The following is a 52,621-nucleotide window of genomic DNA, read 5'->3' on the forward strand; positions in this document are numbered from 1 at the left end:
CGGCGGGGTCGTCCCAGAGGCGGGCGCAGGCGAGCAGCGCGGCGGCGGCGTCGGCGCTGCCGCCCGCCATCCCGCCCGCGACGGGGATCGCCTTGCGGATGCGCAGCGCGACGGCGGGCGCGGTGCCGAGGCGTTCGGCGACGAGCCGGGCCGCGCGGGCCGCGAGGTTGCCGTCGCCGGTGGGGACGCCGCCGATGGCGACGCGGGAGCCGGGCGCGGCCTCGACGGTGATCCGCAGCCCGTCCGCGGGTTCGGCGGTGACCTCGTCGAACAGCGACACGGCGTGGAAGACGTTGACGAGGTCGTGGTACCCGTCGTCGCGCAGCGGCCCGACGCCGAGCTGCAGGTTGACCTTGGCGGGGACGCGCACGCTCACCGGTTTCACGTCACCGAACCCTATTGGACGCGCGGGGCGGCCGCGCACTCCCCCGGGCGGGTCAGCCGCCGCTGGTGACGGGGAGGTCGCGGGGGTTGAAGTAGGGGGCGGTGGCGAGTTCGCGGAGCGCCGACACCGCGTGCTCGTCGCCCGTCACCGCGTACCGGTTGCGCTCGTCGCGGGGGCCGTCGGCGCGTTCGTCGGAGTTGAAGTAGACGACGGCCTTGACCTGCGGGTCCTGGAGGGTCTCGGCGGCGGCGCGGAGCCATTCGGCGCGGCGCTCGCCGTAGGAGCGCGGCACCCCGAACTCGGCGATCATGATGGGCTTGGAGCGGTCGCGGGCCCACTCCAGGAACGGCTTGAGGGATTCCGACAGGGCCTGGAAGTCGAAGTCGCCGCTGGGCCGGACGTCGGCGCAGATCCAGTCGACGTGCGCGTCGCCGGGGTAGTAGGCGCCGGCGTCGCGCGTCCCGAAGCCGCGGGCGGTGGGGCACCAGACCCAGGCGACGTTCTGCACCTTCTCCTCGGCGAACACCTTCCGCATGTGCTTCCAGGCGGCGATGAAGTCGGCCGGGGAGTGGACGCGCTCCTCCTCGGCGAGCTCGTCCATGTCGCGGGACCAGCGCAGGAAGACGGGCTTGCCGAGCTTCTTGATCGCGCGGGCCCGCTCGCGGACCATGTCGTCGAAGCGGCCCTGGACGATCTCGCGGGTGTCGCCGCCGTTCCAGGTCAGCAGCAGGCTGCGGTCGGACCGGGTGACCTCGGCGGCGAGGTCGCCGGGGAAGTCGGCCTTCCAGCCGTGGTAGGTCTGCACGATGTCGAGCCGGCGGCCGAGGTCGCCCTCGAACGCGGTGACGTCCGCGAGGTCCGGCCCGTCGGGGCCGTCCGTGCCGCTCCCGGTGCCGGACGGCCGCGCGCTCGGGCCGTCGTCCGCGCCGCCGTCGCCCTCGCCGCCGGTGGCGGCGGCGCCGGGCAGCCAGGCGCCGAAGTAGGCGCCCTCGTCCGGGGGGACGGGGGCGACGCCGGCCTGCGCCGTCGTCGTGATGTCGGGGGCCGCGCCCGCGCCGTCAGAGCATCCCGCGGCGACCGTCCCGGCGAGTCCCGCCACCGCGATCAGGGCCGTCGCCACGACCGGGATTCTCGCTCGCGCCGTCCGCGAACGCGCGTTCACCATCGTCCTCCGACTCATCCGGGGTTGCGTCCCCGGGGGCCGCCGCCGGGGGATCATGGGGGGCTCCGCCCCGCCCTGAAGGACCATACTCGGCAATCCGGGCGAAGGAGGCCACGTCGAGGGCTTCGCCCCGGGCCCGCGGGTCGACGCCCGCCGCCCGCAGCGCCTCCTCGGCCGCCGCGGCGGACCCCGCCCAGCCCGCGAGCGCCGCGCGCAGCGTCTTGCGCCGCTGCGCGAACGCGGCGTCCACCACGGCGAACACCTCGTCGCGGGACGCGGTGGTCGGCGGCGGCTCCCGCCGGGTGAACGCGACCAGGCCGGAATCGACGTTCGGGACGGGCCAGAACACCGCGCGCCCGACGGGCCCGGCCCGGCGGGCGCTCCCGTACCAGGCGAGCTTCACCGACGGCACCCCGTAGATCTTGCTCCCGGGCGCCGCGACCATCCGGTCGGCGACCTCGGCCTGCACCATGACCAGGGCCTTCTCCAGGGACGGCAGGACGGCCAGCAGGTGCAGCACGACCGGGACCGCCACGTTGTACGGAAGGTTCGCGACCAGCGCGGTGGGGGCCGGCCCGGGCACGTGTGTGATCTTCATCGCGTCGGCCCGCACGACCTCCAGCCGGCCGGCCAGGCCGGGCTCGCGCGCCGCCGCCGTCGCGGGCAGCTCGCCCGCGAGCACGGGGTCGATCTCCACCGCGACGACCCGCCGGGCCTCCGGCAGCAGCGCCAGCGTCAACGATCCGAGACCGGGCCCGACCTCGATCACGACGTCGTCCGGGCCGAGGTCGGCGGCGCGCACGATGCGCCGCACGGTGTTGGCGTCGATCACGAAGTTCTGGCCGAGCGTCTTCGTCGGCCGCACGCCGAGCCGTCCCGCCAGCTCCCGGACGTCCGCCGGCCCGAGCAGTCCCCGCGTCTCCCCCATCCGTCGATTGTCTCAGCAGCCGCACCCTCCCCCGGCCGCCTGCGGCCGCGCCCCGTGGGAACGCTCCCGACCCGCCACCCGTCGAACGATCATGCGCTTCCCCTCCTCCGCCGCCTTCGTCGTCGCCGCCTTCTGCGCATGGGCCTTCTATCCCGCGGTTCTCGCGTACACGTTCGCCGCCGGGGAGAACGCGACCGCGACCGTCGTCCGGTGCGACCTGAACAACAGGGCGCCGGACGAATGCCACGGCACCTGGCGCACCGAAGACGGGGAGACCGGCCGGGGCGAGATCTACAACCTCGACGCGGACACGGCGGAAGGCAGAACCTTCCCGGTGCGGATCGGCCCTCTGGGGCCCTACGCGAACGGGTGGGGCCGCACCTGGTGGCTTCCGGTCTTCTGGGGCGCGGCCTTGCTGGTGATGCTGGGCGTGCCCGCGCGCGTCGTCCGGCGCCGGACCTTCCGTACCGGCCGGCGAACCGCCGCCGGCCTGCCCGCCGACCCCGGGGCGCTCGTCGTCTCCGAAGGCGGGACGCGTCATCCCGACGGCTCGACGCACACGGTCGTCCGGAACCTGCGGAAGGCCCCGCCCGGCCACCGGCGCCTCGATCTCCCCGGCCGGACGCCCCGGCACGGCGAATGGGCGGGCGGGATGAAGAGCCGCTTCACCTTCTTCGAGACGCTGCTGGGCGCCGACCAGCAGCCGCTCATGCAGCTGGAACACCGCTCGGAGATGAGTTTCGAGCCCGAGACCGTGCTCCTCGACACGTCCGGGATCCCGCGGCTGCTGATCCGCCGGGAGGCCGGATCCCTGTTCTGGGTGCTCGCCCCGGACGGCAGGACGCTCGGTTCCGCCCGTCCCGAGGCGCCCGCGACGGATCTGGCGGTCAGGGACGCCGAGGGGAGGATGGTGGCGCGCTGCGCCGAGCGCGGTCCCGGCGAGTGCGTGCTGCGGATCGAGCAGGACGCGCCCATGGAGCTCCGCAACGCCGCGCTCGTCCTCGCCCTCGTCCGGACCCGGCGCCGCTACTAGCGCGCCCCGGGCTCGTCGTCCGGCCGCACCCGGCCACGTTCGGTGGGAACGCTCCCCCGACGGGGCGCGTCGGATGACCATGCGCCGCCTCCGCCTCGTGCTCGTCGCCGTCCCCGTCGTGGCCGTCGCTCTGTGGGCCGCCCACACCGCCGTCCTCGCCTACACGTTCGCCGCCGGAACGAAGGCGACCGCGACCGTGGAGTCGTGCGACGGGGGCACGACGGTCGGCGGCAGGCAGGGGTTCCGGAGCTGCCGCGGCACCTGGCGCACCGAGGGCGGCGAGACCGGCGAGGGCGGGATCTACAACCTCGGCGCCCGCGAAGGGTCCGGCGCGACCGTCCCGGTCCGGATCGGACCGCTGGGCCCCTACGCGAACGGGTGGGAGCGGACGTGGATCGGGTCGGCCGTCTCGCTGGGCTACATCCTGGTCGCCCTGATCGCCTACATCGCGGTGCTCCGCTGGCGGAAGGTGTTCCACCGCGAGAAGCTCGCCGAGTCGATCGGCGGCGACGCCACCGCGCTGATCGTCGCCGAGAGCGAGGTGCGCCGCTCCGACGGCTCCCCGCACGTCCTCGTCCGGCGCCTGGACGGCCCGCCCGCCGGGTACCGGCGGCTCGACCTGCCGGGGCGGACCGAGCGCCGCGACGAACTCGCCGGGCCCGGACGCACCGTCTTCCAGTCCGTGCTCGGCGCGGACGAGCGGCCGCTGCTGTTCCTGGAGCACCGCTCGGACCGGAAGCTGAACCCCGAGACCGTCCTGCTCGACCCGTCGGGCGCCCCCACGGTGCTCGTCCGCCGGGTCGGCGACCGGGAGTTCCGGCTGCTGGACCCCGCCGGCGCCGAACTCGGGTCCGCCCGGCCGCCCGGCCGCGCCCGCGTCCTCGCGCTGGAGGTGCGGGACGCCGGCGGAAAGCGGGTCGCGGCGGCCGTCGGGCGGCGCGGCACCTGGCTCCTACGGACCGAGGCGGACGCGCCCGAGCCGCTGCGCGACGCCGCGCTCGTCCTCGCGCTCGTCCAGCACCGCGCCGCCTACTGAGAGGAACCCCCCGATGCCTTCCTCGCCCGCTCCCGCCGGACCGTCCGCGCCCGCACCGCGGCGGACGTCGCGGGGCCGCCCCGTCCTCGCCGGGATCGCCGTGGCCGCGTTCTGCGCCTGGGCGGTCTATCCGGCGATCCTCGCGTACACGTTCGCCGCCGGCGAGAAGGGGACCGCGACCGTCGCCGAGTGCGAGGCCGTGCGGCGCGGCCCGGACGTGTGCCGCGGCACCTGGCGCACCGGCGGGGGGCGGACCGGCGAGGGAGAGATCTACAACCTCGACGCCCGCGCGGAAGGCGGCCGGACCCTCCCGGTGCGGATCGGCCCCCTCGGCCCCTACGCGCACGGCTGGGACCGGGCCTGGACGACGCCCGTCCTGTCCGGGATGCCGCTCGTGGTCCTCGGCTCCCTCTTCGCCCTGATCTACCGGGGCGCCTTCCGCCCCGCCCGCAGGCTCGCCGACGAACTGCTCGCCGCGCCCGGCGCGCTCGTCGTCTCCGACGGCGGGACGCGCCGCGCCGACGGCTCGCCGCACACGTTCGTCCGGTCCCTGCCGGAGGCGCCGCCCGGCCACCGGCGCCTCGACCTGCCCGGCCGGGCCGCCCGGCACGGCGACCTCGACCTGCCGAAGGACGGCCGCACCTTCTTCGTCTCCCTGGTGGACGCCGACGAGCGGCCCCTCATGGTCCTGGAGCACCGCTCGGAGAAGCGGTTCGAGCCCGAGACCGTGGTGCTCGACCCGTCCGGCGCGCCGCGGCTGCTCGTCCGCCGCACGGACGGCGTCCGGTTCCGGATCCTCGACCCCGCCGGCACCGAGCTCGGCACCGCCCGGCCCGCCGAGGAGGCCCGCGTCAACAGCCTGGAGGTCCGCGACGCCGACGGGCGGACGGTCGCCGAGGCCGCCGGGCGCGGGCTCATGAGGTGGGTGGTGCGGATCGAGGACGACGCGCCCGAGCCGCTGCGCGACGCCGCGCTCGTCCTCGCCCACATCCGGCTCCGCGCCGCCTACTGAGATGGACCGCGCACGCCGCGTCCGGCTCACCGCGACCGCCGTGCTCGCCGCGCTCGTGGTCGTCCCGCTGATCTGGCCCGCCGTCCTGGCGTACACGCTGCACTTCGGCGAGCGGGGCACCGCGACCGTCGCGGAGTGCACGAGCTTCAAGGGGCGCAACTCGGCCACGACGTGCCGCGGCACCTGGCGCACCGAGGGCGGGCGGACCGGCCGGGGCGAGATCTACGGGCTCGGCCCCCGCACCCCGGCCGGGCGGACGGTCCCGGTGCGGATCGGCCCCGCCGGCCCCTACGCGAACGGCTGGTCGTCGCGGACGCTGCCGACCGCCCTGGCGCCGATCGCGTTCGTCACCGCGCCGGCCGTCCTCGCCGTGCCGCTGATCGTGCGGATGCGGCGGGCCGTCCACCGCCGGGGCCGGCGGCTCGCCGCCGAACTGCTCGCCGGGCCCGGCGCCCTCGTCGTCTCCCGCGACGCGGTCCGCCGCCCCGACGGGTCCCCGTACGCGACCCTGCGGCCCGTGCCCGCGCCCGTCCCCGGCCACCGCCGCCTCGACCTGCCCGGACGGCCCCGGCGCCCGCACCCGCCGGCGCCGGGGACCGCGCCGGGCCGCCCCGCCGCCGAGTTCGCGTCCCTCGACGACCCCGCCGGACGGACGCTCCTGTACTGCGAGCACCGCACCGACACCGAGTTCGAGCCCGAGATCGTCCTGCTCGACCCGTCGGGCGCGCCGCGGCTGCTCGTCCGCCGCGAGTCCCCGCACCCGCTCGCCTACCGGCTGCTGGACCCGTCCGGCGCCGACCTCGGCTCCGCCCGGACGGCCACCGGCATCGGCACGCTCGCCGTCCGCGACGCCGCCGGGACCCGCGTCGCCGCCGCGGGCCTCCGCGGCCGCGACTGGGTCCTGCGGGCCGACGCCACGGCGCCCGAGGCGCTGCGCGACGCCGCGCTCGTCCTCGTCCTCGCCCAGTTCCGCACCCACGACTTCACCTGACCGGAACCGGTCCCGCCCGCGCCCGTCGCCGCCCCTACGATTCCTGATCATGCTGTGGCGGCGGATCGTGATCTCGGTGGTGCTGGCGGCGGCGGTCGCTCTCGCGGTCTTCTGGCCGTCGGTGATGGTGTGGACGTACACCGCCGGGGAGAGGGCGGAAGGGACCGTCACGGTGTGCGACACCTACGCCACCGGTTCGAAGGGGGAGGGCCGGGAGGAGCGCTGCGAGGCCGCGTGGACGACCGAGAGCGGCGAGCCGGGCGAGGGCCACATCTACGGGCTCGACGTCGACACGCCCGACGGCACCCGCGTCGACCTGCGCATCGGCCCGATGGGGCCCTACGCGGGGCCCGTCACCGACCAGTACGCGTACTTCGGCCACGCCGTGATCCTGCTCGTGCTGGGCGGGCTGTGGTCGGCGCGGAGCGTGCGGCGGGTCGCGTCCGGCCGCGCCGCCGCCCGCGCGCTGCTGGACGCGCCGGACGGGACGAAGCTCGTCGTCACCCGCCGCAGGGCGACGGTCCCGGGCGGCGGCGCGCACGCGTCCCTGCACCGGGCCGAGGCCCCGGCCGGGTACGCCCATCCCCGGCCGCACCAGACCGAGATGGCGGAGATGAGGCTTTTCGTCGACGCCGCGTGGGTTCTCGGGAAGGTGTACGACCGGAAGGGATTCGCGGCCCTGCACGACGCCTCCGGACGGCCGCACCTGCTCGTCGCGCTCCCCGCCCCCCCCTGCTCAAGCCCGAGTACGTGCTGCTCGACACGTCCGGGAAGGCCCGCCTGATCATCGCGCGGACCGCCTGGAGCCCGCGCGCCTACACGCTGACCGGCCCGGACGGCGTGCGGCTCGGCGCGGCCGGGGTCCCGGCGGGGCGCGGGCCCGGCGTGCTGGAGGTCACCGGCGCCGACGGCGCCCGCGCGGCGACGGCGGCGTGCCGCGGACGGTCGTGGGTGCTGCACACGGAGCCGTCCGCGGCGCCGCTCCTGCGGGACGCGGCCCTCGTGATCGCCTTCCTCCAGCACCGCCTCGGCGACTGACGCGGGTCACCAGGGGCCGAAGGCGCGCTCCCCGTTCGCGGCGATGGCCGCGCACAGCTCGTCCACCTCGACGCCCTTGACCTCGGCCATCGCGCGGACGGTGTGCGGGATCAGGTACGACGCGTTCGGCTTGCCCCGGTGCGGGATCGGGGTGAGGAACGGCGCGTCGGTCTCGACGAGGAGCAGGTCGAGGGGCGCGACGCGCAGCGCCTCGCGGAGCGGCTCGGCGTTCTTGAACGTGACGTTCCCGGCGAAGCTCATCAGGTAGCCGCGCTCCGCGCAGACCTCCGCCATCGCGGCGTCACCGGAGAAGCAGTGGAAGACGACCGTGCCGGGCGCCCCCTCCTCCCGCAGGATCGCCAGGACGTCGTCGTGGGCCTCGCGGTCGTGGATCACGAGGGCCTTGCCGGTGCGCTTGGCGATGTCGATGTGCGCGCGGAACGAGCGGTGCTGGTCGGCCTTGGGCGCCCAGTCCCGGTAGTAGTCGAGGCCGGTCTCGCCGATGGCCCGCACCTTCGGGTGCGCGGCCATCGCCTCGATGTCGGCCAGGACGGCGCCGGAGATCCCCGTCGTCTCGTTCGGGTGGATCGCGACGCCCGCGTACACGTCGTCGAACTCGCCCGCGGCGTCCACCGCGAACCGGGACGACGGCAGGTCGCAGCCGATCGTGACGATGCGGGCGATGCCCGCCGCCTTCGCGGCGGCGAGCTGCTCGTCCACCGGCGTCTCGACGATGTCGAGATGGCAGTGGCTGTCGAAGACGTCCACGGGGAGGCGGTCGGGCAGCGGCGGGTACGACCGCGCCGCGTGCCCGCCCGTGCTCACGCGCCCTCCAGCCGGGCGAGCTCCTCGTCCACGATCGACTCGTCCAGCTTCTTGAACAGCGGCGCCGGCTTCGCCAGCGGGACGCCCGGCCGGATCGGCCGCGACTCCCAGCGGGCCTCGACGTCGTAGTCGCCCGTCAGGACGCGGTAGTCGGGGCCGCCGTCCTCCGAGACGTCGCGCAGCTCCGGCATGCCGCTCCACACGCCCTCGCCGCCGAGCATCTCGTACACCTTCTGCGACGAGTTCGGCAGGAACGGCGTGAGCAGCGTCTTCGCGTCGTCCACGACCTGGAGCGCGGTGTGCAGGATCGACTGGACGCGCGCCGGGTCGTCCTTCAGCTTCCACGGGGCCTGGTCCGACAGGTACTTGTTCGCGTCGCGGACGACGTCGAGCGCCTCGGTGATCGCGTTCTTGAACCGGGACCGCCCGAGCTCGGCGCCGACGGCGGCGAACGCGTTCCGGCTGCGCTCCATCAGCGCCCGGTCGGCGTCGTTCAGGTCGCCCGGCTCGGGGACCGCGCCGTAGTTCTTCGCGGCCATGTTCACCGAGCGGTTGACCAGGTTGCCCCAGGCCGCGACGAGCTCGTCGTTGTTGCGGCGGCGGAACTCCGACCAGGTGAAGTCGGTGTCCTGGTTCTCGGGCCCCGCGACCGCGACGTAGTAGCGCAGGGCGTCCACGTCGTAGCGGTCGAGGAAGTCCCTCACGTAGATGACGACCTGGCGGGACGAGGAGAACTTCCTGCCCTCCATCGTCAGGTACTCGGACGACACCACCTCGGTCGGGACGTTGAGCGCGCCCAGCGACCCCGGCGTCCCGTTCCTGCCGCCCTGCCCGCTGTAGCCGAACAGCATCGCGGGCCAGATCTCGGAGTGGAAGACGATGTTGTCCTTGCCCATGAAGTAGTACGACAGGGCGTCCGGGTCCTGCCACCAGCCGCGCCACAGCTCCGGGTCGCCCTGCCGCCGCGCCCACTCCACCGACGCGGAGAAGTAGCCGACGACCGCGTCGAACCACACGTACAGCTTCTTGTTCGGGTTGTCGCGCCAGCCGTCCAGCGGGATCGGGACGCCCCAGTCGAGGTCGCGGCTGATCGCGCGCGGCTGCAGGTCGTCCAGGAGGTTGAGCGAGAACTTCAGCACGTTCGGCCGCCACTGCCCCTGCTTGCCGCGCAGATAGTCGCCGAGGACGTCGGTGAACGCGGGCAGGTCGAGCATGAAGTGCTCGGTCTCGACGAACTCGGGCTTCTCGCCGTTGATCCGGCTCACCGGGTTGACCAGGTCGATCGGGTCGAGCTGGTTGCCGCAGTTGTCGCACTGGTCGCCGCGCGCGCCGTCGTACCCGCAGATCGGGCAGGTGCCCTCGATGTAGCGGTCGGGCAGGGTGCGCCCGGTCGACGGGGAGATCGCGCCCATCGTCTTCTTCGGGAAGATGTACCCGTTGTCGTACAGGCCCTTGAAGATCTCCTGGACGACCGCGTAGTGGTTCGCGGTCGAGGTCCGGGTGAACAGGTCGTACGACATGCCGATGCCGTGCAGGTCCTCCGCGATCACCGTGCTGTACCGGTCGGCGATCTCGCGGGGGGACACGCCCTCCTTGTCGGCCTGCACCTGGATCGGGGTGCCGTGCTCGTCGGTGCCGCTCACCATCAGGACCTTGTTGCCCGCCATCCGCTGGTAGCGGCTGAACATGTCGGCGGGCAGCGCGAAACCGGAGACGTGCCCGATGTGACGGGGCCCGTTGGCGTACGGCCAGGCGGGCGCGGTCAGGATGTGTCGGCTTGACGAGGACATGGAATCAAGGGTAGTCGCCGCGCGCCCTCGGAATCGCACGGTTATCCCCGGCGGCCCGCGGCAGTAGCCTGGTTCGGCGTTCCCGCCGCACGAACCGAACGACCCGAAGGCTGACAGCGACATGCCCCAGACGACGACAGGCGAGGCCGACCACCGGACCGCGGGCGACGCCGGGCCGTCCCGCCGTCCCGGCGCCCGGCTCGTCGCGCGCGTCCGCCGCACCCGGCGCGTCGTCTGGCTCGCCCTGCTCGTCTCCGCGGCCGCCGTCGGCGTCCAGTACGTCCTGATGACGCCGCCGCTGTACTTCGACCCGCACTACGTGTGGCTCGCGGCCCGCTCGTGGCCCGACATCCCGCTGACGCAGTGGCCGTTCGACGAGGTCCCGCACCAGGTCACCCGGATCGGCCTCGTGCTGCCCGCGCGGCTGGTCATGGTGCTCCTCGGGGACGGCCAGGCGGCGTACTTCGCCGTCGCGGCCCTGGGCGGCGCCGCGTTCTTCACCGGCACCTACCTGGTCGTCCGCGCCCTGTTCGGGGACGTCGCGGGCCTCGCGTCCGCCGCGGTCCTGCTGGTGCACCCGTTCTTCACGCTGACGAACCCGTACGGGCAGGAGATCACCTGGTCGACGGGCGTGGTGCTGCCCGACATGCCGGGCGCCGGGCTGTTCGCGCTGGGGATGGCGGCGCTGGTCGTCGCGAGCCGGCGGGCCGGGCGCGTCCAGACCCGGTGGCTGGTCGCGGCGGGGCTGCTCATGGCGTCGGCGTTCCTCGTCCGCGAGTTCCTGGCGTTCCTGTTCCTCGCGATCCCGGCCTACCTGGCGCTGCTGCGGATCCCGTGGCGGCGCAACATCACGGTCGGGCTCCCCATGCTGGGCGTGCTGGTGTTCAACCTCGTGCACAACCAGATCGTGTGGGGTTCGCCGCTCGCCGGGCTGACGTCGGCCGCGACGCACGGCGGCAAGTCCCGCGACTACGTGACGCGCGAGCTGGCGGCCCGCTCGTTCCTGCGCGCCATGCACGACTGGCACCCGCTCGGGACGGTGTTCGTCGCGGCGCTCGCGCTGACGATCGTCGGCTGGGCCGTCACCCGCGACCGGCGCCTCGCGCTCGTCCTCGTCTGGTTCGGCGTCCTCGCCGTCCCGCTCACGGTGTGCGCGGGCGTCCTGGACCCGAACGACATCAAGCTCCGCGCGTGGCTCGTCCGGTACTGGTTCGCCGTCATGCCGGCGCTGCTGGCGGGCGGGTTCGGCTCCCTCATCCTGCTGTACCGGACGGTCCCGCGGGCGTGGACCGCGCGGCTGCGGCTCCGGGCCGCGGCGGCCGTCGCCGCGGCCGGGCTCGGCGCCGCGTACGCGGTCGCGGCGGTCCAGGCCGTCCCGAGCCTGCCCCGCGACAAGGCGTGGAGCGAGCTGCGCGGCCACCTCGCCGCCCACGACGCCGACATCGACCTGATCGTCACCGACCGGCGGCTCGCGCAGACCCTCGTCTTCTACACGAAGGACGTGTGGGGCGGCCGCACCTGGCACGGCGAGATCCGCGACTGGCCGCACTACTCGCCGCAGGTGCCGCGCACCGCCTACGAGGGCCCCCTGCTGTACACCCGGTGGCGCGGCATGGAGTCGCAGATCGGCTACGGCTGGGCGCCGTCCCCCGCCGAGGGCTGGACCCCGATGTGGAAGTCGTCGGACGGCGTCCTGGAGCTCTGGAACCCGCCCGCCGGGTAGCACCGCCGCTCGCGGGCGGGCCGCCCGCCCGGCGCGTCAGCCGCGCGCCCAGGCGACCCAGTTGCCCCGGGGGGTGCGCCGGCTGTCGACGATCTCCCAGCCGGACGGGGCGCCGCCGGGCCAGGAGTCGGCGGCGGGGACGCCGCCGGGCCAGTTGAGGACGATCATGTCGGCGTCCTGCGGCGGCGGCGTCCAGCGGGAGTCGAAGAGGGTGCCGTCGCTCCACCAGGCCCAGTAGTACTGCGAGAGCCGCGTCGTCCAGGGGACGTTCCAGTCGACGGCGATCGTGCCCCGGCCGCGCAGGTCGACGCTGCCGCGCAGGTCGGTCTCGGCGGTCTGCTCCGCGACGAGCGGGCGGGCGATGCGGTCGACGGCCGTGACCGTCGTCGCGAGCGCGACGGCGGCGAGCAGCGCGGCGAGGACGGGCGGGCCGTGCCGGGGCAGCAGGACGGCGGCGGTCCCGGCGGCCAGGATCCCGAGGCCCGCGAGGGTGGCGCGCCAGAGGTGGAAGGAGTCCCAGTCCCAGGTGAGGAACGACGTCTCCGGGAAGTCGTAGATCGTGAACGTGTAGTCGCTGAGCAGGTCGCCCGCGTACCACTGGACGACGCCCGCGGCGGCGACCGCCGTCACCGCGGCCGCCGCCGCCGCGGCCGCCAGGGTCCGGCGGGGGACGCGCAGCAGGACGGCGACGCCCGCCATGAACAGCACCGGCGTCACGCACGCCAGGTAGCGCCCGTACACGTAGTTGCCGACGCGGTACTCGACGGGCAGCGCGGCGGACGTCGCGAGCGCGATGCCCGCGACGGTCGCGAGGACGGCCAGGGCGAGCACCCGCACCGGCACCGCGACGTCCCGGCGCACGACCGCGTACGCGGCGGCGGCGAGGCCGACCGCGGCGACACCGCCGGTCGCGACGGCCTGGTACCAGACCTGCCCGGTCGCGAGCGACGCCGTCCAGCCCCAGCCGTCCGCGGTGGTGAGCCGCTCGACGAGGTTGCCGCCCAGGTCGTTGTCGCCCGCCGGGTACAGGTGCGGGAGGACGACGAGGCGGTTCAGCAGCGCCCCGGCGAGGACCGCGGCGGCCGCGGCGGCCCCGGCGAGGATCGTCGCGCGCCACGAGCGGCGGCGCAGCAGCGCCCCCGCCAGCAGGACGACCCCGTGGACGACGAGCAGGACCGCGCCCCGGCTGTGCGAGGCGTACGCGAACCCGACGAGCAGCGACGCGCCCGTCCCGCACAGGGCGAGCCGGACGGCGGGGCCGCGGCCGCCGCCGTCCCGCGCCGGGTCCCGCGGGGCCGCGAGCCACGCGTGCGCGAGCAGCAGCCAGCCGACGACGACCACCGGCAGGATCGCGTCGGTGAGGACGAACAGCGAGTAGAACAGCACGCCCGGCAGCAGCGCGGCGGCGTGCGCGAACAGGTAGGCGGGCCGCGCGGCGACCGACAGCCGGCGCAGCAGCAGGAACGCCAGCGGCAGCATCGCGGCGCTGATCAGGGCGTTGATGACGAGCGCGCCCCGGTACACGGTGACCGGGTCGTCCGCCCAGAACGCCGGGAGCAGCAGCAGCGGGTACCCGGCGCGGTAGACGGTCCCGTACGACATGTCCGCGTCGGGGCCGCCGGTGAGGACGCGCGCGGCGAACAGGTACCCGGACTCGTCGGGCGTCGCGACCGGGATCGTCTGCCCGGACGCCAGCCACACCCGCAGCCCGACCTGCGCGAGCCACCCGAGGACGAACGCGAGGGCCCAGCGGCGCCGCGCGCGGCGCGCCCCCTCGGCGTCCGGCGGGGCGGCCGCGCCGGACGAGCGGCGCGTGACGGTCAGCGCGCCCTCCGGCTTCATGGACGTCCCGCCTCCCGGCCGGTGCCGGGCGGGGGCGCTTCGGCCGGAGAACGGTTGCTCGGGTGAGGAAGGTCCATGGCCGTCCCAGCCTGTCACAGTACGGGCGGGGGCACGGCCCCGGTCCGGAAAACGCTCAGCCGGTTCACCGGGCGCGTTGAGCGGACGTTCAGGTTCCGCGGTCCGGCCGGGGCGGGGCCGGGGTCAGCCGGACGTCTCGGCGTCCGCGTCCTCGGCGCCGTCCTTCGCGGCGGCGGCGCCGGTCGCGGCGGGCTCGGGCTCGGCGGCGCGCTCGGCCTCCCGGCGGCGCTCCTCCTCGACCCGGTGCGCGGCGGCGTCGACGACGCCCGCGGCCTCCGCGGCGGCGTCCGTCATCGGCGGGTGCTGGCGGCGGCGGATGCCGAGGATGCTGATGAACGCGGTCCCGAACAGCGCCTGGAGGCTCATGACCAGCGCGGTCGCGGCGGGGACGACGATGCGCAGCGACTCGCGCGGGTCCAGCTCGCCGAAGTCGTTGACGCGCCAGTGCAGCAGGGACGCGACGAGGCCGGCGAGGCCGGCGACGGCGAGCAGCCCGGCGACCAGCAGGCCCCGTTCGAGGCTCCACCAGTTGATGAGGCGCTTCACCCGCCGGTCGTCCGGCAGGAAGCCCTCCTGCATCGCGTAGACCTTCGTGAGCACCGCGAACACCACGGCCTGGAAGCCGATCACCATGGCGGCGCCCGCGCCGACGAGGGTGTCGACGTCGAACGCGACCTCCCCGACGGTCACCGGACCGGTGGAGAGCGCGATCCCGGCGATCAGTCCGAGCGTCATAAAGACGAGACCGGGGATGAGGAAGAGCCAGCGGGGGCTGTAGAGCATGAGGAAGCGCAGATGACGCCAACCGTCGCGCCAGGTGTTGAGATGCGGGGCGCGGGTCCGCCCGTCCGGCGACAGGGTCGTCGGGACCTCGCGGATGTCGTAGCCCTGCAGGGTCGCCTTGACGACCATCTCGCTGGCGAACTCCATGCCGCCGGTCTGCAGGCCGAGCCGCATGATCGACTCCTTGTTGAAGGCGCGCAGCCCGCAGTGGAAGTCGCCGATCTTGGCGCGGAAGAACAGCCGCCCGATGAAGCTCAGCACCGGGTTGCCGAGGTAGCGGTGCAGCGGCGGCATGGCGCCGGGGGCGATGCCGCCCTTGAACCGGTTGCCCATGACGAGGTCGGCGCCGTCGCGCAGCTCGTCCAGGAACGGGCCGAGGGTGGTGAAGTCGTAGGAGTCGTCGGCGTCGCCCATCGCGACGTACCGGCCGCGCGCCGCGGCGATCCCGCCCATGAGCGCGTTGCCGTACCCCTTGTCGGCGACGGGGACGACGCGCGCCCCCGCGTCCCGGGCGAGCTGCTGGCTGCCGTCGGTGCTGCCGTTGTCGGCGATGACGACCTCGCCGTCGATGCCGTTCTCCTCGAGGAAGCCGACCGTCTTGCGGACGCAGGTCTCGATGGTCTCGGCTTCGTTCAGGCACGGCATCACTACGGAGAGTTCCACGTGATCTCCTTCGTTACCCCAGTGACCGTCTGCGGTGCGTTCGACTACCCTCTTGATTTCCCGCGCTCGGCCTTTTCGTTCCTGCATGATGCCTGCCGAGGGCGGGTCATGATGGCGGGTCTCAGGAAGACCACCCGTATCGTGTTGCGCGTTCGCAACCGAACAACCCCCTCCGCCACGGTCGTGGGCGGCAGGCTAGGTCGTCAAGCATACGGGCACGGCGGCAGGGAAAGGGTGTGTCGGCTGTGACGCGCACCGGAGACGGCCGTACGACCGGACCGGGTGCCCGACGGCTAAGGGGAGGTACGCCAGTGGCGGGTCGAGCGCCGCGCGACACCGGACGGGACGAGTCCGTCCGGGGCGACGAGCACGGCCTCGGAGCGGGCGCGGGCGAGTCCGTGACCGGCGGAAACGGCGCCGGACGGACGAGCGGGCGGCGCGCCGCGCGCGGCGCCGCGGGGGCCGGCTCGGGCGGCGACACGCCGACGGGCGCGACGTCCGCCCCGGCTCCGGACGGAACGCGCGGCGGCGCGCCGGAGGCGGCGGCGGATCCGCCGGACAGCGGCGCCGACACGCCGGACGACGGCGATTCGGCCCGTCCGAAAACCGGTTTCGGGCTGTGGCCGCTGATCCGCAGGCACCCGACGTTCAGTGTGATCATTGTCATGGGGGCGCTGCTCCGGCTGACGGCGATGGCCGGCTTCCGCCCGGTCATGTTCTTCAACGACAGCTTCGACTACCTGCACGTCGCGATGGAGCCGTACCCGCACCCGCTGCGGCCCGACGGCTACGGGTTCCTGCTGATCCTGCTGAAGCCGTTCCACAGCTTCGCGCTGGTGGCGGGCGTCCAGCACCTGATGGGCCTGGCGATGGGCGTGATGATCTACGCCCTGCTGCACCGCCGGTTCCGGCTGCCCGGCTGGGGCGCGGCGCTCGCGGCGGCGCCCGTCCTGCTCGACGCGTACCAGATCCAGCTCGAGCACCTCCTGCTGTCCGACACGCTGTTCGCGTTCCTGGTGATGTCGGCGGTGACCCTGCTGCTGTGGCGGGACCGCCCGAGCTGGAAGATCGCGGCGGCGGTCGGACTGATCGTCGGGTTCTCGTGGCTGACCCGGACGGTCGGCATGCCGGTCCTCATCGGCGTGCTGACGTACATGCTGATCCGGCGGAGCGGCTGGAAGATCATGGCGGTCACCGCGGTCGCCTGCATGCTGCCCGTCCTGTCGTACATGAGCTGGTACAAGGCCGAGACCGGCAAGTTCGCGATGACCGAGAGCACCGGGATCTTCCTGTACGCCCGGGTCTACAAGTTCGCCGACTGCCACGAGATCCCGGACCTGCCCGTCCGCCAGTACCCGCTGTGCACCGAGCCGGAGAACCGGCTGCCGAAGTCGCAGGACGGCATCTGGAACAGCGCGTCGCCGCTGAACCGCTACCCCGGCCAGCGGTTCAGCCCCGAGAACAACGAGCTGGCGAACGACTACGCGAAGCGGGCCATCACCAACCAGCCGGTCGACTACGCGAAGGTCGTCCTCGGCGACTTCTTCCGCGTGTTCCAGTGGGAGCGCACCGTCTTCCCCGACCCCGCGACCTACGGGCAGTACGAGTTCTGGTCCGACCGCGACGGCAACCCCCGCCCGCTGCCGAACTGGCGGATGGACGGCGACTCGGTCGCCGCCGCCGAGGCCAACGAGTACGAGGACGGCAACGCCGAGACCCGCACCGTGGAGCCGTTCGCCGGGGTGATCCGCGGCTACCAGGACGTCTTCTACCTGCGCGGCACGATGGTCGGCGGCATCCTGCTGATCGGCCTCGCCGGGCTGGTGCCGCTGTGGCGGCGCCTCGGCGGCCGCGCGTTCCTGCCGTGGACGCTCGCGACGGGCCTGCTGCTCGCCCCCGCCGCGACCGCCGAGTTCGACTACCGGTACGTCCTGCCCGCCGTGCCGCTCGCCGCGCTCGCCGCCGGGATGGCGTTCACCCCGGAGGTGCGCCAGGCCGTCCGCGGCGGCGGCCGCCGGCTGCGCCGCCTCGGCCCCGGCGGCACCGCCGCGCCCGTCCCGGCGCCCGGCGAGCGCGTCGAGGAGAAGGTCCCGGAGGTCGCCGCCCGCTGACGCCGGCTACCAGGCGTGGATGCGGCGCAGGTGGTAGACGAGCGCCACGTCCGGGTTGGCGCGGGCCTTCGGGATCTCGGCCACCCGGGGGCGGGGCGCGGAGAGCGCCTTGACGTTCTGGCTCTGGCACCCGGGGCAGGCCCGGTCGACGGCCCACGGTGTCGTGCACGGCTGCCCGTCGCGCTCGTAGATCACGAACTCGATGCCGTGCCCGTCGCCGAAGTGGCGGATGTCGATCTGCTCGTCCCAGGTCGCCGAGCAGCACAGGCACTCGAACGTCCACACCTCACGGCTGGACCATGCGTCTCGCACGACCTTCACCCCCTCCGAGCGGCGCCGGTTCACCCTTTCCATGGTGACTCCCGCCCGACGCCCAACACAGGGTCTCGTGCCCGGAAAATCCGTTTATGGACCGTTCCCGTGGGTGATGATTACCTGTCACCCGCGGCACGGGCGCGCACGACCGCGTCGTAGACGACGGCGCGCGGGACGCCGTTCTCCTTCGCGATCTCCGCGACGGCCCGGTTCCGGCGCGTCCCGGCGGCCTCGCGGGCGGCGACGGCGGCGGCCAGGTCGTCCGGGTCGGTGAGCCCGGCGGGCTCGGGGGCGCCCCCGACGACGACGGTGATCTCGCCGCGCACGCCGTCCCGCGCCCAGGCGGCGAGGTCGCCGAGGGGGCCGCGGCGAACCTCCTCGTAGGTCTTGGTCAGCTCGCGGCACACGGCGGCCGGACGGTCCGCGCCGAAGGCGGCGGCCATCGCGTCGAGAGCCGCCGCGATCCGGTGCGTGGACTCGAAGAACACCATCGTGCGCGGCTCGTCGGCGAGCGCGGCGAACCGGCGGGCCCGCTCGCCGTCCTTGCGCGGCGGGAAGCCCTCGAAGCAGAACCGGTCGGTGGGCAGGCCGGACAGGACGAGCGCGGTGGTGACGGCGGACGGGCCGGGCAGCACGGTGAGCGGGACGTCCGCGGCGACGGCCGCGCGGACCAGCCGGTAGCCCGGGTCGGACACCCCGGGCATCCCCGCGTCGGTGATGACCAGGACGTCCCGTCCGGCGAGGAGGTCGGCGAGCAGTTCGTCCGCGCGGGCCTTCTCGTTCTGGTCGAAGTACGACACGACGCGCCCGCCCACCTCGACGCCGAGGTCGCTCGCGAGGCGGCGCAGCCGCCGGGTGTCCTCGGCCGCGATCACGGGCGTGCCGGCGAGCGCCGCACGGAGCCGGGACGAGGCGTCCTCGGGCCGTCCGATCGGCGCGGCGGCGAGCAGCAGGGTTCCCGTCACGCGCCCATTGTCCCACCGGCCCCGGCCCGTCCGGGTCGGCCGAGCCGATCACGACCGCCCGTACGATGGTCGCCATGGCGACGACGGAACTGCCGCCCGCCCCGGCCCGCGCGGTCCGGCGGCGGCCGCTCTCCCTGCGGGAGTGGCTCGCCCCGGGGATCCCGGGCAGCGCGCCGCTGAGCTGGGTCGGCCCGCTGCTGATCACCGCGTTCGCCGGGATCCTGCGCTTCTACCGGCTGGGCCAGCCCGACGCGATCGTCTTCGACGAGACGTACTACGCCAAGGACGCGCTCGCCCTGCTGGAGTTCGGCTGGGAGCACAACACCGTCGAGAACGCCGACAAGCTGCTCATCGCCGATCCGAACGCCGACATCTGGGCGAACGGCCCCGCGTTCGTCGCGCACCCGCCGTTCGGCAAGTGGATGATCGCGGTCGGCGAGTGGATGTTCGGCGCGACGCCGGTCGGCTGGCGGTTCATGCCCGCGCTGCTCGGCACGCTGTCGGTGCTGATCCTGTGCCGGGTGGCGCGCCGGATGACCGGGTCGACGCTGCTGGGCTGCGCGGCCGGGCTGCTGCTGGCGGTGGACGGCCTGCACTTCGTCACGAGCCGCGCCGCGCTGCTGGACGTCTTCGTGATGTTCTGGATCCTCGCCGGGTTCGCGTGCCTGGTGAACGACCGCGACCGGTCGCGGCGCCTGCTCGCCGAGAAGATGGAGCAGAGGTACACGTCTCCGTACGGCCCGTTCCTGCTGCACGGGTGGCGGTTCGGCGCGGGGATCTGCCTCGGCCTGGCGGTCGCGGTGAAGTGGACGGGCCTGTTCTACATCGCCGTGTTCGGGATCATGGTCGTGCTGTGGGACTACGGCGCCCGCCGCAAGGCCGGGGTCCGGCGGCCGATGGCGGGGGCGCTGCTGCTGGAGTCGGCGCCGGCGTTCGCGCAGCTCGTCCTGGTCGGGCTCGTCACCTACCTGGCGACGTGGTGGGGGTGGATCTTCCGTCCGGGCGGCTGGGGGCGCGGCGAGGTCGCGTCGATCGCGCCGCTGCGCCCCTTCGAGGCCCTGCCGGACCTGTGGCACTACCACTCGGAGATCTTCAAGTTCCACACCGGGCTGGACGCCGAGCACCCCTACCAGTCGTGGCCGTGGGGCTGGCCGATCCTGAAGCGCCCGGTGGCGTTCTTCTACACCGAGCCGGAGAACGCGTGCGGGGCGGGCGAGCGCTGCTCCCGCGAGATCCTCGGGATCGGGACGCCCGCGCTGTGGTGGGGCGCGCTGGCCGCGCTGGCGGCGCTGGTGTTCGTGTGGCTCATCCTGCGCGACTGGCGGGCCGGGGCGATCATCGCCGGGTTCCTCGCCGGGTGGGTCTCGTGGTTCCCGTCGGCGTTCTCCGACCGGACGATGTTCCTGTTCTACGCGACGCCGCTGGTCCCGTTCATGGTGCTGGCGATCGTCCTGGTCCTGGGCTACCTGATCGGCCCCGCGAGACCCCCGGGCGTCCCCGCGGCGCCGCGCCCCGACGCCGTCCGCGACGCCGAGACCTATCCCGACCACGCGTACGCGGCCGAGGGGCAGGGGGTCGACCTGCGCAAGGGCGGCGCGCACGTGCCCGCCCCGGAGGGGCGCGTCCCGGTGGCGGGGGCGCGGCGGCTGGTCGGGGCGGCGGCCGCGGGCGCGTTCGTCCTCGTGGTGCTGGCGAACTTCGCGTACTTCTATCCGATCCTGTCCGCCGAGACCCTCCCGTACGACGACTGGCACGCCCGCATCTGGTTCGGCAGCTGGGTCTAGCCCGCGACGGGCTCCGGGACGGCGGGCGCCTTCGCGGGGCGCAGCGCCCTGGCGCCCAGCAGGCAGATCGCGAGGGCGAGCACGCCGCCGATCCCGGCCCCGGCGAACGCGCCGGGGACGCCGGCGAGGTCCTGCCCGAAGCCGGACACCGCCGAGCCGAGCGCGCCGCCCGCGCCGACGGCGGCGACGACCCACGCGAACGCCTCGGTGACGGTGCCGGCCGGCGCGAGCCGGTCGACGAGCGAGAAGCTGCAGGCCAGCACGGGGGCGAGGAAGACGCCGCTGAGGAACGCGAGCACCGACATGGCGGCCGTCCCGGGCGCGAGGACGAGCGGCGCGTACCCGAGCGCGAGCGCGGCGAGCAGCCACGGCAGCCTGCGGTGCGGCTCGCCCGCCCAGTGCCGCGCGCCGTAGACGAGCCCGCCGAGCAGGGCGCCGCCCGCCATGCAGGCGAGCAGGATCCCGGACGCGGCGTCGCTGCCGTGCCGCTCGGCGTACGCGACGACGGCGACCGCGTAGACGCCCAGCGCGATCCCGGCGCAGGCGAGCGAGACGAGCAGGACGCGGAGGCCGGGCGAGCGCAGCGGGCCCGCCCAGTCGGCGGCGCGGGGCTCGCCGCGCCAGCGGCGCGAGGGGCCGGAGAGCGCGACGACGAGCGTCCCGGCGATGCCGAGCACGCCCGTCAGGACGAGCGCGGACTCGGTGTTGAGCGCGGCCGCCGCGACGACGAGCAGCGGCCCGACCGTGAACAGGATCTCCTGGGCCGCCGCGTCGAGCGCGTAGGCGGCGTCGACCTGCTCCGGGCCGTCCAGGACGTCCGGCCAGAGCGCGCGCAGCCCGGCCTCCAGCGGCGGGGTCGCGAACCCGGCGAGGACGACCGCGGCGATCGACACCGGCAGCGGGTCGGCGCCGGCGAGCGCGAGCAGCACGAACCCGGCGGCGGACGCGCACGCGGCGGGCAGCAGCACCCGGCCCTGCCCGTACCGGTCCATGGCGCGCCCGAGGACGGGCTGGCCCGCGGCGGTCGAGAGCCCGAGGAGGGCCGACAGCGTTCCCGCGAGCGGGTAGCCCCCGTCGTCCGCCCGGACGTGCAGCACCACCGCCAGCATCCCCATGCCGTTCGGCAGCCGCCCCAGCAGCGTTCCCCCGAGCAGCCGCGCCGCGTGGCGCCGCCGCAGGAACTGGACATAGCCGCGCATCAGCGCCCCCGTCGTTCAGTCATACGTAGTACTAGCCGCAGTCATACGTACCATGTCGGCCCCCGATCGCTCTAGCGCGTCCCGCAGATGTGTCCCGGCGGCAAGCTCGCCATGGCGCGCGGGCCCGTCCGATACCGATCACGTGCAGCCAGGTACGAGAACAGCGGCGACCAGGTACCACGTCCCGCGCACGCGCCGCTTCCCGTCCTGATCGGGCGCCTCCCGGTCGGGCGCCTCGCGCTCGTTCGCCTCGCCCACCGGACGCCACCCGCCTTCCCGCATCGGCGATCTGGTCCGATGATCGCGCGCGTCTCTGCCGCTTTCCACGCAAAAATCACGTTCGGCGAGAAACCGGCAACGGGCGACGGCTCGTGGCGAGTCCGGCGAATCGCCGCCACGGCGAACGTCCTGCGGCCGTAGTCTGTTCTCTCGTTCCGGGTGCGGCGACGAGGAGGGTCCAGTGCCGGCGACCAGCCGTCCCACCAGCAAGGACGTGGCTCAGGAGGCCGGTGTCTCGCAGTCCACCGTCTCGCTCGTGATGGGCGGGAAGTGGACCGGCCGGGTCTCCCCCGCGACCGTGCGCAGCGTGCACGAGGCCGCCGAGCGCCTCGGGTACCGGCCCAATCCGGCCGCCCGGAACCTGCGGCTGGGGACGACCCGCACCGTCCTGCTGATGGTGCCGACGCTGACCGCGCCGTTCTTCGGCCCGGTCTACACGGGCGCGGCGCGGGTCGCGACGAGCCACGGCTTCGGGGTCGTGGTGTCGACGTGGCCGGACGAGCGGAACGCGCCGGACGGCCCGTTCGCCGCACCGCACGAGATGATCGACGGGATCCTGGCGTCGTCGCTGGAGGCCGCCCGGTTCGGCGACGAGGCGCTCGCCGGGTTCGCGGGCACCCCGGCGGTGATGCTCGACAGCGGCCCGCAGGGCGACGTCCCGACGGTCGACTTCGGGGTCGCGGACGGCATGCGGGCCATCGCCCGGCACCTGGCGGCGCTCGGGCACCGCCGGTTCGGGCACGTGGCCGCGGGCGTCGACCAGTGGACGTTCCACGCGCGCGCGCAGGCCCTTGCGGACGTCGTCCGGGACGTGCCGGGGGGCGCGCTGCTGCGGGAGAGGTGCGAGATCGACGTCGCGTCGGCGAAGGAGGCGGCGGGGCGGCTGCTGGCCCGCCGGGACCGGCCGAGCGTGCTCGTGTGCGACGACGACCTCATCGCGGCGGGCGCGTACAAGGCGGCGCGGGCGCGGGGGCTGGCGGTCCCGGACGAGCTGTCGGTGACGGGGTTCGACGACGTGCTGCTCGCGACGGCGCTGGAGCCCGAGCTGACGACCGTCCGGCTGCCCGCGGAGGAGCTGGGCGCGCAGGGCATGGCGGCGCTGCTGGAGCTGCTGGCGGGGACGCGCCCGGAACCGCGCGTGCTTCCGGGCCGGCTGGTCGTCCGCGGCTCCACCGCACCTCCCCACCAGGGCTGATATTGCAACGCATATGGCTTTTCGTCCAATATCAATATTGGACATGGCCGCCCTGCCTTTGATCTTCTCTGCGTCATGCGACTTTCGACATTCCGATTCCGGAGGGCGACCGGTGCGGCCGCCCTGTCCCTCGCCGTTCTCGTCGCGGGCGCCGGCTGCGGCGGCGCGGACCCGGCCCCCCGCGCCGCGGCGCCGCAGAGCGGCGTCTCCGCGGTCGCGCCGCCGCGGCCCGCACCGTCCCAGACCGAGGTCGGCAAGCGGCTCCACCGGCTCGAGGCGGAGCGGAACCTGCGCATCGGCGCCTACGCGATCGACCCCGCCACGGGCGCGTTCGTGTCCCACCGCGCCGACGAGCGGTTCCCGTACACGTCCACGTTCAAGGCGATCGCCTGCGGCGGCGTGCTGCAGAAGGCCCGGACGTCCGACCCCGGGCTGATGGAGCGCGTCATCCGCTACACCGAGGACGACCTCGTCGACTGGTCGCCCGTCACGGAGGACCACGTCGGCACGGGCATGACCGTGTCGGCCCTGTGCCACGCGGCGATCACGCAGAGCGACAACACCGCCGGGAACCTGGTGATGAAGCAGCTCGGCGGCCCGGCCGGCCTCACCCGCTTCTTCCGCTCGCTCGGCGACGGCGCCAGCCGCGCCGACCGCTGGGAGACCGCGCTGAACGACTGGAAGCCGGGCGAGCGGCGCGACACGACCGTCCCGAGCACGTGGGCCGCGAACCTGCACAAGCTGACGGTCGGGGACGCGCTCGTCCCGGAGGACCGCGAGCAGCTCATCGCGTGGATGAAGGCCAACACGACCGGTGACAAGCGGATCCGCGCGGGCCTCCCCGACTCCTGGACGATCGGCGACAAGACCGGCACCGGCGGCGTCTACGGCAACGCCAACGACATCGCGGTGGCGTGGCCCGAGCCGGGCCGCGACCCGCTGGTCATGGTGATCATGACGACCGCGAAGAAGGAGGACGCCGAGGCCGACGACGCCGCGGTCGCCGAGACCGCGGCGATCCTCGCGCGCGGCCTCGGCCACCGGGTCGGCTAGAGCCCGTTCAGGAACTTCGCCGCGACGGGGGCGGCGGCCTGGGCGCCCTCGCCGCCGCCCTCCACCACCACCGCGAACGCGACGTCCTCGCGGTAGCCGATGAACCAGGCGTGGGCGGGCGGGTTCTCGCCGGAGCCGTACTCGGCGGTGCCCGTCTTGCCCGCCGTCCCGGACGGGAAGTCCACGCCGGACGCCGTGCCCTCGCTGACGACCGCGGGCATCAGCGCGTGCAGGGCCTTCTTCACCGCGGGCTCCAGCTCCTGCGGCGCCGCGGGCTTCTTGCCCCCGGCGTCCAGGGCCTGCGACGCCAGTTCGGCGGAGACCAGGCGGGGCGAGCGCCACGTGCCGTCGGCGGCCGCCGCGGCGACGCCCGCCATGTTGAGGGGGCTGGTCAGCACCTTGCCCTGCCCGAAGGACGCGGACGCGAACGCGGTCTCGTCCGCGTTCTTCGGGAAGGACGCGCGGACGGCCGGCAGCCCGGCGATGATCGGCGCGTTGAAGCCGAACTGCTCGGCGACCTCGGTGAGCCGCTCCTCCCCCAGCTCGTCGACCGCGAGCCGCGCGAACGTCGTGTTGCACGAGTGCGCGAACGCGTCGCGGAACGGGACCGTCCCGAAGTCCTCGTACTGGTAGTTGTGGAACTCGCGGCCGCCGACGTTGGTCGTGGCGGGGCAGGCGACGCGGGAGTCCGCCGACAGCCCGCCCGCGACGAGCGCGGCGGCGGTGACGACCTTGAACGTCGAGCCGGGCGGGTAGGCGCCCATCAGCGCGCGGTTGTAGCCGCCGGGCTTGTTCGCCACGGCGAGGATCTCCCCGGTGGACGGGCGCAGCGCGACCAGCGACGCGGGCTCGGTCACCCCGGACAGCGCTTCGCTCGCGGACGCCTGCATCGCCGGGTCGATCGTCGTCCGCAGCGGCTCGCCGTCCTCGCCGCCGAACCGCTGGAGCGTCTTGACGACCTTGGTTTCGGCGCCGTCCTGCTCTCCGCCCTCGACGATCTGGACGGCGAGCGCGGGCGATCCCGCGAGGCGCTTCTCGTACTGCTGCTGCAGGCCGCTCGTCCCGACGGAATCGCCCTCCTGGTAGGGGGCGCCCATCTTCTGCGCGCTTTCGGCGGACGCGGCGCCGACCGTCCCGGCGAGCTGCCGCGCCGACCCGGACTCCGAGGCGGTGAGGCTGCTGCCGTCGGCGGCCAGGACGTCGGCGCGCTGCGGGAACGCGCGGGCGGCGCGGAGGCGCTGCCCGTCCTTGAGCTCGGGGTGCAGGAGCCGCGGCGACCAGCGGACGAGCCATTCGCCGTCCTGCTCGGTGAGCGGCAGCGTCCCGGTGTAGGACCAGACGCGGCCGCCGGACAGCGTCAGCTCGGCCCGGTAGGACCCTCCGGCGCGGCCGTCCTTCGCGTCGCCGACGGACGCGACGGTGTAGCGCTGCTCCGTCACGCCCAGGTCGTCGTGCATGCGGGTGAGCCGTTCGGCGAAGTCGGCGGGCGGCCGGTGGGTGAGGGCCTGCATGGCGGCGTGGTCGCCGCCGCTCCAGGCGGCGAGGAACTCCTCCGCGGCGGCGTCGGGGTCGTCTCCGGACCGGAGCCACCACACCGCACCCGCCCCCGCGAGCACGACCGCGACCGCGACCGCGGCGGCCGTCACCACTCGGGTTCGGTGCATCCGTCACTCTCCTTCCCTGGCGACGAATGTATGTCGTCGCCGCTCGTGAACGCCCCAAGAACAGCAGCCGACCAGCGGAAAGTCCAAGATTGATATCAATGTCACAGGCATATCGGAAGTGATATCGTTGCCGGTCGTGAACGTCGTGGGGCATTTGCACTGCTTCGTCATCGTCGCCGAGGAACTGCACTTCGGCCACGCGGCGGAGCGGCTCGGCATAGCGCAGCCGCCGCTGAGCCAGCGGATCCAGCGACTGGAGAAGGAACTCGGAGTGCGGCTGTTCGACCGGACGAGCCGGAAGGTGGAGCTCACGGCGGCGGGGCGGCTCCTGCTCGACGACGCCCGTGACATCCTCTCCCGCGTGGAACGCGTCTACGACCTCGCCGAACGGGCGCGGCGCGGCGAGATCGGCACCGTCCGGGCCGGGCTGCCGAGCGACCTCGGCGGCCCGCCGGTCGCCGCGCTGATCGCCGCGTTCCGGGAGCGCCGCCCCGACCTGCGCCTCGAACTGCGGGAGATCTCCACCGCCGAGCAGATCGGCGCGCTCGCCGACGGGACGCTCGACGCGGGCGTCGTCCGGCACCCCTGCGACGCCCGCGACCTGGAGCTCGGTCCGCTGCTCGGCCAGCCCGTCGGGGTGCTGCTGCCCGCCGGCGCCGACCTCGCGGACGCCGCCGAGGTGCGGCTGCCCGACCTCGCCGGCCGCGACCTCGTGACGTTCCCCCGCGACGAGGCGCCCGGCGCCCACGACGACCTGCTCGCCGGCTGCCGCCGGCACGGGTACGCGCCGCCCGCCGTCCACGAGGCGCGGCACCCCCAGTTCGCGCTCGGGCTCGTCCTCGCCGGGACGGCCGTCGCGTTCGTCCCCCGCACCGCCGACCCCGGCGGCGGGGCGGTGTGGCGGCCCCTGCACGGCGAGCCGCTGACCTGGCGGACGTCCTGCGCGTGGCGGCGCGCCGCCGACCCCGAGCACGCGCGGGCGATCGCCGACTTCACCGCCGTCGCCACCGCGGTGCTGCGCCGGGAGGCCGGGATGGCGCCGCTGGACGCCGCGCCCGCCCCCGCCCGCCGCGTGCTGCGCCCGTCCTCGGGGTTCCTGGCGTGACCCGCGGGACGGCCGGGACGGCCGGGGTGACCGCGTGGATCGAGGCGGCGTTCCGCGACGCCGGGGTGACCGGGCACTGCCACGCCGTCGACGTCGACACCGGACGGGACGTCGGCGTCCGCGCGGGCGAGCCCGTGGTGCTCGCGTCGGTGTTCAAGGTGCCGCTGCTGGTCGCGTTCCACCGCCGCGTCGCGGCCGGAACCCTCGACCCGACCGAGCCCGCGACGCTGCCCGCCGCCGACCGCACGTCCGGCCCGACCGGCGTGTCCGCGCTGCTGGACGACGTCCGGATGTCGCTCCGCGACCTCGCCACCCTCATGATCACGGTGAGCGACAACGCGGCGGCCGACTACCTGCTCGACCGGGTCGGGCTGGCCGCGGTGAACGCGGCCGCCGCCGAGCTCGGGCTCCCCGGGACGCACGTGTCCGGCAGCGGCCGGGAGATGCTCGACCACCTGTACCGGGACACGGACGCGACCAGCCTCGGCGAGGTGTACGCGCGGCTGGAGGAGCCCGGGATGCCCGCGCGCGTCCGTCCGCTGGACCCGCTGCGCACCAGCCGCAGCACGCCCCGGGAGATGACCCGGCTGCTGTCGCTCATCTGGCGGGACGAGGCCGCGCCGCCCGCGGAATGCGCGGCCATGCGCCGGATGTTCGGACTCCAGGTGTGGCCGCACCGGCTGTCGTCCGGCTTCCCGTTCGAGGACGTCGTCGTCAGCGGCAAGACCGGGACGCTCCCGACCGTCCGCAACGAGGTGGGCGTCGTGGAGTACCCGGACGGCGGCCGGTACGCGGTCGCGGTGTTCACCCGGACGCCCGTCCCGCTGGCCGTCCACCCGGCGGGCGACGCCGTGATCGGCACGGCCGCCCGGATGGCGGTCGAGCACATCCGCGACCGGGCGGTCACCGCCTGACCGGCGGCCGCGCCGGGACGGCGGACGCGCCGCACGCCCCCAAAATGGGCGAACTGACCGAACGTGGCCGTCCCTATACCGTTCAGCGGTTCGACCGCTAATCCAGCACTCGTTCACTGAACATAGGCTGTACCTCTGCTTTGATCACTCTTGGGGAGACTGTGTTGCGGCTGCCGGAGCATCTCGAGCTACTGCTCACCGACGAGCCGGTTCTCGACGTCTACGCGCACGGTCCGTGGCGGGTGCCCGACGGGCTGTTCGAGGAGATCGCCGGCCGGATCGACGCCCTCGCCGCCGACCCGCGCGCCGCGGAGCTGACCACCGACGAGCACAAGCTGCTGACGCTCCCCGCGTCGCTGGTCACCGCGGAGATCTTCGGGATCCTGGCGTTCCTGCCGGGCGGCGGTGCGATCAAGGCCGGGTCCCGCTCGCAGCTCCCGGAGCGGCTGCTGCACCGGCACCTGGTGAACCCCGGCCCGCTCAGCAACCGGATGGCCCGCTGGGACGCGCCCGGCGGCCGGTGGCGCCCCCCGGTGGACTGGCTGATCGAGGCGCCCGACCGCAAGCTCGCGATCGAGCTCGCGCGCGACTGCCTGGCCGTCCTGGAGGGCATCGAGCCGCTGGAGGAGCGCCGCAGGGCCCTCCTGCGCCTCTACGACGACCCGCCGCAGTGCGACGTGAACCTCCCGAAGATGGAGCTGCGGGAGCTGTGGCACCGGCACGCCGACGAGTCGATCCTGCGCGCGGTGCCCGAACTGCAGGGCCCCGTCGGCTACCTCGACTGGGTCTGCGCCGGGCTGCTCGCCGCGCACCGGGCGCTCCTCGCGGCGGCCCCGCGGGACGAGACGCCCGAGGTGCACCTCGTCCACCTGCTGCTCCAGGGCAGCATGGAGCACGTCCCCGCCGAACTGGCCGCCGCGCTCGGCGAGGACCGCTACCACGAGATCCTCGGCCGGTTCCCCGGCGAGCGGCGCGGGTTCAAGCCGGGCGCCTGGCAGGAGCGGACGCGCGCGTGGCTCGCGCAGGCGCTCGTCGCGGGCGCCGCGGACGCGTGCCGCGCCTGGCTCGACATGGCGATGCGGTTCATCGCGACCGTCCAGGGGCTCCCCGGCGACCCGTGGTTCCCGAAGGCGGAGTGGATCCCCGTCGGGCAGTTCCAGACGGACCTGCGGCGCCTGTTCGCGCCGCGCCGCCGCATCGTCAACCCGCTGACCGAGACGCTGAAGGAGCCCGAGCCGCAGGGCGAGGGCGCCCGCCCGCGCCGCCCCGACCTCGTCTCCGCGCTCGTCGAGCAGCCCGAGGTGACGGCCGCGCTGGAGGAGCTGTCGCGCGGCACCAAGGCCGTGCGGCTGCTGCTCGCCGGCCCCGACGGCACCGGCAAGCGGGACGCCGCGCAGGAGCTCGGCCGCGCGCTCGCGCTGGGCCGCGACCCGCTGTGGCTGACCGACAACCTGTTCGCCGGGCAGCGCCTCGCCGACGCGGTCGCGCGGCTGCACGCGGACGCCCGCGAGTGCGCCGCCGACCGGCTGCTGATCATCGAGGGCCTGGACGAGATCCTCACCGACCCCGGCAACGGGGAGGCGCTCTCCGCCGAGCTCCACCGGCTCCTGGCCGTCCACCCCGAACTGAACCTGGTCGCGCTGTGCGACGCGGGCGGCGACGACCGCATCCGGGAGATCAACCCGGCGCTCCCGCTGGGCTTCCGCATCGCGCACACCCGCCCGTTCACCGCCGCGGGCCACGCCGAGCTGTTCCGCCGCGCGCTCGTCCGGCACGGCGCCCGCGCGACCCGGCAGGCCGCCGACGCCGCGGGCGAGCTGCTCGCCGCGGCGCCGCCGATGCAGTCGCTGCGCAACGCGCGGCTGGCCCCGCACCTCGCCGCCGAGGTCGTCGCGGCCGTCCAGGCCCGCTCGGAGGACGGCGAACTCGTCGTCCGCAAGGGCGACATCCCGGCGAGCCTGGACGCGTCCCGCACCACCGGCGACCCGCTCGCCGAACTCCGCGACCTCACCGGCCTCGACACGGTCAAGCACGAGATCGCGCTGCTCGTCGCGGGCACCGAGGCGGCGCGGCTGCGCAGCGAGTCGGGGCTGCGGGTCACGCCCCCGACCCGGCACATGGTGTTCACCGGCAACCCCGGCACCGGCAAGACGATGGTCGCGCGGCTGCTCGGCCGCATCTACAAGCGGCTCGGCGTGCTGTCCTCCGGGCACCTGGTGGAGGCGTCCCGCGCCCACCTGGTCGGCGAGTACATCGGGCAGACGGCGCCGCGCACCCGCCGGCTCGTGGAGCGCGCGATCGGCGGCGTCCTGTTCATCGACGAGGCGTACACGCTGACGCAGTCGCCGCTCAAGGGCGACTACGGGCACGAGGCCATCGCCGAACTGGTGAAGCTGATGGAGGACCACCGCGACGACCTCGTCGTCGTCGTGGCCGGATACCAGCAGGAGATGGCCGAGTTCCTCGCCGCCAACCCCGGCCTCGACTCCCGCTTCCCCAAGCAGATCCACTTCCCCGACTACAGCGACGACGAGCTGATCGCCGTGTTCGGGCAGCTCGCCGACGCCGACGGCTTCCGGCTCGCCCCCGGCACCCGCGACGTGCTCCGCACGATGCTGCGGCGCGCGCCCCGCGGGCCGTCCTTCGGCAACGGGCGGCTCATGCGCAACCTCCTCGACGTCGCGGTCGCCCACCAGGCCGACCGGGTCGCCTCCGCCGCCCTCGGCGACGGCGACGCCCCCGCCGCCCCGCCCTCGCGGGACGAGCTGATCACCCTCACGTCCGACGACCTGCCGCCGCTGCTCGAACACCCGGAAGAGTTCTACGGCCTTTACCTGTAAGGCGTCGCCCTCGGCCGTCAGGCCGCTGGACGGCTCGGTTGTACCGGTTGTCGCTCTGGGGGTACCGCTTGTCGCGGGCGGCGATCCGGTGGACGTGTGTTCTTCGCCGCTCGTCGAACGGGGCGGGAATCGTGTGAACCTACTCGCCGGTAGGCGGCAGAGTTCAAGGCACGGCGCTCACCGGGCTTCTGGGGCATTCAGGCCCGTCCAGGGCTCACCGGTCCGCTGGGGTGGGGCGGAGGCGGCGGTCGCGCGATCGGCCGCCGCCTTCTTTATTGCAAGGCCCTCGGCGTCAGGCCGCGGGGCGGCCTTCCTTCAACGGGCCTTGCGTGCGATTGCTGCATCGTTCCGACTCGCCTTTGCGGCTCGCTGCGCGATCAAGTTCTCGCTTCGCTCGGACTTGGCTTCGCTCGCGATCGCAGTGGTTTCCGTCCGCTCTGGCTGGGGTGATGGCTGGGCAAGTGGGTCTGTCGCTTGTCGGCTCGGTTTCTCTCTGCGGGCGGTCTCGGGGCGGGGTTCGGGCTGGCGGGTGGGCGTGCGGGATTGAACGCGGGCTTATGGGGCACGTGCCGGGGCGATATGACACATCACGACGATCTCGGGCGGCTCGACGCGTACTGGCGGGCCGCGAACTACCTGTCGGTCGGGCAGATCTACCTGCTCGACAACCCCCTGCTGCGGGAACCGCTGCGGCGGCGGCACGTCAAGCCGCGCCTGCTCGGCCACTGGGGCACGACCCCCGGGCTGAACTTCTGCTACGCGCACCTCAACCGGGTGATCCGGGCCCGCGACCTCGACATGATGTACGTGATGGGCCCCGGGCACGGGGGGCCTGCGGCGGTCGCGAACGCCTGGCTGGAGGGCACCTACAGCGAGGTGTACCCGGACGTGTCGTACGACGAGCGCGGGATGCGGGCGCTGTTCCGGCAGTTCTCCTTCCCCGGGGGCGTGCCGAGCCACGTGGCGCCCGAGACGCCCGGGTCGATCCACGAGGGCGGGGAGCTCGGGTACTCGCTCGCGCACGCGTACGGCGCCGCGTTCGACAACCCGGACCTGATCGTCGCCTGCATCGTGGGGGACGGCGAGGCGGAGACGGGGCCGCTGGCGGCGAGCTGGCACTCCAACAAGTTCGTCGACCCGGTGCGGGACGGGGCCGTGCTGCCGATCCTCCACCTGAACGGCTACAAGATCGCGAACCCGACGGTGCTGGCGCGGATCCCCGAGGAGGAGCTCGTCCAGCTCCTCGACGGCTACGGCTACCACCCGCTGCTGGTCGCCGGGGACGAGCCCGCGTCCATGCACCGGAAGATGGCCGCGGCGCTCGACCAGGCGCTCGACGAGATCGCCGACATCCGGCGCGCGGCGCGCGAGGGCGGCGCGACGGAGCGGCGGCGGTGGCCGCTGATCGTGCTGCGGTCGCCCAAGGGGTGGACGGGCCCGGAGGAGGTCGACGGGAAGCCCGTCGAGGGCACGTGGCGCTCGCACCAGGTGCCGCTGGCGGGGGTGTGCGACGACCCCGCGCACCTGGAGCAGCTCGAACGGTGGCTGCGCTCGTACCGTCCGGAGGAGTTGTTCGACGAGGACGGCCGTCCGGTCGCGGCGCTCCGGGAGTCGGCGCCCGAGGGTGCGCGGCGGATGAGCGCGAACCCGCACGCGAACGGCGGCCTGCTGCTCAAGCCGCTCGTGCTGCCCGACTTCCGCGACTACGCGGTGCAGATCGGCAAGCCGGGCACGACGACCGCCGAGCCGACCCGCGTCCTCGGGACGTACCTGCGCGACGTGGTCCGCGCGAACCCGACGAACTTCCGGATCATGGGGCCGGACGAGACGGCGTCGAACCGGCTCGGGGACGTGTTCGAGGCGACCGACCGGGTGTTCGCGGCCGAGCGGCTCCCGACCGACGAGCACCAGGCGGCCCACGGCCGGGTGATGGAGGTGCTCAGCGAGCACCTGTGCCAGGGCTGGCTGGAGGGCTACCTCCTGACCGGGCGGCACGGCCTGTTCAACTCGTACGAGGCGTTCATCCACATCGTGGACGCGATGTTCAACCAGCACGCGAAATGGCTGAAGGTGACCCGGCACCTGCCGTGGCGGCGGCCGATCGCGTCGCTGAACTACCTGCTGTCGTCCCACGTGTGGCGGCAGGACCACAACGGCTTCACCCACCAGGACCCCGGTTTCCTCGACGTCGTCATGAACAAGAAGCCGGAGATCGTCCGGGTGTACCTGCCGCCGGACGCGAACACGCTGCTGTCGGTCGGGGACCACTGCCTGCGGTCCCGCGACTACGTCAACGTGGTCGTCGCCGGGAAGCAGCCCTCCCTGAACTGGCTGACGATGGACGAGGCCGTGGCGCACGCGACGCGCGGCATCGGCATCTGGGAGTGGGCGTCCAGCGACGGCGGCGCCGACCCGGACGTCGTCATGGCGTGCGCCGGGGACGTCCCGACGCTGGAGACGCTCGCGGCCGTGGACGAGCTGCGGCAGACGTTCCCCGAACTGCGGGTGCGGGTGGTGAACGTCGTGGACCTGATGCGGCTGCTGCCGCCGAGCGAGCACCCGCACGGGCTGCCGGACGCCGAGTTCGACGCGCTGTTCACCACCGACAAGCCGATCATCTTCGCGTTCCACGGCTACCCCTACCTGGTCCACCGGCTCGCCTACCGGCGGCACGGGCACGCGAACCTGCACGTCCGCGGCTACAAGGAGGAGGGCACCACCACGACGCCGTTCGACATGGTGATGCTCAACGACCTCGACCGGTTCCACCTGGTCATGGACGTCATCGACCGGGTGCCGTCGCTGGGCGGGCGGGTCGCGCACGTCCGGCAGCGGATGGCGGACAAGCGCCTGGCGCTGCGGGCGCACACCCGCGAGCACGGCGAGGACGCCGCCGAGATCCGCGAATGGACGTGGTCGTACTGATGCGCGTGCTGACCGTCAACCCCGGGTCGAGCAGCCTGAAGCTGAGCGTGCTCGACGACGATGACACGCTCGTCGCCGAGGAGTCCGGCCCCCGCGAGGAGCTGGCCGGGATCGTGTCCGACCTGCCGCGCCCGGACGCCGCGGGGATCCGGTTCGTCCACGGCGGCAGCGACTTCACCGCGCCCGTCCTGGTCGACGGGGCCGTGACCGAGCGGCTGCGGGAGCTGGCCGATCTCGCGCCGCTGCACCAGCCCGCGTCCCTGCACGCCCTCGCCGAGATCACCGGGACGCTGCCGGGCGTGCCGACCGTGGCGTCCTTCGACACCGCGTTCCACGCCGCGCTCCCCGCCGAGGCCGCCACCTACGCGCTGCCCCGCCACTGGCGCGACCGGTTCGGGCTGCGCCGCTACGGCTTCCACGGCCTCTCGTTCGCGTACGCCGTCCGCCGCGCCGGGGAGCTGCTCGGCGGCGCACCGGCGCGCATGGTGGTGTGCCACCTCGGCGCCGGGGCGTCGCTGGCGGCCGTCGCCGACGGCCGCTCGGTCGACACCACGATGGGGTTCACGCCGCTCGAAGGGCTCGTCATGGCGTCCCGCGCGGGCAGCATCGACCCGGGCATCCCGCTGTGGCTGATGAAGCACGGCCTCACCCGGGAGGAGGTCAACGACGGCCTCGAACGGGACTCGGGCCTGCGCGGCCTCGCCGGGACGGGCGACATGCGCGAGCTGCGGCGGCTCGCCGAGGACCGCGACGTCCCCGCCCTCGCCGCGCTCGACGTCTACCACCACCGGCTCCGCGCCTGCGCCGCCGCGATGGCCGCGCCGCTCGGCGGCCTGGACGTCCTGGTGTTCACCGGCGGCGTCGGCGAGCACGACCCGTCCGTCCGGTTCCGGCTGGCGTCCGACCTCGCGTTCCTCGGCGTCGCCGTCGACCCCGACCGCAACGCCGACGCCCGCGGGGACGCGGACGTCTCCGCCGACGGCGCATCCGTCCGCACCCTGGTCGTCACCGCCCGGGAGGACCTCGAGATCGCCGCCGACGTCCGACGCGTCCTGACCACCGACTAGCGCGACCGGGTCAGCTCGCGGCGGATCCGCAGGGCGAGCCCGTCCCGATGCGCCGGGGCGACGTCGTCCCCCTCCGAACGCCCGAGGCGCCCGAACACCCGCGGGCCGCGCACCTCGGCGGGGTGGTCGGGCATGCGCGGGATCACGTGGAAGTGGACGTGCGCGTACCCCTCGGCCTCCGCGAACTGGGCGACGTACGTCTTGGCGCAGCCGGTGACGGCGTGGAGGGCGCGCGACAGCCGGACCTGCCAGGTCCCGAGGAGGGCGGCCTCGGCGTCGGTGAGGTCGGCGATCGCGGTCACGTGGCGGAGCGGGACGAGGACGAGCCAGCCGGGGGTTCCGGTGCCGAACGCGTGCGCGACCCGCCAGTGGTCGTCGGAGGCGGCGTGCTCGCGCGGCGGGAGCGCGAAGCGGCGGGCGTTGTTGTCACATGAAAGGCAGTTCACCTGGTGAACCTAAACGGCCGGGCCGGGTCGCGCCCGGTCCCGGTCCCGGCCGTCCATGTCCGCCTCAGGCGTTCCCCAGCTGGGCATAGCCCTTCGACGCCGAGTAGGTGGTGAAGATCGCCGTGTTGGTGCCGGCGGCGGCCGGGAGGCCCGACTGCCAGTCGACGATCCCGTTGAACCAGCCGAACGGGCCGCAGTTCGCCGACTTCGGCACCGCGAACGCGTTGTCGACGAAGGTGGTCTTGACGACCCACGGGTCGGTCGACACGTCGGTGGGCGGGCTGCCGGTGATCGGCTCGTTGGGCGCCGGCGGGTTCGTCGGCCCGAGTCCGAGGTTGAGGGTGATCGGGTCCTCGTCGGTGCCGATGGTGCAGGAGTCGCCCAGCAGCGGGTTCTGCACGCTGATCTTCATGCGCTGCCGCATCAGGACGCCGGGCTCGGGGCTGAGCTCCAGCTCGCCCGCGAGCTGCGGCTGCGCGTGGATCTGCATGATGGGCAGGAAGTCCGAGCCCGGGATGCCGAGGATGCCGCCCTCGACGCGGATCGGCTCGCTGTCCATCGACTCGACGAACACCGTCTCCTCGAAGGTGACCGGGTCGTACCCGTTCGCGTAGACGATGGTGATCGGCTGGTGGATCTCCTGGTCGATCCCGCCCAGCGTCAGCCGCCCGCTCGTGATCTTCGCGACGGTGCACAGCCACAGGTTGGGGTCCGCGCCCGCGGGCAGTTCCGGGCAGCCCTCGAAGCTGAACTCCGGGATCTCCTCCTCGGCCGCCGCGGGCGCCGCCTGCGCGGCGAGGCCGGCCATGCCGACCACGGTCCCCAGGACCGCCGCGGCGGCCCGGCGAGCTGTCGTGCGTCTCATCTATTCTCCATCTTCGGTCGGGCGGGGGGCGGGCTCACAGCTCGGTGTAGGACTTCGCCGCCACGTACTGCTCGAAGATCGCGGTGTTGTTGCCGGCGTCCGAGGGCAGGCCCGCGATGAGGTTCACCAGCCAGTTCGCGGAGTCGCTGATCCCGCAGTTGTCCGCGCCGGGCACGGAGAACGCGTTGTCGACCAGGGTCGTCTTGACGACCCACGGGTCGGTCGACACGTCCACCGGCGGGCTGCCGCTGATCGGCTGGTTGGGCGGCGGCGGGTTCGTCGTCCCGACGGTCAGGTTCAGCTGGATCGGGTTGCTGTTCGTGCCGATCGTGCAGTTCCACCCGAGGAACGGGTTGCCGAGCTTGACCTTCAGGTCGAGCTGGACGTTGCCGTTGACGAGATCGAGGTCGACGGCCTCGGGCTTGGCGTAGACCGCCGAGAGGAACCGGTCCCCGAAGATCCCTTCCTGCACCTGCATCCACTCGGACTCGAAGCTCGCGAGGACGGCCGTCTCCTCGAAGGTGTTCGCGTCGAACCCGTTCGCGTAGACGAGCCGCATCGGGGTCTCGATGTTCTGCTCGAAACTGCCGAACGAGAACTCGCCGCCGCTCACGACCACGGAGTTGCAGAGCCAGAAACCGGGCTCGGCGCCGGCGGGCAGTTCGGGGCAGTCCTCGTGGCTGAACTCGGGGATCTCCTCGGCGGCGGCGGGCGCGGCGAGGGCGGTGCCGGTCAGGACGGCGCCGAGGGCGACGGCGGCGGCAGCGGCCACGCGGCGCAGCCGGAAGGGTGATCTCACAGCGATCTCCAGGGGGTGGAGGGGGTCAGGGAGATTCGGCGCGGAGCGGGTCGCCGGATACGGGGGGTGCGGCCGGCCCGGGTCGGGGTGGGATCACACCGGGCCGGCCGCACCGTGAGGCTGTGCGCGGGTCACGCGGCCCGCGCGCTGCGGGACGGGATCAGGGGGCGATGGTGAGGTCCGCGCCGGACGAGGTGACGATCTGGAAGGTCGCCGAGACGGAGGCCGAGCTCGGGCAGCCGCTGGTGCCGGAGATGAGCTGGAACTGCTGGCCGGCCAGCCGGCCCTGCGAGTGCGTGTTGCCCGGAACCGGCTTGCTCGCGTTGTTGTGGTTGTACAGGTCGATCTGCAGCTGCTTGGCGCCCGTGAGGCCGAAGTTGCAGGTCTCCACCCGTCCGAGCGAGGTCAGGTTCAGGGTCGCTTGGATGTTGACGGACGCGTTGGGCGAGTTGATGTAGATGTACCCGTCGCGGTTGTTGGTGTGGGCCGAGTCGTAGGCGGCGCCGCCACCGGTGTAGGGCAGGTTGAGAGCCTCGATCTCGGTGGTGCCGCCCTTGTTGTTGGTGCAGTCCGGGTTGCCCGCGGTGGGCATGTCGGCGGCGTCGAGGGAGCCGTTGGTGCCGTCGGAGTCGACGGACGCCTGGAGCTCCGCGCTGGTGCACGTGGTCTGGATCAGCCCGAGGGAGCTGACGCCCGTCAGGGTGACGTTGGACAGGTTCGTGCCGACGACGGTGCCGCTGAAGGGGGCACCGCCCGACTCGATCGTGGTGGCGCCGGCGGCGGTGGCGCCGCCGAGGACGAGTGCGCCGGCGCCGAGGAGGGGCAGGGCGACTCTGCTGAGCTTCCGCATGATCCAGTCCTTTCGGTGGGGGTGGGGACGAATCCCTGCGGTGCTCGAACCGAAACATAAACTGCTCCGTTTCTCAAGAACGCCTCCGTACCCGGACGCCCGCTGGGCCGTTTTCGGAAACGCTTTAAGACCGGGGCGGCGGCGGCCGTTTAGGACCCCGTCCCGCCCTCGCTGAGCGATGAGCCAGTCACCGATGGCAAGAACATCCCGGTAGCTGTGACGCGGGTCACCGGCCGTGATGCACGGTGCGTGGCGGTTTGCGGACGCGGCGGGGTGTCCGCATGCGGTCACGAACCCGCGCGGCCTCCGGCGCGTCCCGTGGTGACCGAGCGGTCAGTGGGACGTGCGCGGGAGCGCCGGGAGCGCGTACATGCGGAGCAGCCCGCGCCGCAGGGCGGGCAGCTCGTGCGCCTGGCCGCAGCTGATCCGGCTGTAGAGCACCTCGTGGACGCCGCCGACGATCACCTCGGCGGCCAGCTCCGGCTCAGGGAAGTCGGGGTACATGTCCAGCAGGTGCTCCACCACGATCGTGCTGAAGTGCTGCTTGATCCGGTCGCGGCGGGCCACCGCCTCCGGCCCGGCCGCCAGCACCTCGACCACGCCCATGCGGGCCGCCAGCGGCTCGGCGGCGAGGAGCTCCAGCAGCGCGCCGAGGCCCGCGCGCAGCCGGGCGTCCGGCTCCCGCCGTTCCGCCGCGGCGTCGTCGAACGCCGCCACCATCCGCTCCGCGATCGAGTCGAACGCCGCGAAGAACGCCTCTTCCTTGTTCCGGAAATGCTCGTAGAACGTCTTCTTGGAGATCGCGGACGCGCCGACGATCGCGTCGATCGTCAGCTGCGCGTAGCCCTTGCCCCCGACGATCTCGGTCACCGCGCGCAGGATGCGGGCGCGCTGGTTGCTGGCGACGTAGTCGCGCGACAGCCGATGCCGGCCCGACGGCAGCTTCGCCGCCTCGCCGGCCGCCCGCCGCGCCGGATCCCCCCGATCGCCGTGTCCCATGATCCGCCCATCGCGTCCGGTAACGCTCCTGACGGCCGATTCTACGGCGCACCCCCGAGGGGGCCTCGTCACGATTGCACGGAGTCGACCGCGGGACCGGTCAGCAGCGACACGACCGGGTTCGGTTCGCGGGCGCGGAGCACGGCCTCCCTCGCGGCCGTCGTGCGGCGGGAGCGCCACCGGTACGCGGCCTGCCGGTGGAACCGCGCGATGTGCGCGGCGGCCGGGCGCGACCGGCCCGACAGCCCGTACCCGTGCCGCTGGAGCCGCGCCGCGAGGACGTGCTCGACCAGGTCGGCCTCCCAGTCCTCCAGCCGCCGCGCCCACGCGCCGACCACCGCGCGGTTCGGCGCCTCGTGGGTGCGCAGGTGCCACCGGCGCTCCTGCGGGACGGTCCGGCGCGCGTGGTGCTGCGGCTCGGCCATCGCCGGGTCGTACTCCTCGCCGAGGAACGCGCACAGCCGCTCCAGCTCCCGCTCGGGGGCCTCGACGAGGTCCTCGTACCGGAACTCGTAGAAGGAGCCGGGGCCGAGCCGGGCGCCGAGCCGGCGGCCGATGTCGACGGCGTCCCGCCAGGTCAGCGTGGCGGAGAACAGGTCGCCGTCGTACCACGGCATCTGAAGCAGCGAGCTGACGGCGTCCCGGCCGTCCCGGATGAGATGGACGAACTGCGCGTCGGGGAACATCCGCCGCAGGGCCCCGACCCGGCGGATGTAGCTCGGCCGCTTGTCGCCCCAGCGCGGCTTGCCGTGCTCGCGGGCGTAGGCGCGGAACACGGCCGCGACCGCCGACCCGAGGGTGGGCGGCGCGGCGGCGATCTCCTCGACCGTCGCGTCGGGGTCGAGGCCCAGCACCTTGAACTTCGTCGTGCGCCCCTTGGCGATCCACTCGCCGAGCGCGCGGCGGTTCTCCTCGCGTTCGAGGTCGCCGAAGCCGTGGCGGGCGTCGTAGGCGGTGTGGACGAACCGCGTCTCGGACGGCAGCGCGATCCGCCGGTGGCAGTGGAGCATCTGCTGCAGCAGGGTCGTGCCCGAGCGCGGGCATCCGACGATGAAGATCGGCCGGTGGGACGGGGTCGTCATACCCGGCCAAACTACGCCGCGGACCTGAGGACGAGGTCCAACGAACCTCCAAGTTGACTGAAAGTCTTGTCGACGGAACGCGAGCATCCCGACACACTGCGTGACGAAATTTATTGAAATATTGCCATTCGGTAAGTAGTGCGCTAACCTAACTATCGGTGTGCCGGGAAGTCTGGTCGGCGAGACGGAAGAGCTGTCTTGCGACCTGGAGAGGTATGACCCGGCACTTTCTCATGTATGCCGCCATCACGCCGGCAGGTTCCTTCGGTCTGCGGGTCTCCGCGCTCGCGACCGCGTTCCCGGATAGCTGAGCCCGCTCACCCCGCATTCGTGTCCACCTGACCGGACGTCCATTCGGGCGCTCCGACGGTCCACCTATGTCCCGAGGCGGAAGCGTGCTTTCTCATGGGCGAATTCTTTGATGTCGCGCTCGGTTTCCCGACGGCTCTGTTCAGCTTCGCGCTGCTCGTCGTCGCCGGATACTGGGTGCTCGTGCTCGTCGGCGGCCTGGGCGTCGACCTCCTCGACGGCGGCGACGCCGACGGCGGCGCGGACGGCGCGGACGGCGGCGCCGGCGGGCTGCTCGCGGCGGCGGGCCTCGGCGGCGTCCCGGTCACCGTGGCGCTGTCCCTGCTGATCGCCTTCACCTGGTTCGCGAGCCTGGCCGGGGCGGCGGCGTCCGAGGCCGCGGCCCTGCGGGTGCTGCTGGTGCCCGCGGCGGCCGCGGTCGGCTGGGCCGCCGCGCGCGCGGCCGTCCTGCCGCTGCGCCGCGTGTTCCGCGACGCCCCCGGGACGTCGCTGCGCGAGTTCGTCGGCCTGCCGTGCGTCATCCGGACGGGACGCGTGGGCCCGGACTTCGGGCAGGCGGAGGTGACGGCGCCCGACGGGTCCACCGCGCTCGTCCAGGTGCGGCGGCCCGCGGCGGACGTGCCCGTGGCGGGGGCCGCCGAGGGCACCGCGCTCACCGCGGGGAGCACCGCGCTCATCTTTGACTACGACGCGGACGGACACTTCTTCTGGGTCATGCCGCACGATTCCCTGCTCGATCCTCCCGCTCTTTGACCATCCCCCCGCACCCACTTTTCCCCCCACCCGAGAGGGATCACTGATGGATGCCATCACCGTCGGGGCGGGCGTGCTCATCGCGCTCGTCCTGCTCATCGCACTCGCCATGCTGTTCCTGGTCACCCGGCTGTTCCGCAAGGTCGACCAGGGCCGGGCACTGATCATTTCCAAGCTGCGCAAGGTGGACGTCACGTTCACCGGCGCGGTCGTCCTGCCGGTCCTGCACAAAGCCGAACTCATGGACATCTCGGTGAAGACCATCGAGATCGAACGGACCGGGCGGGACGGCCTGATCTGCAAGGACAACATCCGCGCGGACATCCGCATCACGTTCTTCGTCCGCGTGAACAAGACGGTCGAGGACGTCATCAAGGTCGCGCAGGCGATCGGGACGGAGCGGGCGAGCAGCCAGGAGACGCTGCAGGAGCTGTTCGCGGCGAAGTTCTCCGAGGCGCTGAAGACCGTCGGCAAGCACCTCGACTTCGCCGACCTCTACGTCCGCCGCAACGAGTTCCGCGACCACATCATCCAGGTGATCGGCACCGACCTGAACGGCTACAGCCTCGAGGACGCCGCCATCGACTACCTGGAGCAGACGCCGCTGCTGTCGCTCGACAAGTCGAACATCCTGGACGCCCAGGGCATCCGCAAGATCACCGAGCTGACGGCGATCGAGCACGTCCGCACGAACGAGCACGCCCGCAACGAGGAGAAGGAGATCACGCGCCAGAACGTGGAGGCGCGCGAGGCGATCCTGGAGCTGGAGCGCCGCCGGACGGACGCCGAGCTGCGGCAGGAGCGCGAGATCGAGACGGTCCGGGCGCGCGAGCAGGCCGAGATCGAGCGGGTCAAGGCCGAGGAGCGGCTGCGGGCGCAGACCGCGCACATCCGGACGGACGAGCAGCTCGGCGTGCAGCACGAGAACCGGGACCGGGAGGTCGCGGTCGCCGCGAAGAACAAGGAGCGGGTGCTCGCGATCGAGAGCGAGCGGATCGAGAAGGACCGCCTGCTGGAGGTCATCGCCCGCGAGCGCGAGACCGAGCTGACCCGCATCGCCGCCGACAAGGAGGTCGAGGGCGAGAAGCGGGAGATCGCGAACGTGGTCCGGGAGCGGATCGCGGTGGAGCGGACCGTCGCCGAGCAGGAGGAGGAGATCAAGCGGCTGCGCGCGGTCGAGGAGGCCGAGCGGGCGCGGCAGGCGACCGTCATCCGGGCGGAGGCCGAGGCGCAGGAGAACCTGGTCAAGGACATCAAGGCGGCCGAGGCGGCGGAGGCGGCCGCGCAGCACCGGGCCCGCGAGGAGCTGGTGCTGGCCGAGACGCGGCAGCAGACCGCCGAGCTGGACGCGCGGGCGAAGATCCGGCTGGCCGAGGGGGTGCGCGCGGAGGCCGCGGCGGCGGGGCTCGCCGAGGTCGAGGTCCGCGACGCCGACGCGGACGTCATCGAGAAGGCCGGGCGCGCCGAGGCGGTCGTCGCCCGCGAGCGCGCGGCGGTCGAGGCGGAGCGGATCCGCGAGAGCCTCAAGGCGGAGGCGGAGGGCCTCACCGAGAAGGCCGGGGCGATGGCCGCACTGGACGACGTCACCCGCAAGCACGAGGAGTACCGGCTGCGGCTGGAGACGGAGAAGGAGATCCGGCTCGCGGGCCTCGACGTGCAGCGGCAGGTCGCCGAGGCGCAGGCCGCGGTGCTCGCGACCGGGCTGGAGGGCGCCGACATCAGCATCGTCGGCGGCGAGACCGCGTTCTTCGACCGGGTCGTCGGGTCGATCGCGCTGGGCAAGAGCGTGGACGGCTTCGTGGAGAACTCCGAGGTCGCGCGGTCGGTCGCGGGCCCGTGGCTCGACGGGACGGGCAGCCCGGTCGACGACCTCGCGCGGGTCCTCGGGTCGCTCGGCGCGGACGGCGTCCGCGACGTGACCCTGTCCGCGCTGCTCATGCGGCTGATCGCGGCGGGCGGCCCGCAGGCCGCCGGGCTGTCGGACCTGCTCGACGCCGCGCAGCGGCTCGGCGTCGCCGACGCGCCGCTGGCGAGCCCGAACGGGAGCGACCTGACGGTCGGCGCCTGACCGGTACGGCTTGACGGCGCGGCGGGCCCGCCCCGGCACAGGGGCCCGGGGCGGGCCCGCCGCACACGACGAGGGGAAGGGGACGCGTGAGCGAGGAAACCGGCGGGACCACCGGGACCGCTGCGGCCGGCACCGCGAACGGCGCCGCGAACGACGCCGCGAACGACGGCACCGCGAACGACGGGACGGCGAACGACGCCGCGACCGGCGGCACGGCGATCGACCACGGGACGTACGAGGTGCTGCGCGCCCGGCTCGCCGAGCACGCGGGCGAGCTGGCGCGGCGCGCGGAGGCGCTGAACGCGCGGCGGCTGGAGGTGTTCGGCGGGGGCGGCTTGCGGCTCGCGGGCACCGAGCGGGTCCGCACGCCCGCCGCCCGGGTGCCGCGCGACGTCGTCGCGGTCGGCGGGACGCTGCTGCTCGGCGGCGCCCCCGCCCCCGGCGCGACGTCCGAGACCGCGCCCGAGGACGTCTTCTCCCTCCACACGCTCGTGCCGGGCGGCGACGGCGACGCCGGGCCGGCGTTCGCCGAGTCGGGGACCGTCCCGGGCCTGCTGGACGATCCGCGCTTCCGCCGCGACTTCGCCGACATGTACCGCTACTACCGGCAGGCGCGGCTGCTGCGGCTCCGCCTGCTGGACGGCCGCCTCCTCGCGGCGTTCCAGACCGGCCCGCGGCTGTCCGACCTGCGCGTCCTGCGCTGGCGGGTCGCGCCGGACGGCGCCGTCGCTTACGAGGACAACCACGGCGAGCGCGCCGACCGGTCCCCGCCCGCGCACGACCCGTCGAAGCCGGTCGAGTGGACGGAGGCGACCCGCGACGACCACGTGCCGGGGCGGCGCCCGCACATCGCGGTCCGGGACGCCCTGCACGTGTCGACGGTCGGCGGCTCCCTCACCGTCGCGACGCCCGACGGCACCGAGGTGTTCGCCGAGCCCGTGGACGAGCCGCTGCAGAGCCTCGCGGACGCGGACGTCCGGCACGCGCGGGTCGGCGCGCTGATCCTGCTGCGGGTCCGGCCGTACAACGAGACGGCGTGGCGGCACCTGGTGTTCAACACCCGCACGCACGACGCCGTCCGGCTGGACGGCCTGGCGGGCGCGTGCCGGCGGCTCCCCGGCGACGACGGCGTCGTGTTCCCGGGCGGCTTCCTCCTCGACACCGGCGCCGCCAAGACGTTCGACACCGACGTGACCGGCCTGGAGTACGAGCGGACGATCGCGTCCCCGAACGGCGAGGACGTCGTCTACGCGTTCTGCTCGCGCGCCGACGGGCGCACGCTGCTGCTCCCGTACAACGTGATCCGCAAGGAGGTGGCGACGCCGATCGACTGCCGCGGGTACGCGCTGTTCGACGACGGGACGCTGGTGGTGCTGCGGGCGTCGTCCGGCGACCCGGCGCGCGTCCACCCGGTGCAGGTGTGGCGGACGCCGCTGGTGTCGGACGACCACGCCGCGGCGCAGCCGGTCGGGACGGGCCCGCTGGAGCGCGTCGGGAACGCCGACCTGGTGCGGGGCGTCTCGGAGTGCCTGGCGGTGGTGCGGATGGTGGGCGAGATGTCGCCGTCCGCGGCGGTGTTCGAGGCGCTCATCGCGGCCTGCACCCGCACCGCCGACCTGCACCACTGGCTCGCCGACCCGGACCTGGGCGGGCTCGACGGGCCGCTCGCGGACGTCCGCGCGGCGGCCGTCCAGGTGCTGGACGAGTACGCGAACGTGCGGGCGCTGACCGCCGAGGCCGACGCCGCCGTCGCCGAGGCGGACGAGCGGGTGCGGGCGCTGCTGCGCCGCGTGGCGGCCGAGCCGCCCGCGACGGCGGACGGCTGGGTGGCGCGGCTCGCCGAGCTGCGCCGCGTGCAGGGCCGCCTGGAGTCGCTGCGCGAGCTGCGGTACGCCGACGCGGCGCGGATCGACGAGCTGGCGGACGCGGCGTCCGGCGGGCTGCGGGAGACCGGGCACGGCGCCGTCGCGTTCCTCCGGGACGCGGACGCGTTCACCGGCTACCACGCCGAGGTGGAGCGGATCGCGGAGGCCGCCGCGGGCATCGCGACCGCGGCCGAGGCCGAGCCCCTCGCCGACCTCCTCGCCGCGCAGCACGAGGGACTCGACGTCGTCACGGAGGTGGTCGGCGACCTCGACGCCGCCGACGCCACCGCCCGCACCGCGATCCTGGAGCGGGTCGGCGAGGTCCTCGGCGGGCTGAACCGGGCCCGCGCCGTCCTGGACGGCCGCCGCCGCGACCTGCTGGCCCGCGAGGGCCGCGCCGCGTTCGCCGCCGAGCTCGCGCTGCTCGACCAGACCGTCGCGGGCGCCCTGTCCGCCGCGACGACCCCCGAGGCGTGCGACGACCGGCTCGGCCGGCTGATCCTGCGGCTGGAGACGCTGCAGGCCCGGTTCGCCGACCTCGACGACTTCCTGGCCGAGCTGGAGGCGAAGCGGACCGAGATCGGCGAGGCGTTCTCGTCGCGGCGGCAGACGCTGCTGGACGAGCGCGCCCGCCGCACGGAGCGGCTCGTGGCGTCCGCCGACCGGATCCTCGCCGGGGTCCGCCGCCGCGCCGCCGCGCTGCCGTCGCCGGACGAGGTCAACGCGTACTTCGCCACCGACGCCATGGTCGCGCGCCTCCGCGCGATCGTGGACGAGCTGCGCGACCTGGACGACGCGGTCCGCGCGGAGGAGCTGGAGGGGCGCATCGCGTCGTCCCGGCAGGAGGCCGGGCGGGCCCTGCGCGACCGGCTCGACCTGTACGACGGCGACACGATCCGGCTGGGCCGCCACCGGTTCGCCGTCAACACGCGGCCCATCGAGCTGACGCTCGTCCCGCACGGCGACGGCCTCGCGTTCGCGATCACCGGGACCGGGTACCGGCGCCCGGTGGACGACCCGCTGCTCGCCGACCCCGAGCTGCGGGGGCAGACGCTCGTCTCCGAAACGCCCGACATGTACCGGGCGGAGTACCTGGCGACGTCCCTCCTCGCCGAGACCGGGGCCGCCGAGCTGCGGGCGGCCGCCGCGTCCGGGGGGCTGCTCGACCTCGTCCGGGCGGCCGCCGCCGACCGGTACGGCGAGGGCTACGAGCGCGGCGTCCACGACCACGACGCCGCCGCGATCCTCGGCGCGCTGCTGCGCCTGCACGACGGCGCGGGCCTGCTGCGCTACCCGTCCCGCGCCCGCGCGAACGCCCGCCTGTTCTGGGCGCACACCCCGGACGCGTCCGGCTGGGCGACCCGCGCCCGCTCGCTCGTCCGCGCGCGGGACGCGTTCGGGCACGACACCGTCTCCGGGCTCGTGGCGGAGCTGGCGCCGGCCGTCGCGGAGTTCACCGACCGGATCGGGCTGCCCGCCGACCCGCTCGCCGCCGAGTACCTGGTCGAGGAGCTGGCGACCGCACCGGACGGCTTCGTCACCGCCCCGGGCGCGCGCGAGCTGCTGGCGGGCCTCGGCCCGCACCGCGCCGGCCTCGACGCCGACCTGGCCGCCGTCGCCGACCTGCGCGCCCGCGTGCAGCTCGCCGCGACGTGGCTCGGCGCGTCGGTCCCCGGCGACGACCCCGACCTCCCGGAGGCCGTCGCGGCGCTGCTGTCCGACGTCCCCGGCTACGACTCCGCCGCCGCGCTCACCGCCACCGTCGAGGACCTCCTCGGCACCCATCCGCGGATCGCCGACCGCCGCCTCGACCTGCGCCTCGACGAGATCCTCGCCCGCGCGCACCGGTTCCGCGCCCACCGCGTCCCGGCGTTCCGCGAGCACCGCGAGCGGCGCGACGCGCTGCTCGCCGCCGAGGCGGACCGGCTCGGCGTCGCCGGACTGCGGCCGCGCGCGATGAGCTCGTTCGTCCGCAACGGCCTCGTCGACGAGGTGTACCTGCCGCTCATCGGCGACAACCTCGCCAAGCAGCTCGGCGCCGCCGGGGACGCCGACCGCACCGACCGGATGGGCCTGCTCCTGCTGATCTCCCCGCCCGGCTACGGCAAGACGACCCTCATGGAGTACGTCGCCGACCGCCTCGGCCTCGCCCTCGTCAAGATCGACGGTCCGGCGCTGGGCCACCGCGTCACGTCCCTCGACCCGGACGCGGCGCCGGACGCCACCGCCCGCCGCGAGCTCGAGAAGATCCACTTCGCGCTCGGCATGGGCGACAACACGCTGCTCTACCTGGACGACGTCCAGCACACGTCGCCCGAGTTCCTGCAGAAGTTCATCCCGCTCTGCGACGCCCAGCGCCGCGTCGAGGGCCACGACCTGCGCGGGAAGCGGTTCGCGATCTGCATGGCCGGGAACCCGTACACCGAGTCGGGCACCCGGTTCCGCATCCCCGACATGCTGGCGAACCGCGCCGACGTCTGGAACCTCGGCGACGTCCTGTCCGGCAAGGACGAGCTGTTCGCGCTCAGCTACATCGAGAACGCGCTCACCTCGAACCCCGTCCTGGCGCCGCTCACCGCGCGGGACCGCGCCGACGTCGCCCTGCTGCTCCGCCTCGCGTCCGGCGACCCGTCGGTGCGCCCCGACCGGCTGTCGCACCCGTACCCGCAGGCCGAGCTCGACCGGATCCTCGCCGTCCTGCGGCTGCTGGCGGCCGCGCAGTGCGTCGTCCTGGCGGTGAACCGCGCGTACATCGCCTCCGCCGCGCAGGACGACGCGTCCCGCACCGAGCCCCCGTTCCGCCTCCAGGGCTCGTACCGCGACATGAACAAGCTCGCCGAACGCATCGTCCCGGTGATGAACGACGCCGAACTCGACGCGGTGATCGACGACCACTACCGCGGCGAGGCGCAGACCCTCACGTCCGGCGCGGAGGCGAACCTGCTGAAGCTCGCCGAGCTGCGCGGCACCCTGACACCCGCGGAGGCCGCGCGCTGGGCCGAGGTCAAGGAGGCGTACCGGCGGTCCCGCACCCTCGACGCCGAGGACCCGACCGTCGGCGCCCTCCTGCACCTCGCCGACCAGGTCAGGGCCCTGCGGCCGGACCGTCCGGACGGCTACGGCTTCCTCGCCGCTCCCCCGGCGCAGGACACCGGCGGCGGCTCCGGCCACGGACCGGGCTCGGGACGCCACCGCGTCACCGGCACCACGCCCGGCTCCAGCAACTCCAGTCCCTCGAAGTAGCCCGCGATCCGATCGGTGCTCCGCGGCGTGTAGGGGACGCCGCCGCTGCGGCCGTTGTGCCGCTCCAGCGACGCGACGTAGGCGGGGTCGGCGGTGCTGCCGTCGTAGGCGGCCAGGTAGCTGCCGGACGGCAGCGCCGCCGTCAGCCGCCGGACGATCGAGCGCGCCTCGCCGTAGTCCTCGATCAGTCCCAGGATGCCCATCAGCAGGAGGGCGACCGGCCGGTCGAAGTCGAGCGTCCGGGCGGCCTCGTCCAGGATGGCTCCGGGGTCGCGGACGTCCGCCTCGATGTAGTCGGTGGCGCCCTCCGGGCTGCTCTTCAGCAGCGCCTGCGCGTGGACGAGCACCAGCGGGTCGTTGTCGACGTAGACGATCCGGGACGCGGGCGCGAGCCGCTGCGCGACCTCGTGGGTGTTGTCCATGCAGGGCAGCCCGGTGCCGATGTCGAGGAACTGCCGTATCCCCGCCTCCCCGGCGAGGTGCCGCACCACCCGCGTGAGCATGTACCGCGAGTGCCGGGCCATGTCGACCATGCCGGGGAAGGTCGCGAAGATCCGGTCGCCCGCCTCCCGGTCGACGGGGTAGTTGTCCTTCCCGCCGAGGAGGTAGTTCCAGATCCGCGCCGAGTGCGGCACGGTGGTGTCGACTCCGGGGTGCGAGCCCATGGTCCGCATGCTCCTTCCCGCTCTTCGCGTGGCGGCGCCACCCGTGTGGAAACGTCGCTCACATGGAAGCACGGACGTACGCGTGGAGCGCGTCCCGGACGAACGCGGCGCCCTCCGCTCCCCCGTACGTCGCGGCGAACTCCGGGGTCTCGACGTAGGTGTCGCCGACGCAGCGCACCATCGCGGCGGCGCGCTCGCGGTCCCCGTCGGCCGTCGGCGTCCCGGGGATCGCGCGCAGCCAGTCGACGTGCCGGGCCGCGATCCGCTGCGCCCGCGCGGACGCCGGGTCCGCGCCGTCCCGCCACGCCTCGACCCACGCCGCGACCAGCGCGTCGGTGTCGCGCTTCCACGCGACCTGCTCTTGCAGCGTCTTCCCGTGCCACCACTCGTTGCTCTCCCGGAACGCCCGCTCGCCCCACCGCGCGACGACCTCGTCCCGGTACGGGTCGTTGAACCCGTCGAGCATCGTCTCCATCGACGGGTCGCGCCCGGCGGCCCGCGCGTCGAGGGTGTGCCGGACCGCCGCGATCCGCCGCTCCAGCCGGGCCCGCTCCCCTTCCAGCAGCCCGATGTGCTCGCGGAGCGCGGCCTCCTCGTCGGCCCGCCGGTCCAGCACGTCCGCGATCACCGGCAGGGCGAGGCCGAGGTCGCGCAGCAGCAGGACGGCCTGGAGCCGGACGAGCGCGTCCGCGTCGTAGTACCGGTAGCCGTTCTCCCCCACCCGCGACGGGCGCAGCAGCCCGATCTCGTCGTAGTGGCGCAGCGTCCGGCTGGTGACGCCGGCCTTGGCCGCGACCTGCTGAATCGTCCACTCCACGGTGCAACGATGTCACGTGGACGCGCGCCGCCGGTAACGCTCCCGCGCCAGCCCGTGGGCCGTGCCGAGCAGCTCCCGCACCGCGGCGTCCGTCCGCGCGCCGGGCTCGACCACGGCGAGCCAGCCGAGTTCGCCGTAGACGGGGTGCGCGAACACGGCGTCCGCCGTGCCCGGATCGGGGCCGCCGGTGCCCGGGTCGCGCGGCGCCCGGCCCGTCCACCGCACGAACGCGTCCTTCCCGGCGGCGATGTTCACCCGGAACGCGCCGGGACGGTTCAGCCGCGACGCCTCGTCCTCCGGGTAGTCCTTGGTCACGATCGTCGCGAACGGCTGCGCCGCCGCCGGGACGACCCCCTCGGGCGAGTAGTAGAAGAACGCGTCGCCCCACGCGATCTCGGGCGTCCCGTCGCCCGGACCGGGCTTGACGGCCAGCACGCCCTCCATCCCTTCGAGGAATGCGATGATCTCGTCGATGCTCATGCCTTCCAGCGTTACATTCAAGTGGTTGTGGAGACTTCGAGGCGTGAACAGCCAGGTGGAGCGACAGAAAGTCGCAACTTGCTGCGTACGGCCGACGTGGCGCGGCGCGCCGGGTACTCCGTCCAGCAGGTGCGCAACCTGGAGCGGGACGGAGTGCTGCCCCCGGCCGCGCGCACCCCGTCGGGATACCGGGTCTACGGCGAGGTCCACGTGCGCTCCGCGCTGGCCTACCGGGCGCTCGCGGCGGGCACCGGGCCCGTCGAGGCCAAGCGGATCATGCGCGCCGCGCACGCGTCCCCCGCGGACCTGCTCGCCCTGCTCGACGCCGCCCACGCCCGCCTCCACACCGAGCGCCGCCAGGTCGCCGAGGCCAGGGCGGCCGCCGAGGCGATCGCCGCCGAACCCGTCGCGGACGTCCGGCCGTCCGACGCGATGGGCGTCTCCGAACTCGCGGACGCGCTCGGCGTGCGCCCCTCGACGCTGCGGCACTGGGACGCCGAAGGGCTCGTCGTGCCCCGCCGGACGCCCGGCGCCGCCCGCCGGTACGCGCCCGGCGACGTCCGCGCCGCACGGATCGTCCACCAGCTCCGCTCGGCCGGGTACCGGATCGCCGCGCTGCGCGCGCTGATGCCGGAGCTGCGGCGGGCGCGGCGGTGGGACGAGGTGATGGCCGCGCTCGCCGACCGGGACGCGAGCATCGACGCCCGCTCGGCCGCCCTCCTCCGCGCCGCCGCCGCGCTCGCCGCGCTCCTCACTCCGTGACGATGTAGTCGCCCTCGAACTCCTTCGTCCATGCGAGGGCGGCTTCCCGCTCGGCCTCGCGCTGCGCGGTGAGGACGATCCGGTTCCCGTCGGGGTCGTCGATCGTCAGATCGGACGTGAACCACGGGGTGTCGGCGGGCCCCTCGACGCGCGCGCCGTCCGGCAGCGCCGCCCGCAGCGCGGCCGCGAGTTCCGCGAGGTCCTGCCCGCCCGCCTGGAAGCTGACGGTCGCGCTGCCCGCCCGCGGCTCGCCGGGGACGATCAGGATGTCCTGGTACTTCATCCGCCGCAGGTGGATCACCGCCGGACCGCCGTCCGGCCCGGGAACGGTCGCCAGGGAGACGAAGCCCGCCGCGTTGTAGAACGCCTCGGCGGCGGCCAGGTCCGCGACCTGGAACGTCGCGAACATCGGCATGGGGTAGATGGTGCGGTCGATCTCTGGAGTGCTCATGCCGCCGCACGCTAGAAGTTGACGTAGCGAGAAGGTCAAACGCGTTGCGGACCGCCCCGGCACACCCATGAGCCCGACCTTCGGCGGCGGCCGCACCATCGCCATGAAGCTGCCCAAGGCGCAGTTCGACCGCACCGTCGCCTCCTACCGCGTCGCCCCTCTGACGCCCGTCAGGCGGTCAGGCCCTCGTAGTACGCGCGGTGGGCCGGGTAGTAGTCGTCGAAGGACGGCGCGGGCGTCCCGGCGACGGAGGCGGCCAGGAAGTCGAGGTAGTACTCCCAGCCGGGGCCGGTCGACGCCACCTCCGTGTCCGGGTCGAGATGGTGCAGGAACGTCAGCGTCGTCACCCCGCCGTCCTCGGCGAGCCGGGCCTCCAGGTGCCAGCGGCCGTACTCGTCGACGGCCTCGACCTCCAGCCGGTGCGGCGGCTCGCACGCGATGATCGTCAGGTCGCTCTCCGGGCCGCCCTCCTCGTGGACGAGCGTGATCCGGACGGTCGCGCCCGGACGGCCCTCGCCGCGCCAGTGCGCGAACCAGCGGGCCGTCCGGTCGGGCTCGGTGATGCTCGCCCAGACGTCCTCGATCGGCGCCTTGAACGTGCGGACCATCTCCAGGTCGGTGCCGGTCGCCGCGGCGACGAGGCGTCCGGTGGGCGTGGGACTCATCCTGTGCTCCTCTTCGGTTCCTCCGCGGGCGCTCCGCCCGCCGGCGGTCGGGCGCGGCGGTCGCGCCGCGCCCGGTGGACCTCGGTCTCCAGCGCGTCGAGCCGCCGCTCCCAGACCTGGCCGCGGACGGCGTCCAGCCACGCGTCGATCTCGCTCAGCGGGCCGTGCTCGGCGCGGTAGTGGCGCTCGCGGCCGACGAGCTCGGCCGTGATCAGGCCCGCCTCGCGCAGCACCCGCAGGTGGCGGCTCACCGCGGGGCGGCTGATGTCGGGGAACGCGGCGGCCAGCGCGCCCGCCGTCCGCGGCCCGTCGCCGAGCAGCACCACGATGCGCCGACGCACGGGGTCGGCCACCGCATCGAAGACGTCCATGGGTATACGTAACCATCGTGTTACGCGTTTGTCCAGTGCGGCGGAACCGCCGCGCCGGCGGCGGGCGGCCGGCCGCCGCCATAAAGACCGGGCAATTGCCACCAAATAGCGCATATCTCCCTTCTTGGTGCATTAGTTATCAACTCCCCGCTATGCATTGATCACCGCCGGTACCTGTGGAACCCTTACCGATGCCCTCTTAGCGGACGGCGACGTGGCGCGGCCCGGCGTGGCGCGCGGAACGGCCGCCGCATGTGCCTGTACCCCGATGCCCGACTGGAGAAGGCGACTGTGACGCGACGCCGGGTCCCCCGCTGCGCGACCGTGCCGGCGACGACCCCCGAAGCCCGCCGGTGAGGTGGTGGAGGCGCGGAGGAGCGGCGGCGCGTCACAGTCGCCTTCTCCAGTCGGGCATCGGGGTACAGG

General features: G+C 74.1%; 41 protein-coding genes and 2 pseudogenes. 20 read left to right on the forward strand and 23 right to left on the reverse strand.

Annotated features, from left to right (window positions below; translation table 11 throughout):
• From DMH08_RS13350 to rsmA, 3 genes and pseudogenes are all read right to left on the reverse strand, one after another.
• Positions 1-376 (reverse strand): GHMP family kinase ATP-binding protein (locus DMH08_RS13350; RefSeq protein ID WP_442778637.1); only part of this gene is annotated, 376 nt, incomplete at its 3' end.
• Positions 377-437: 61 nt separating this feature from the next.
• Positions 438-1,505, reverse strand: coding sequence for a glycoside hydrolase family 26 protein (locus DMH08_RS13355; protein ID WP_233617565.1), 1,068 nt, complete (start codon positions 1,503-1,505; stop codon positions 438-440).
• Positions 1,506-1,626: 121 nt separating this feature from the next.
• A pseudogene (gene rsmA, locus DMH08_RS13360) lies at positions 1,627-2,475 on the reverse strand (16S rRNA (adenine(1518)-N(6)/adenine(1519)-N(6))-dimethyltransferase RsmA); the annotation flags it as partial.
• A 91-nt stretch (positions 2,476-2,566) separates the two neighbouring features.
• Between rsmA and DMH08_RS13365 the strand changes: the two are divergent.
• The 6 genes from DMH08_RS13365 to DMH08_RS13390 all read left to right on the forward strand — a co-directional run bounded on the left by DMH08_RS13365 (position 2,567) and on the right by DMH08_RS13390 (position 7,585).
• On the forward strand, positions 2,567-3,508 hold the full coding sequence (locus tag DMH08_RS13365) for a hypothetical protein (protein WP_125614182.1): 942 nt from the start codon (positions 2,567-2,569) through the stop codon (positions 3,506-3,508).
• Positions 3,509-3,581: 73 nt separating this feature from the next.
• The gene (locus tag DMH08_RS13370) at positions 3,582-4,544 is read left to right on the forward strand and encodes a hypothetical protein (RefSeq protein ID WP_125614185.1); all 963 of its coding nucleotides are present in this window, start codon (positions 3,582-3,584) and stop codon (positions 4,542-4,544) included.
• Between the two features lie 13 nt (positions 4,545-4,557).
• Positions 4,558-5,556: a hypothetical protein gene (locus tag DMH08_RS13375; protein ID WP_125614188.1), complete on the forward strand. Its 999-nt coding sequence runs from the start codon at positions 4,558-4,560 to the stop codon at positions 5,554-5,556.
• 1 nt (position 5,557) lies between these two features.
• Complete coding sequence (locus tag DMH08_RS13380) at positions 5,558-6,547, forward strand: hypothetical protein (RefSeq protein WP_125614191.1); 990 nt, start codon at positions 5,558-5,560, stop codon at positions 6,545-6,547.
• 49 nt (positions 6,548-6,596) lie between these two features.
• Entirely contained in the window at positions 6,597-7,331 is a 735-nt protein-coding gene (locus DMH08_RS13385; RefSeq protein ID WP_125614194.1) for a hypothetical protein, read from the forward strand.
• Positions 7,298-7,585, forward strand: a complete 288-nt coding sequence (locus DMH08_RS13390) for a hypothetical protein (RefSeq protein ID WP_125614197.1) — start codon at positions 7,298-7,300, stop codon at positions 7,583-7,585. The genes DMH08_RS13385 and DMH08_RS13390 overlap by 34 nt, the downstream gene beginning before the upstream one ends.
• A gap of 6 nt (positions 7,586-7,591) precedes the next feature.
• On the opposite strand, the gene DMH08_RS13395 is transcribed toward DMH08_RS13390, so the two are convergent.
• Both DMH08_RS13395 and metG read right to left on the reverse strand, forming a co-directional pair.
• On the reverse strand, positions 7,592-8,410 hold the full coding sequence (locus tag DMH08_RS13395; RefSeq protein ID WP_125614199.1) for a TatD family hydrolase: 819 nt from the start codon (positions 8,408-8,410) through the stop codon (positions 7,592-7,594).
• Entirely contained in the window at positions 8,407-10,200 is a 1,794-nt protein-coding gene (metG, locus tag DMH08_RS13400; protein WP_125614202.1) for a methionine--tRNA ligase, read from the reverse strand. The genes DMH08_RS13395 and metG overlap by 4 nt, the downstream gene beginning before the upstream one ends.
• Before the next feature lie 121 nt (positions 10,201-10,321).
• Here metG and DMH08_RS13405 point away from each other — a divergent pair, with 121 nt between their 5' ends.
• The gene (locus DMH08_RS13405) at positions 10,322-11,923 is read left to right on the forward strand and encodes a glycosyltransferase family 39 protein (RefSeq protein ID WP_125614205.1); all 1,602 of its coding nucleotides are present in this window, start codon (positions 10,322-10,324) and stop codon (positions 11,921-11,923) included.
• Between the two features lie 36 nt (positions 11,924-11,959).
• Here DMH08_RS13405 and DMH08_RS13410 read toward each other — a convergent pair whose 3' ends face one another.
• A complete protein-coding gene (locus DMH08_RS13410) occupies positions 11,960-13,765 on the reverse strand; it encodes a hypothetical protein (protein WP_125614208.1) in 1,806 nt (601 codons plus the stop codon).
• A gap of 201 nt (positions 13,766-13,966) precedes the next feature.
• Complete coding sequence (locus DMH08_RS13415; RefSeq protein ID WP_026402253.1) at positions 13,967-15,289, reverse strand: glycosyltransferase family 2 protein; 1,323 nt, start codon at positions 15,287-15,289, stop codon at positions 13,967-13,969.
• Between the two features lie 311 nt (positions 15,290-15,600).
• On the opposite strand from DMH08_RS13415, the gene DMH08_RS13420 reads away from it, so the two are divergent.
• Positions 15,601-17,400 carry a hypothetical protein gene (locus DMH08_RS13420; RefSeq protein WP_233617566.1) on the forward strand — a complete coding sequence of 600 codons (1,800 nt, stop codon included), beginning with the start codon at positions 15,601-15,603 and terminating at the stop codon, positions 17,398-17,400.
• A gap of 6 nt (positions 17,401-17,406) precedes the next feature.
• On the opposite strand, the gene DMH08_RS13425 is transcribed toward DMH08_RS13420, so the two are convergent.
• A complete protein-coding gene (locus DMH08_RS13425) occupies positions 17,407-17,754 on the reverse strand; it encodes a hypothetical protein (RefSeq protein WP_125614211.1) in 348 nt (115 codons plus the stop codon).
• A gap of 77 nt (positions 17,755-17,831) precedes the next feature.
• On the reverse strand, positions 17,832-18,680 hold the full coding sequence (rsmI, locus tag DMH08_RS13430) for a 16S rRNA (cytidine(1402)-2'-O)-methyltransferase (protein WP_026402254.1): 849 nt from the start codon (positions 18,678-18,680) through the stop codon (positions 17,832-17,834).
• A 74-nt stretch (positions 18,681-18,754) separates the two neighbouring features.
• On the opposite strand from rsmI, the gene DMH08_RS13435 reads away from it, so the two are divergent.
• Entirely contained in the window at positions 18,755-20,464 is a 1,710-nt protein-coding gene (locus DMH08_RS13435; protein WP_125614214.1) for a dolichyl-phosphate-mannose--protein mannosyltransferase, read from the forward strand.
• On the opposite strand, the gene DMH08_RS13440 is transcribed toward DMH08_RS13435, so the two are convergent.
• The gene (locus DMH08_RS13440; RefSeq protein WP_125614217.1) at positions 20,461-21,663 is read right to left on the reverse strand and encodes an MFS transporter; all 1,203 of its coding nucleotides are present in this window, start codon (positions 21,661-21,663) and stop codon (positions 20,461-20,463) included. The two genes, DMH08_RS13435 and DMH08_RS13440, sit on opposite strands and share 4 nt — an antisense overlap.
• A gap of 460 nt (positions 21,664-22,123) precedes the next feature.
• Between DMH08_RS13440 and DMH08_RS13445 the strand changes: the two genes are divergently transcribed.
• Positions 22,124-23,137 (forward strand): LacI family DNA-binding transcriptional regulator, encoded by a 1,014-nt coding sequence (locus DMH08_RS13445; RefSeq protein WP_026402257.1) that lies wholly within the window; start codon positions 22,124-22,126, stop codon positions 23,135-23,137.
• Positions 23,138-23,212: 75 nt separating this feature from the next.
• Positions 23,213-24,190: a class A beta-lactamase gene (bla, locus tag DMH08_RS13450; RefSeq protein ID WP_125614219.1), complete on the forward strand. Its 978-nt coding sequence runs from the start codon at positions 23,213-23,215 to the stop codon at positions 24,188-24,190.
• Here bla and DMH08_RS13455 read toward each other — a convergent pair.
• Positions 24,187-25,854 carry a penicillin-binding transpeptidase domain-containing protein gene (locus DMH08_RS13455; RefSeq protein ID WP_125614221.1) on the reverse strand — a complete coding sequence of 556 codons (1,668 nt, stop codon included), beginning with the start codon at positions 25,852-25,854 and terminating at the stop codon, positions 24,187-24,189. The two genes, bla and DMH08_RS13455, sit on opposite strands and share 4 nt — an antisense overlap.
• Positions 25,855-25,990: 136 nt before the next feature.
• Here DMH08_RS13455 and DMH08_RS13460 point away from each other — a divergent pair, with 136 nt between their 5' ends.
• The 5 genes from DMH08_RS13460 (at position 25,991) to DMH08_RS13480 (ending at position 34,705) form a co-directional block, all read left to right on the forward strand.
• Positions 25,991-26,959: a LysR family transcriptional regulator gene (locus DMH08_RS13460; RefSeq protein WP_125614224.1), complete on the forward strand. Its 969-nt coding sequence runs from the start codon at positions 25,991-25,993 to the stop codon at positions 26,957-26,959.
• Positions 26,956-27,873, forward strand: a complete 918-nt coding sequence (locus tag DMH08_RS13465; protein WP_233617567.1) for a serine hydrolase — start codon at positions 26,956-26,958, stop codon at positions 27,871-27,873. Before DMH08_RS13460 ends, DMH08_RS13465 begins: the two co-directional genes overlap by 4 nt.
• 164 nt (positions 27,874-28,037) lie before the next feature.
• A complete protein-coding gene (locus DMH08_RS13470; RefSeq protein ID WP_051300592.1) occupies positions 28,038-30,713 on the forward strand; it encodes an AAA family ATPase in 2,676 nt (891 codons plus the stop codon).
• A gap of 579 nt (positions 30,714-31,292) precedes the next feature.
• Positions 31,293-33,638: a phosphoketolase family protein gene (locus DMH08_RS13475; protein WP_125614227.1), complete on the forward strand. Its 2,346-nt coding sequence runs from the start codon at positions 31,293-31,295 to the stop codon at positions 33,636-33,638.
• Positions 33,620-34,705, forward strand: coding sequence for an acetate/propionate family kinase (locus DMH08_RS13480; protein WP_233617568.1), 1,086 nt, complete (start codon positions 33,620-33,622; stop codon positions 34,703-34,705). The genes DMH08_RS13475 and DMH08_RS13480 overlap by 19 nt, the downstream gene beginning before the upstream one ends.
• On the opposite strand, the gene DMH08_RS13485 is transcribed toward DMH08_RS13480, so the two are convergent.
• The 6 genes from DMH08_RS13485 to DMH08_RS13510 all read right to left on the reverse strand — a co-directional run bounded on the left by DMH08_RS13485 (position 34,702) and on the right by DMH08_RS13510 (position 39,746).
• Complete coding sequence (locus tag DMH08_RS13485; protein ID WP_125614229.1) at positions 34,702-35,151, reverse strand: HIT family protein; 450 nt, start codon at positions 35,149-35,151, stop codon at positions 34,702-34,704. The genes DMH08_RS13480 and DMH08_RS13485 overlap by 4 nt on opposite strands.
• 64 nt (positions 35,152-35,215) lie before the next feature.
• On the reverse strand, positions 35,216-36,016 hold the full coding sequence (locus DMH08_RS13490) for a hypothetical protein (protein ID WP_125614232.1): 801 nt from the start codon (positions 36,014-36,016) through the stop codon (positions 35,216-35,218).
• A 34-nt stretch (positions 36,017-36,050) separates the two neighbouring features.
• Positions 36,051-36,815, reverse strand: coding sequence for a hypothetical protein (locus tag DMH08_RS13495; RefSeq protein ID WP_125614235.1), 765 nt, complete (start codon positions 36,813-36,815; stop codon positions 36,051-36,053).
• Positions 36,816-36,975: 160 nt separating this feature from the next.
• On the reverse strand, positions 36,976-37,665 hold the full coding sequence (locus tag DMH08_RS13500; RefSeq protein WP_026402267.1) for a hypothetical protein: 690 nt from the start codon (positions 37,663-37,665) through the stop codon (positions 36,976-36,978).
• Between the two features lie 333 nt (positions 37,666-37,998).
• The gene (locus DMH08_RS13505) at positions 37,999-38,664 is read right to left on the reverse strand and encodes a TetR/AcrR family transcriptional regulator (protein ID WP_051300593.1); all 666 of its coding nucleotides are present in this window, start codon (positions 38,662-38,664) and stop codon (positions 37,999-38,001) included.
• 68 nt (positions 38,665-38,732) lie between these two features.
• Positions 38,733-39,746 (reverse strand): sulfotransferase family protein, encoded by a 1,014-nt coding sequence (locus tag DMH08_RS13510; RefSeq protein WP_125614238.1) that lies wholly within the window; start codon positions 39,744-39,746, stop codon positions 38,733-38,735.
• A 405-nt stretch (positions 39,747-40,151) separates the two neighbouring features.
• On the opposite strand from DMH08_RS13510, the gene DMH08_RS13515 reads away from it, so the two are divergent.
• The 3 genes and pseudogenes from DMH08_RS13515 to DMH08_RS13525 all read left to right on the forward strand — a co-directional run.
• Positions 40,152-40,808, forward strand: a complete 657-nt coding sequence (locus DMH08_RS13515) for a hypothetical protein (protein ID WP_125614240.1) — start codon at positions 40,152-40,154, stop codon at positions 40,806-40,808.
• Positions 40,809-40,854: 46 nt separating this feature from the next.
• Entirely contained in the window at positions 40,855-42,876 is a 2,022-nt protein-coding gene (locus tag DMH08_RS13520; protein ID WP_026402271.1) for a hypothetical protein, read from the forward strand.
• A gap of 218 nt (positions 42,877-43,094) precedes the next feature.
• Positions 43,095-47,828, forward strand: a pseudogene (locus DMH08_RS13525) (DNA repair ATPase); the annotation flags it as partial.
• Between the two features lie 29 nt (positions 47,829-47,857).
• On the opposite strand, the gene DMH08_RS13530 reads toward DMH08_RS13525, so the two are convergent.
• Genes DMH08_RS13530 through DMH08_RS13540 form a run of 3 tightly spaced genes read right to left on the reverse strand, consistent with a single transcriptional unit; the run spans position 47,858 to position 49,946 of the window.
• Positions 47,858-48,649, reverse strand: coding sequence for an SAM-dependent methyltransferase (locus DMH08_RS13530; protein ID WP_125614243.1), 792 nt, complete (start codon positions 48,647-48,649; stop codon positions 47,858-47,860).
• Positions 48,650-48,707: 58 nt separating this feature from the next.
• Positions 48,708-49,466 carry a MerR family transcriptional regulator gene (locus DMH08_RS13535; protein ID WP_125614246.1) on the reverse strand — a complete coding sequence of 253 codons (759 nt, stop codon included), beginning with the start codon at positions 49,464-49,466 and terminating at the stop codon, positions 48,708-48,710.
• A gap of 12 nt (positions 49,467-49,478) precedes the next feature.
• The gene (locus DMH08_RS13540; protein ID WP_125614249.1) at positions 49,479-49,946 is read right to left on the reverse strand and encodes a DUF6194 family protein; all 468 of its coding nucleotides are present in this window, start codon (positions 49,944-49,946) and stop codon (positions 49,479-49,481) included.
• 78 nt (positions 49,947-50,024) lie between these two features.
• Between DMH08_RS13540 and DMH08_RS13545 the strand changes: the two genes are divergently transcribed.
• Positions 50,025-50,708 carry a MerR family transcriptional regulator gene (locus DMH08_RS13545; protein ID WP_233617569.1) on the forward strand — a complete coding sequence of 228 codons (684 nt, stop codon included), beginning with the start codon at positions 50,025-50,027 and terminating at the stop codon, positions 50,706-50,708.
• Here DMH08_RS13545 and DMH08_RS13550 read toward each other — a convergent pair.
• From DMH08_RS13550 to DMH08_RS13560, 3 genes are all read right to left on the reverse strand, one after another.
• Positions 50,698-51,159, reverse strand: coding sequence for a VOC family protein (locus DMH08_RS13550; RefSeq protein ID WP_125614251.1), 462 nt, complete (start codon positions 51,157-51,159; stop codon positions 50,698-50,700). The two genes, DMH08_RS13545 and DMH08_RS13550, sit on opposite strands and share 11 nt — an antisense overlap.
• Before the next feature lie 170 nt (positions 51,160-51,329).
• A complete protein-coding gene (locus DMH08_RS13555) occupies positions 51,330-51,824 on the reverse strand; it encodes an SRPBCC family protein (protein ID WP_026402276.1) in 495 nt (164 codons plus the stop codon).
• A complete protein-coding gene (locus tag DMH08_RS13560; protein ID WP_026402277.1) occupies positions 51,821-52,195 on the reverse strand; it encodes an ArsR/SmtB family transcription factor in 375 nt (124 codons plus the stop codon). The genes DMH08_RS13555 and DMH08_RS13560 overlap by 4 nt, the downstream gene beginning before the upstream one ends.
• Positions 52,196-52,621: the final 426 nt, after the last annotated feature.

Origin of the sequence: Actinomadura sp. WAC 06369 (assembly GCF_003947565.1) — a bacterium.
Lineage (GTDB): Bacteria > Actinomycetota > Actinomycetes > Streptosporangiales > Streptosporangiaceae > Spirillospora > Spirillospora rifamycini.

Excerpts from the sequence above, each read along its gene's own strand:
- DMH08_RS13365 (WP_125614182.1), top strand. The coding sequence starts at position 2,567 with ATGCGCTTCCCCTCCTCCGCCGCCTTCGTCGTCGCCGCCTTCTGCGCA.
- DMH08_RS13370 (WP_125614185.1), top strand. The coding sequence starts at position 3,582 with ATGACCATGCGCCGCCTCCGCCTCGTGCTCGTCGCCGTCCCCGTCGTG.
- DMH08_RS13375 (WP_125614188.1), top strand. The coding sequence starts at position 4,558 with ATGCCTTCCTCGCCCGCTCCCGCCGGACCGTCCGCGCCCGCACCGCGG.
- DMH08_RS13380 (WP_125614191.1), top strand. The coding sequence starts at position 5,558 with ATGGACCGCGCACGCCGCGTCCGGCTCACCGCGACCGCCGTGCTCGCC.
- DMH08_RS13385 (WP_125614194.1), top strand. The coding sequence starts at position 6,597 with ATGCTGTGGCGGCGGATCGTGATCTCGGTGGTGCTGGCGGCGGCGGTC.
- metG (WP_125614202.1), bottom strand. The coding sequence starts at position 10,200 with ATGTCCTCGTCAAGCCGACACATCCTGACCGCGCCCGCCTGGCCGTAC.
- DMH08_RS13405 (WP_125614205.1), top strand. The coding sequence starts at position 10,322 with ATGCCCCAGACGACGACAGGCGAGGCCGACCACCGGACCGCGGGCGAC.
- DMH08_RS13410 (WP_125614208.1), bottom strand. The coding sequence starts at position 13,765 with ATGAAGCCGGAGGGCGCGCTGACCGTCACGCGCCGCTCGTCCGGCGCG.
- DMH08_RS13425 (WP_125614211.1), bottom strand. The coding sequence starts at position 17,754 with ATGGAAAGGGTGAACCGGCGCCGCTCGGAGGGGGTGAAGGTCGTGCGA.
- DMH08_RS13435 (WP_125614214.1), top strand. The coding sequence starts at position 18,755 with ATGGCGACGACGGAACTGCCGCCCGCCCCGGCCCGCGCGGTCCGGCGG.
- DMH08_RS13440 (WP_125614217.1), bottom strand. The coding sequence starts at position 21,663 with ATGCGCGGCTATGTCCAGTTCCTGCGGCGGCGCCACGCGGCGCGGCTG.
- bla (WP_125614219.1), top strand. The coding sequence starts at position 23,213 with ATGCGACTTTCGACATTCCGATTCCGGAGGGCGACCGGTGCGGCCGCC.
- DMH08_RS13455 (WP_125614221.1), bottom strand. The coding sequence starts at position 25,854 with ATGCACCGAACCCGAGTGGTGACGGCCGCCGCGGTCGCGGTCGCGGTC.
- DMH08_RS13475 (WP_125614227.1), top strand. The coding sequence starts at position 31,293 with ATGACACATCACGACGATCTCGGGCGGCTCGACGCGTACTGGCGGGCC.
- DMH08_RS13480 (WP_233617568.1), top strand. The coding sequence starts at position 33,620 with ATGGACGTGGTCGTACTGATGCGCGTGCTGACCGTCAACCCCGGGTCG.
- DMH08_RS13490 (WP_125614232.1), bottom strand. The coding sequence starts at position 36,016 with ATGAGACGCACGACAGCTCGCCGGGCCGCCGCGGCGGTCCTGGGGACC.
- DMH08_RS13500 (WP_026402267.1), bottom strand. The coding sequence starts at position 37,665 with ATGCGGAAGCTCAGCAGAGTCGCCCTGCCCCTCCTCGGCGCCGGCGCA.
- DMH08_RS13505 (WP_051300593.1), bottom strand. The coding sequence starts at position 38,664 with ATGGGACACGGCGATCGGGGGGATCCGGCGCGGCGGGCGGCCGGCGAG.
- DMH08_RS13510 (WP_125614238.1), bottom strand. The coding sequence starts at position 39,746 with ATGACGACCCCGTCCCACCGGCCGATCTTCATCGTCGGATGCCCGCGC.
- DMH08_RS13515 (WP_125614240.1), top strand. The coding sequence starts at position 40,152 with ATGGGCGAATTCTTTGATGTCGCGCTCGGTTTCCCGACGGCTCTGTTC.
- DMH08_RS13520 (WP_026402271.1), top strand. The coding sequence starts at position 40,855 with ATGGATGCCATCACCGTCGGGGCGGGCGTGCTCATCGCGCTCGTCCTG.
- DMH08_RS13530 (WP_125614243.1), bottom strand. The coding sequence starts at position 48,649 with ATGGGCTCGCACCCCGGAGTCGACACCACCGTGCCGCACTCGGCGCGG.
- DMH08_RS13540 (WP_125614249.1), bottom strand. The coding sequence starts at position 49,946 with ATGAGCATCGACGAGATCATCGCATTCCTCGAAGGGATGGAGGGCGTG.
- DMH08_RS13550 (WP_125614251.1), bottom strand. The coding sequence starts at position 51,159 with ATGAGCACTCCAGAGATCGACCGCACCATCTACCCCATGCCGATGTTC.
- DMH08_RS13555 (WP_026402276.1), bottom strand. The coding sequence starts at position 51,824 with ATGAGTCCCACGCCCACCGGACGCCTCGTCGCCGCGGCGACCGGCACC.
- DMH08_RS13560 (WP_026402277.1), bottom strand. The coding sequence starts at position 52,195 with ATGGACGTCTTCGATGCGGTGGCCGACCCCGTGCGTCGGCGCATCGTG.